Here is a 57,671-nt window from a genome sequence, read left to right on the forward strand (position 1 = left end):
TCTACTGCCATTACATCGATTTCCTTATCGATTGATTTAATGGTCTGCCCAGCATAATTGGCATTGATATATTCCTGTACAGATGAAGGTAATACCGCCATAGGTACCACTACATCCCCTTTAGTACTGATTTCTCTCCATTCCCCGTCTTTATCAAAATCAATTTCTGTGTTATCTGAAAGATCCACATCAAAAACGGTCCCATCAGTTACTGGACTTTGTTTATTTTCAACATGCTGAATGCTGGCATTAGGGAAATGGTCCTCGATAAACTGCTTGGCAGTATGAGGTAAAACATCTGCAGGGTTATTTGCTGGAATTGGACCTTGAGTGGAACCATCTGCCACAGCACTGTCCCCACTGTTTGCATTTTGTTTGTTCTGATTATTGCAGGCCAACATTAACAGGGCCGAACCTAATATCAATAGTTTTTTCATGTTTACTCCTTTTAAACATAAACAGCCACAACCATTATTTGTTTGAAAAGAAAATTCGTTAACCTCTTTTTAGATTGCGGATAGCTAATAAATGACACTCGTCATAAATGTTTATAAATAGAGAAAACTTAATGAAATTTGAGTTGTATTAGGATATATTAATAAATCCGGATTATCATGCTACGTAACTTATAAATCATGGAAAACTTTCTTAAAACCATTAGAACTGCCGTAAAACAATGGTATCTCCCATTGATCGTAGGGATCCTACTTGTTATTTTAGGATTTTATGTGCTTGCTACCCCTGTTACTTCTTATTTAGCTTTATCATTCGTGTTCAGCATTTCTTTTTTATTTTCTGGTGTGATGGAAATTATATTCTCCCTAAACAACAAGAATGAAATTGAAGGATGGGGATGGTATTTGGCGGGTGGAATTTTGAACACTTTGTTTGGTCTGCTATTATTGAGCAATCCTGCTATCTCATTAGCCACCCTACCCTTTGTAATCGGGTTCTTCGTGATGTTTAAATCAGTGCAGTACCTTTCGGTTGCTCTGGACCTGAAACAATATGGAGTCAAGAATTGGGGCTGGATCTTATTATTCTCCATATTGGGGGTGATATTTAGCTTTATCCTATTATGGAATCCTGTATTTGCGGGCTTGACCATCGTGATTTGGACAGGGATGGCCATTATTTCCGCGGGATTTGCTTCCTGTATCCTAGCCTTCCAATTGAAGAAACTGAAGAATATATCTGAACGTACTCCAGAGGATTGGAAAAGAAGATATGAAGAATTGAGAGAAGAATACCATCGATATAAATCGAATAACTAAATTACAATTAGCAAAAGTAAAGGCTGGTCGGTATTAGATATTGGCCAGCCTTTCGATTTTTTATGAATGTTGTTCTTTTGCTTCTTCTATTTCAATCTTCGGTGGAATCAATTTGTAGATCACCGGCGTTACGATTCTTGATAGCAGGGTCGAACTGATCAAACCTCCGATCATTACGGTTGCCAATGGGGAAATCAAAGGGTTGGAAGACCATGCAATTGGTAGTAAGCCTCCAATGGCTGTCAAAGTTGTCAGGATAATAGGCAAGAATCTGATCTCTCCTGCTTTTTCAATTGCTTCGTTGAGCTCCATGCCTTCCCTTCTCAATTGATTGGTAAAGTCTACTAACAGGATGGTATTCTTGACCTCAATACCTGCAAGGGCAACAATCCCTATGGTTGCCACAAAGGACAATGTATTTCCCGTGGCCAATAAAGCTAAAACAGCACCTACTACACCCAATGGAATTACAGAAAGGACGATCAAGGTACTCTTGAAGGTTTTGAATTCCAAGATCAATACCGCGATAAACATAAAAATGGTAATCAAGATAATGGTTCCGAAACCGCCGAAGGCCATCTCACGGCTTTCGACCTCGCCGCCCATCTCATAGAAATATCCGGTTGGGAAAGGGAACTTATCCATCTGCTCAATAACTGAATTGATGACTTCATCGTTTCCATATCCTTTTTTAACAAAAGAATTGACCGCAACGGTCCTGATTTTATTCTGGTGATAGATATTGGATGGAGACTCCTCAAATTCCAGTGTTGCTAATTGTGTCAATGGAATGGATGTACCGGCCATATTATCAATAAAGATCCCTTCTAGGGTCTCTATGGTTGCTTCTCCGTCTCGTGGGACACTGACTAAGATATCATAGTCGTTATCATCGGAATTTGGATCGGAATAGGTACCTACGCTATATCCTGATAAAGCAATCCGGATAGTCTGATCGATAGATGAGGTCGGTACGCCCAGCGCCATGGCTTTCTCTCTATTGATATTGACCTTGATATCCGTTTTATTGTTTTTTATCGGGTTATTGACGTATTCTGAGCCTTCTGTTTTTTTCAATAGCTCCTCTACTTGATACGACAGGGCTTGAAGGGTATCGAGGTTTTCGCCAAAGACACGGACTTCAACCGGAGAGATGATGGGTACCCCTTGTTCAAAATCACGAACTTCCACTTTTGCGCCAAGATATGGGGTCCATTTGGCTCTGAGTTTTTCGATCAGGGCAACCTTGTCCTTGGACTTGACATCATCGTGCAATTGCACGAAGATATCTGCATAAGAAACGTCTTCCCTAGCCTGTTGCATATTGTAGTAAACCCTTGGGTTTCCTTTTCCAATATTGGAGGTAAAGTATTTGACATCCGGGATCTGCTTCAATTCATTTTCTATGGCTTTGGTTATGCTATCCGTATGTTGAAAATTGGATTGCAAGGCCGATTTGACATGGATCATAAATTGCGGTTTCTCTGATGCTGGGAATAAACTGAATCCGACGATCGGGATCAAGGCCAGTGAACCTAAGAAAATAGCCAAAGCAATGATTGCGGTACGTCCGGGATGCTTCAAGGCTTTGTCCAAGAACACACCATATGATTTATGAATAACCTTTTGCATGCCTCTAAGGATGGCATTCCCACCTTCTTCCTCATGAGGTTTCAGAATTTTGCTGGAAAGGAACGGCACCACCAATAAGGCAATAAACATAGAGCCAATCACCGATGAAATAACCGCAATAGGCATACTCCGGATAAACTCACCTGCCATCTCCGGCATAAACACCAAAGGCATAAAGGCGATCACCAAAGTGACCGTACAGCCCAAGACCGCCAAGGCTATCTGTTCTGTTCCTTTGATCGCAGCTTCAATTTTGCTATATCCTTCACGCATCCAGCGCTCGATGTTCTCCACGACAACTATACTATCATCCACCACCAGGCCTAAGGCGACCACGAAACCGACAATACTCAATTGGTTCAATGAATAGCCAAAGGAATTCATCGCGATAAGGCCAATCCCTAAGGATAATGGAATTGCAATCATCACTACCAAAGATGCACGTGTGCCTAATGGCAATAAAGTGAAAAGAACCAAGAATATGGCTATCCCGAAATCAACAGCCAGACCACCTAAACGTTTGTTAACATTATTAGCCTGGTCGAAATTGAGCACAAGGTCAATATTGTCTGGTAGTCCCGCTTTAAATTCTTCGAGGACCTTCTTGTATTCCTTTTGGGTATCTGAAATATTCATCCCCTCTTTCTGCGCAGCATTGATAAGGATACATTTATAACCATTCAGACGGGTCATGTGACTGCTTACGCCAAAGGCAGGATAGACATCGGCTACATCCTTCAATAGTATATTGCGTCCTTGGGCACTTGAAATAATGGTATTTTGGATATCGGCAATGCTCTGGTAATTTCCAGAACTCTTGACACTGAAAGATTGGCTGCCGGCATTGATACTTCCAGCAGGGATGTTTTGATTTTCACTTTGAACCGCTTGTATGATTCGGTTCATTGGGATATTCAACTCAGCAAGCTTGGCCTGGTTCAGGTCAATGCGCACCTGCTGGTCAGGAAGGCCAGAGATCTCTACAGCCTTTAAGGCTTTTACCTTTTCAAGCTCTTGCTTCAGTTTATCGCTATATTTCTTCATGCTGCTCTCTGAGGCATTCTCGGAAATCAAAGCAGCTTGGATAACACTTACGTTGGTAGGGTCGATTTTCAGGACCTCCATGCTGTAAATATTATCAGGGAGTTCGGATCTCGCAGCATTCAGTTCGCGGACCAGCTCCTGATATTTATCATCGTAATCTTGGCCATATTCAAATTCAACGAAGAAGAAAGCAACGCTGTTATTGATGGTCGTTTTGATGGTCTTGATATGGTCCAGGGCATAAAACCTTGCTTCCAAGGGTTTCACGATCAACTGTTCCATATCCTTGGGACTGGTTCCGGGATGCACCACCAATACCGGGAATGAGACTCCTTTCATATCAGGGTCTTCTGCCCTAGGCATCGTCAGCATGGATGTAATAGCAACCACCAAAATCATCAATACCATGATCATGGTAAATTGGTAGTTCTTAATTGGATATTTAATTAAGCTCATGATTTCAGGTGTTTGATGTTATTTTTTAACGACGATTGCTGATCCATCCACCAAATAAGGGCTTCCGGAAATAATGATGGATTGCGCTTGTTCGAGACCAGCTTCTACCAGCACATCATCATTTTCTATTTTGGCAACCTTGATCTTTTGTTTCTTGGCTGTTTTACCATCTTGCGTAATGAAAACATAGCCTTCACGCCCATTGCCGTCCAATAGTGCTGAGAATGGGATTCGCCATTGGTTCCCTACTTTTGTTCCTGCACTCATGATGATGGATTTACCAAAAATCCCTGAAGCCAGTTTATAGCTTGGTTTTTCCTTTAATTCCAAAAAGATGGTGAAGGTACCGGTCTGCGGGTCTAGGCCTTCTGATTTCTTCGAAACCACTGCATCTAAAGTATCGGAAGGCATGGCATCGGTGCTGATCTTGGCTAGGTCCCCGACCTTGATTTGGGTCCATTGCTGATCCCCTACACCGACTTTAAGTTTCCAATTGGCATTGCTGGCGCCATTGACTTGCAGGATGGGGGTTCCAGGGCCTACAACTTGGCCTTCATTGGCCATTTTTGCAAGCACATAACCCGAAACTGGTGAATAGATATTGGAATATTGTTGGTTGAAACTAACGGACTTCAGGTCTTGCTGCGCAACATCAAGTGCTGTTTTTGCATTCTGCATTTGCTCCAAGGTCGCTACGCTATCTCGGAACAATTTACTGGCCCGTTCGAAATCGCGTCTTGCCTTTTCTACGGCTAGCTTAGCTTGGCCTGCTTTTGCATCCACCTCGGAGCTCAGAACGGAAGCCAAAAGTTGCCCTTTGCGGACCGCATCACCCTCTTTTACTGTAATCTTAGAAATGACTCCACCGTTTTTAAAGCTTAAAACTGTTTCATCATCTGTTGTAAACACACCTGTTGCTTCGATCCCAGAATCCCCTGAACCTACATTGATCGGCATCAATTTAACGGGAATGGTATCTTGAACCGATATTTCGGTTTTACGCTCTGCTTGGTTACAGCTTGAAATAGAGATTGCTATTCCGGCGAACAAAATGGTTATATATGCTAGTTTCATGGTTTTTATTTTAGTTGGTATGATGCGTTTTCTCGTTCTAATTTTGCGATTGCAGACAATAATTTGAAGGCTGCAATATTATTGGCCATCTGCGAATTGGTGTATTGGGACCTTGCGTCAATGGTTTCGATATAGGTATTTACACCTTCATTGAATCCACGTAATATCAGGCGTTGGTAGGTTGAGGCTGCTTCCATTTGGATTTTCGAAGATTCATAGTTCTTTTGCATAGCAATCAATTCATTCTTAGCTACCTCAGCAGAAAGTTCCAATTGTTGTTTGGCTTGATCTAATTTGTTCTGCGCCTCAGCCACAGCAATCTGGTTTTCCTGAATCTTTAAACGATTTCTATTCCCTTGGAAAATAGGGAAGCTCAATTGTGCACCCACCATGAAATATTGGGATTGACGGCTGACCCGCAAACCTTCCGCTTGGGAACCTAAATCCAAAAAAGCACTGACCTTTGGCACAAAGGCCTGCTTACTCATCTCCACCAAGGATTCCTGAATGGCTATATTCCCTTCTAAAGACCTTAATTCTTCCCGACCATCAATGTTTACGGATAGTTCAGGAGTCTTGAGTTCTTTACCATTATTGATAGTTTGAACATAATGGATTTCAGCATCTGCACTTCTATTCAGTAGTGAATTGAAGTAATATTTAGCATTCTTGATTTGTTGTTCCGCTTCTGCAATTTTAGATTCCTGTTGAGCAATTTCAGCATCTGATCTGATCACATAAGCCGGCAAACCTTTTCCAGCCTCCAATAGCTTCTGATTTACACGTCTACCTTCCTTAGCTAAGTTCAAGGCATTGAGATAAATTTCTTTCGCCTGTACCGCACTCAAATAATTGAAATAGGCAATCTTGATATCCTTTACTAATTCTCTTTTGTAGGTTTCTGTTTCGGTTTTGCTCAGCTCAACCATTTTTTCACGAACAACCTTATTATGCTTGATATCGGTATTGACGATTGGCACCGAAGTCCGGACCTTGGCATCGTAATAGTTCTTTGGAAGAAAGGTGATCTGTTCGTTATCAATCTGTGGAAAGTTGTTGCTTTGGGTCAATTGATTCAGGGTGGTATAAACTGGGTTCAACATATCTCCAATGGGTAGGTCGATTGAACGGCCTCCTTCTGCATGGGAATAGGTCAAGTCGAAGGTGATATTCGGGAGGTACATGCTTCGAGCTACCTCCAGTCCATTCATCGCCTTTTTCATGGATAGATCTTTTTGGATCAATACCAGATTGCTATCCAAGCCCTGTTGTACATACTGTTCTAATTGATGGTCTTGCGCGTAACTGATTCCACATATTCCAGCGAAAATGGTAACCAGCCTTGTTAGTGATTTGTATAAGCTCATTATTAACAGTGTTAACTATATATTCAAAAAAAACTATTTGGTTGCCTGGATCAATCCAACAAGGATTTGGAATGAAGAAAAAACATGTTCTTCCAAATTTCCAGTTTTACCAAACAACTCATGTAAACAATCTAAATGCTGCGTAATATGCAAGGAAACCAAACCATGCACAGAACTCCAGGCTTGAATGGTCACAAATACTGGATCCATTCCTTTGAAGTAACCGACCTCTTGGCAATCGATTATGGTTTTCTTTAACAACTCGATAACCAATTCTCCCTCTACCCAAGAACTATCTTCTATCTGTGAATTCAGGAAGGACAAAGGCTCCTTCATCATAAACATAACTTGATAATATTCAGGATGCATAAAGGCAAATTGAATATAGTTCCTACCTACAGCTTTCAATCTTTCAAAGGGATCTTCTACAGCCATCAATGGGAGAAATTGATCTTTCAACATCCCAAAGCCTACCTGATGTAAAGCATAAACGATATCGCTCTTATCCTTATAGTATAGATAGATCGTAGTAGGGCTAAAGCCTATTTCCTTTGCAATCTTTCTAATGGAGGTTGCCTCATACCCTTCCTGCACAAACAGCTTTTTAGCTGCTTCTAAAATCACTGTCCGTAGGTCTTCCTTTTGCTTGATTTTCTTTTCCACTTTGTATTCTTTACAAAAACAAAACTACTTAACGGTGTTAAGTAGTTGTTATTTATTTTTCTAAAAAGACAATTAAATGACAATACAACAAAAAAGGAGCTGCCCAACGGACAGCTCCTCATTCAACTAACCACAATTAAACTTACTTCACTTCAATTAGTCTCTTTGCTACAATTGCTTCTTCTTTTTTACCGATCTTAATATTCAACACGCCATTTTCATAGGCAGCATCGATATTTGAATAATCCACTACTTCAGGAAGTGTGAAAGATCTGGAGAACGAAGTGTAGCTAAATTCTTTTTTGCTATAAACTTTACCCTCTTCAACTTTTTCTTCTTGTTTCTCAACCGAAATATTGATAACGTTTTTATCAACATTGATCTTGAAATCTGATTTCTGTAAACCAGGAGCAGCCACTTCAATAGTAAAAGCTTCTGCTGATTCAGTGATATTTACTGCAGGTACACGTGTTACTAAACGGTCCGTTAAAAATGAATCATTGAATAAATTGTCAAATACATTGTTTACAAATGGATTCACTGCATCTGTATTGTAAGATTTTCCTGGTAATTTTATTAATGCCATGTTTAATTCCTCCTTATTTTTTAGTTTTTTATTTTCTGTTTTATAACATCCTATAATCAACTAACGTACCAAGGGCATGCAAACTTATTTACAAGACAATTTGTCTTGCATCAAGCAAAAACAACAGTCAAAATGACTGATTAAGAAAAATGAAACGTGATTTTTAGACAGTTAATCCTTTGTATAATAAAGCGATACAACGGAATTAGCTACATCTCCTCCGAAGGGTGGATTAATCTTACGAATGGATACTTCGATTTGTTGAATATGGGCATATTCTTCCACAATCCTATTCAAAATATCTTCAGCAGCCGATTCAAGTAATTTCCTTCGAGGACTCATAACCTCTACCAAGATAGCATATAGCTCCTCATAGTTCACCGTGTTTCCGATTTCTTCAGAGTCTGGGTTTTTGAAGGGAAAACTTACAGAAACACTTACCATGAACTCATTCCCTAAAACCTGCTCTTCTTCATAGAAACCAATCGGTGAATAAAAACGAACATCTTCTAGAGCAATTTTTTGAGTAATCTGGGCCATTATGAATAAAGTTTTTGATTTTGCATATTAAAAATAATGTTTTTTCTTATATTAACCATAACAAAATACTTAAACCGATGTTAAAACATTCTTTATTAATAGCATTGCTTGCCGGAGTATCCTACGCAAGCGCACAAACAAAGTTTAAACCCGAAGACACCGAATTTTATGAACCTGTTCCTCGAGTAGTGAATACAAAAGCTAATGCCGCTCCTTCCGATGCCATCGTTCTGTTTGATGGCAAAAACCTTTCAGAATGGGTTAGTGACAAGGACGAGAGCGCGCCGCAATGGACGATAAAAGATGGCGTGCTAACGGTAAAACCAGGCACGGGTGGCATCCATACCAAAAAGAATTTTGAGGATTTTCAATTGCACATTGAGTGGAAAAGCCCTGAAACCATTAAAGGTGAAGGCCAAGGACGTGGAAACTCAGGTATATTCTTGCAAGGAAAATATGAATTGCAGGTATTGGACAATGACAATAACAAAACTTACACCAATGGGCAAGCTGGAAGTATCTACAAACAAAGTCCGCCGCTTGCAGAAGTTAGAAAACCTGAAAGTGGCTGGCATACTTATGATGTCATCTATTCAGCTCCTAAATTCAACAAAGATGGCCATTTGATCAAAAGAGGAATGGTTACGGTTTTGCACAACGGCGTTGTAGTTCAGAATAACACCGAAATCCAAGGAACGACAGAATATATCGGATTACCTAAAATGCAAGCTCATGGTGCCGGTCCGATTGCATTACAAGATCATGGTGATTTAGTTTCCTTCAGGAATATCTGGATCAGGGAATTATAAGACATAAACTAATAAAAAATGAAAGGGGCAATTTATCATTGCCCCTTTTTTTATCTGCTTACTTCAGAAGTTTCACTTCGTAAAGATCTTTTCTTCTATCCTTTAAGATCTTGACCGTTCCATACTCATGTAGATCACGCAAAGCATAAAGATCAACGTCAGCGATCAATACCATCTCTGTATTAGGAGTCGCTTCAGCCTTGATAGCATTATTTGGAAAGGCAAAATCCGAAGGAGTGAATACTGCCGATTGCGAATATTGTATATCCATATTGTTTACCCTCGGTAAGTTACCTACCGATCCAGCGATTGCAACATAACATTCGTTTTCAATTGCCCTAGCTTGCGCACAAGAACGGACACGGATATAACCATTCTGGGTATCCGTCATAAAAGGAACGAATAAGATTTGCATACCTTGATCCGCCAAGATTCTGCTCAGTTCCGGGAACTCCACATCATAACAAATCAACAGTCCTACTTTTCCGCAATCCGTATCGAACACCTTGACTTCCGAACCACCCACTAAACCATAATACTTCATTTCATTCGGAGTAATGTGGATTTTCTTATAATGATCCAAACTACCGTTTCGATGACATAGGTAGCTGATATTATACAACTTTCCTCTTTCCATGATTGGCATCGATCCGGAAATAATATTCACGTTATAAGAAACTGCAAATTGTTGGATACGTTCGACGATGTCCTTGGTATGTTCTGCTAATTTCTCCATTGCCATACGCTCTGGAAGTTCATTATAAGGGCTCATCAATGGCGTATTGAAAAACTCAGGGAACATAATGAAATCGGTACCATAATCACTTACGGTATCCACGAAGAATTCGATCTGATCATAAAATTCTTCAATATCCTTAAACTGACGCATCTGCCATTGCACCAAACCCAAACGAATGGTTTGCTTAGTCGCTGAATTCGAAGGAGCATCTGGTTCATAGTAAATATTATTCCACTCCAAAAGAGTTGCGACTTCCATCGATTCAGCATCCTCAGGAAGATAATTTTTCAAGATTTTCTTTACGTGGAAATCATTGGAAAGCTGGAAGGTCAAGGTTGGATCATAGATTTCTTTCCTTTTCACTTTCTCGATATAAGTCCTTGGGGTCATACTATCCGAATAGTTGTGGTAATTCGGGATACGCCCACCGGCAATGATCCTTTGCAGGTTCATCTGTTCACATAATTCCTTACGTTGGTCATATAGCCTTCTTCCCAATCTTAATGAGCGGAAATCAGGGTGCACAAACACTTCGATCCCATATAAGGTATCCCCATCTGTATCATGCTTATCAAATTTACCATCATCAATAATGGTATAATATTTATCGTAAATATTGGTCTTACGTGAATTCAGGATAATGGATAAAGCACATGCAACAACTTTTCCATCCACCTCCACAGCGATCTGTCCTTCAGGAAAAATATCGATAAGGTCCACAATATTCTCTTTGGTCCATGGATCACCTACCAAACCATGGTAAGCTTCTTCCATAGAATTCTTTAAATCCTTATAATCTTTTTTACTAAGGTTTCTAACTTTAATATCCATTTTAATATGATTGAATTGCCAGAATCGGCAAAGTTATCCATAAAACAAAACCCATTCCAAATTTTCACCAAACTACACTATCCATTCGTACTGAACGAGTTAGCAAATCAAGATAAATCAACAATTCCGTGATACCGTGTAGGATAAGAAACAGGTTTTTATTTCAGTAAAATACATTAAAAAACAGAACATTCAGCAATATTTTGAAGAAACTGATTTTAACAAGACAGAATCATTTCATGATTTTATTCCCAACAAGGAGATATCAAACAAAAATAGCTGCCAATGGCAGCTATTTTAAAGCTTTATGAAATAAATTTAAGCTTCGCCTTTTGGAGTACCGAAGTTCAACGGGTAAGGCATATCCTTAGGTTGGATAGTTCCATTTTGCCCTTCAAAACGACTGATGTTCTCTTGCAAAGCCTTCATTAATTGTTTGGCATGTTCAGGTGTCAAAATAACCCTAGACTTAACTTTAGCCTTGGGTACACCAGGCATAATCCTAACAAAATCCACCACAAACTCTGTATTAGAGTGGGTGATAATCGCAAGGTTTGAATATACTCCTTCTGCAATCTCTTCGGTTAGTTCTATGCTTAATTCTTGTCCTTCCGGATGTGGATTAGGGTTTTCCATGTCTGTTCTCTTCTCTAATTTATTTTATTTACTAAATGTTCTGAAATCCTGATCTTTTTGGATGGTGAGGACCATTTCATAAATCAATCGGATTACATTATCCACATCTACTCGGTGAACCATCTCAACAGTAGTGTGCATATAACGCAAAGGTAAGGAAATCAACGCAGATGGAACACCTCCATTTGAATATGCAAATGCATCGGTATCGGTGCCCGTAAAACGGGAGGATGCCTGCCTCTGGATTGGAATATTGTTTTTCTGAGCCACCTCGATCAACTGCCTGTTCAAATTAATCTGAACGGCTGGAGCATAAGAAACAACTGGACCTTTACCACAAGCTAGATCACCTTGGGTAATTTTATTGATCATCGGGGTATTGGTATCATGGGTAACATCAGTGACGATGGCTACATTAGGTTTAATGTAATTGGCAATCATTTCGGCCCCTCGAAGACCAATTTCTTCCTGAACAGAGTTCACCACATAAAGACCAAATGGCAGCTTTTTCTTGTTTTCCTTCAATAACCTTGCTACCTCGGCAATCATAAATCCACCTGCTCTGTTATCCAGTGCCCTTCCTACATAGTAGCGATCGTTCAAGATCATGAACTCATCTTCATAGGTTATCACACATCCAACATGGATGCCCAGTTCCTCAACTTCCTCTTTGGAAGTACAACCACAGTCCAAGAAAATATTCTTGAGATTGGGACTTTCTTCCTTTTCACCAGAACGTGTATGGATTGCTGGCCAACCAAACACGGCTTTCACAATTCCCTTATCCGTATGGATATTTACGCGTTTAGATGGGGCAATCTGATGGTCAGAACCACCATTTCGGATTACATAGATCAAACCATCTTTGGAGATATAGTTCACAAACCATGAAATCTCATCCGCATGCGCCTCAATAACCACTTTATATTCTGCTTTAGGATTTATGATCCCAACGGCAGTACCGTAATTATCAATATAAGTCTCATCGACATAGGGTTTGATATAGTCCAACCACATACGCTGACCTCCCCATTCGAAACCGGTTGGTGAAGGATTATTGATATATTTTTCAAAAAAAGACAAGGAAGCATCGGTCACTACAGATGTTCTTTCTTCTACTTTTGCTGTTTTTTTTGCCATAGTGAAGTATTAATTCTCGCAAAATAAGTATTTCCTTAATTTTCGCAAAAATAAAATCCGAAAGCTTATCTTTACCGGACACTTTATTGCAATATGTTAGATATTTTAAGTTTTATTACCTGGGGACCTGAACCAGAAATCTTTAAAATCGGATCATTTGGCGTACGCTGGTATTCACTATGTTGGTTATTGGCTTTTGTAGTTTCTTACTTCTTGATGCTCAAAATCTTTAAGAGAGAGGGCAAATCCCAAGAACTATTAGACAAATTAACAATCTATATCTTTATTGGAACCTTAGTAGGTGCTCGCCTTGGTCACTGTTTCTTCTATGACTGGGCATATTACAAAGAACATTTCCTGGAAATATTCATCCCCTTTCAGAAAATCAATGGAAGTTGGGAATTAACTGGTTTTACCGGACTGGCTAGCCATGGTGGTGCAATCGGTATATTAATAGCACTCTGGTTGTTCTCAAGAAACACCAAGACTAATTTCATGTGGATTACGGATCGATTGATCTTGGTCGTTCCTATTGCGGGAGCATTTATCCGTTTAGGGAATTTCTTCAATTCTGAAATGATAGGAAATCCTAGCAATCTTCCTTGGGCGGTGATTTTCACGCATGAAGATCAAATCCCTCGTCACCCTGCACAAATGTATGAAGCCATTGCTTACGTCATAATCTTCATTATCCTTTGGGCAATGTACCAGAAAAACAAAGACCCTAAACCGGGAAAACTATTTGGAATATTCCTGATTCTCCTATTTGGAGCTCGATTTATTATCGAATATGTAAAGATTGACCAAGTGGCTTTCGAAGCTGGAATGTTATTGAACATGGGCCAAATCCTAAGTATTCCATTCATCCTATTAGGAATCTTTCTGCTGGTCAGAAAGCCAAAAGAAACTAAAAAAGCTTAACAACATATAGCCCTGCACTAGAGTGGGGCTTTTATTTTTATTGAATGTCAGCTGCTTTAAGAAACAACAGAAAAGTCACTCTGCTGATTTTAGGTTTATTATCTGCAATCGGCCCTTTCTCCATTGATCTTTATTTACCTGCTTTTGATGTCATAGCTGAAGATTTCAATACCTCTGTTGATAAGGTTCAGCTCACGCTTACGAGTTATTTTATCGGTATTGCATTCGGTCAGATGATCTATGGGCCATTATTGGACAAATATGGCCGTAAAAAACCTCTATTAGTGGGCTTAGCCATATATTTCATTGCCTCTCTCCTATGTATCTTGACCAAGAACATCAATCACCTGATTATCCTTCGCTTTTTACAGGCCTTAGGAAGCTGTGGAGGAATGGTTGGGGCTCGAGCTATGGTAACAGACTATTATAGCAACCGCGAGGCTGCAAAGGTCTTCAGTTTACTGATGTTGGTTATCGGTGTCTCTCCTATCCTCGCACCAAGTATCGGAGCTTTTATGCTAGCTCATTTTGACTGGCACTATATCTTTTTGTTCTTGGCTCTGCTTTCCTTATTTATTTTGATTGCTACAGCCTTCTTGCTACCTGAGAGTTTTGCCGGAAATCGAAGTCTATCCTTAGCACCAAAATCTATCCTAGGGAACTTCTGGCAAGTGCTTTCCAATAAAGTCTTTATATCCTATTGCCTAATCGGTTCCATTGCCTCGGCAGGAACTTATGCCTATCTGGCTGGATCCTCCTTTGTGATGCAACAATTCTTCGGATTATCAAAAGCGGAATATGGTATCGCCTTTGCATTTATAGCCTCGGCAATGGTAATTGCAACCCAATTGAACCGTTATTTCCTGAAAAAACATAGCAGTGAATACATTAGTCGAATGGCAAATACCTGGCAGGCATTTATTGGGATCCTGATGATCATAGCATTGGTCAGCAATACCCTCAGTTTTCCGGTTTTATTGGTCCTGATATTTTGTTTTCTGTTCGGGCATGGTTTTATTTTCCCCAACACCTCTGCTGTTGCATTGACGCCATTCAAAAGCCTAGCAGGAAGTGCGTCTGCCCTTTTGGGATGCATTCAAATGGCCATTGGTGCCTTTGCTTCCGCCTTGGTCAGCTTCTTCCATAACGGCACCGCATGGCCTATGCTAGTAGTTATGTGCACCGGAGGGATTCTATCACTGATCTTACATCTCATTGTCAAGAATAAGGTTCAAACTTCAGAATCTTAATATAAAACAAAGAGCGGGGAATTTTTGATTCCCCGCTCTTTGTTTTTATGATCAATGAACTTATCCGTTCAAAAAGCTTTCTAATCCTAATCGATAACTATCCAATCCAAAACCTAAGATTACACCTTTGCAATTTTTTGACAAATACGAATGATGTCTAAATTCCTCCCTTTGGTGGACATTAGAGATATGGACCTCCACAACTGGCGTATTGATAGCCGCAATGGCATCAGCTATAGCTACTGAAGTATGCGTATAGGCACCTGCATTCAATATTACACCGTCGAATGAAAAGCCAATTTCATGGAGTTTGTCGATAATTGCCCCTTCTGAATTACTTTGAAAATAATGTAGGTCCAAAACCGCATATTTATCTTTCAATTGTTCAAAATAGGTTTCGAAGGATTGATCTCCGTAGATTCCTTTCTCTCGAACACCTAGTAAATTCAAATTAGGCCCGTTTAGGATTAATATCTTTTTCATTATTTGCGTTTATTCGATAAAGATACTATAATCCTAAAAATCTCCATAAAGATTACGGAAACTTGAACGTAATCCGACGGTAATCACCCCAGATTTCTGGGTTGCAGCTTTTTCAATCTTGTTGTAGCGTTGTGTATAGCCCACCTCAAATCTTAAATTATACTTCGGATTCAATACATAGGCAGCTTTAAGATCGGCATAGTATAGATCGTTCTGTACACCTTGGCCAATTTTGTTTCCATAAGTATTAGGAGCCGAATTATACGATTGGAAAATATCACCACCATAATTGACAAACTTACCTAATGGTCCCATTGGATCGGTTCCATAACGACTGTACATACCTTGAAGAGAGAAATCAAAACGATTCCAAGAATAATTGGCAATACCAATCAACTCCCTGAAGTTTGCTCCTCTAGGATGTGCCAAAGGTTCTCCTCTATTGCTGTAATTAGAGATGGATACAAAGTGCTGATAAGTATATGGACGTACAGCATTATATTCTCCCAATATATTTAAGTTTCTTACACCAAAAATATTAAATGCTTTTGCACCTAATTGAACGCCCCATTTATTATGTTGGTATCCTTTATTCGAGAAGAATTCTTTCGCAGTAAATTCCCCCAAAAGGAACTGCCCATAGGCGGTTAAGTTATCCAGGATCTTATACTTTGCATTCAAACCCAAGAACATCTTATCCGGGGATGAAATATTATTGTTTTCCACCGGTCTAAGGAACAATACAGGGTTAATGTAGTTAAAATCAAAACCTCTATGTCCCGCTTGATTGCGGTTTGCCCAAATCACGGATTGAAAGAACCCTAAAGATAAACGATTAGTTACATTCCAATCCAAATATTGGAAGGCTCCCCATTTGATTCCATCTCCAAAACGGCCACCTGAATCCAGGGAGTCAATCCTCGGATTATTAGGATCGGTCATATATGCCCAAATGGAGGTATATTGTACATTCCCCACCTTACCAGTCAGTTTCAAATGCGCCATATTAGAAGAAAAGTCAGATAATAATACCGAACGATAACCATCACCGATAAAGTTCTTATCATAAGCCAAGGTTGCTTGCAGATAATCACTGAAATCATAGGTTAAATTCGCCGTTGCATACATCCAATCTTTGGTTCGTTTAAAAGGCCTTTTCGACATCGCCTGTCCCGGAACGACCTTCGACTGCATGATATACTCATCGATATGTCTCGGGAAAACACCTTGGTTCTCGAAGAAGTTACCATAGAAAGTGAATTTATCTTTGATGGTAACACCAGCTTGAACACCACGTGTATTTAACCAAGTGGTCCTTTTATCAGGATCAATCATTTCCGTACCGATAACAAAATCAGGTAAAACATCTAAATAAAAGGTATGGTCGTCTTTTTCAACTTGCACAAGATGCTCATTGAAAATCTTGCGCATAAACCAATTATCAGAATCCACAGCATTCAATGATTGAATCGAATCCATCTTCTCTAGTAATCGCCCTTTGAACAAATAGGGTTTTGAAGAAGTATGATAACGTGTATTTGGGGAGTACAACTCCTCATCGTACTTTTGATAATGCTGATAAGAGTAAGGCTGATTTTTGACTTGCGCATGCAATTGGCCAATGGCACTAATGCTGAGCAGTCCGGCTATGGCATATGATAAAGTATGTTTCATAAATTATTAGTCGAGATGTTTGGGCTATACTATCAAATTTTATTCCTAAAAACTCCCAAAGGTACTTTTATTAATTGAGCTAAACTTAATTTTGCTCATATTAAACGCTAAAACGTTTAGTCTATACAAGGTAAAATCAAGTACAATTTGTATATTGCTACCTAATTAATTGTAAAACTATTCTATTAAAAATATGAAGCGTAGAACTTTTCTTCAAAATTCTGCCTTATTGGGCGCAGGAATGCTAGCTAGCAAGTTCTCTTTTGCTGAGGGAATCAATGACTTTCCTGTGGTCCGTACTCCGGTAGACAAACGCCATTTCAGCAGTAAGTTGGTGGAAGGCATGATCAAGGAATTCCAGAAAAATGTAGCCGATAAGGAATTAGGTTGGATGTTCAACAACTGCCTTCCCAATACCTTGGACACAACCGTATATGATGAATCTAAAGGCGATAGAAAATTGACTTATGTCATCACGGGTGACATCGATGCGATGTGGCTTCGCGACAGTAGTGCACAGGTATGGCCCTACATTCAGTTTGTCAATAAGGACAAAGATCTAAAAAACATGATCCTGGGTTTGATCAACAAACAATCCGAATGTATCAATATCGACCCTTATGCCAATGCATTTTATAATGACCCGACCAAAAAAGGGGAATGGTTTACTGATCACACCGACATGAAACCAGGAATGCATGAACGAAAATGGGAGATCGACTCACTTTGCTACCCTATCCGTCTTGCTTATCGATATTGGAAGGAAACAAATGACAAAACCCCATTTGATGACACCTGGGTTAAAGCACAAGAAGCAACTTTAAGAACTTTTAAAGAACAACAACGTAAAAATGGCTTAGGACCCTATAAGTTTGAAAGAACCACATCTAGAGGTTCCGACACCCTACAGGTCGATGGATATGGGTACCCTGTAAACCCAGTTGGCTTGATCGTTTCCAGCTTCCGTCCTTCCGATGACTGTAGTATCTTCGGGTTCTTGATCCCTTCTAATCTCTTTGCCATTGTCAGCCTTCGTCAGTCTGCCGAAATCCTTCGCAAGGTTAAAAACAATACTACCTTAGCTTCGGAAATGGAAGCCCTTGCCAACGAAGTTGAAGCAGCTGTCAAGCAATATGGCATTATAGACCATCCTACCCATGGCCGTGTTTATGCATTTGAAGTGGATGGATTTGGTAGTTACTTGATGATGGATGATGCCAATGTACCAAGTTTATTGGCTCTTCCCTATTTAGGTGCAGTAGATGTAAATGATGAAGTGTACCAAAGAACAAGAAACTTTATCCTATCCGACAAAAACCCATTCTTCTTTAAGGGAAAATTTGCTGAAGGAATCGGTGGGCCACATATCGGCCGCGATATGATTTGGCCAATGTCCATCATCATGCGCGCAAATACATCAAACAATGATGAAGAAATTCGTCAGTGTGTGCAAACTTTAAAGAAAACGCATGGGGGAACAGGCTTTATGCATGAATCTTTCCATAAAGATGATCCTAAAAAATTCACCCGTCACTGGTTCGCATGGACCAATACTTTATTTGGCGAATTGATGTGGAAACTCTACAAAGAAAAACCAGAGCTTTTAAAAGCATAACAAGATAAAAGCCCTCAAAATTAAAGTTTTGAGGGCTTTTTTATTTTCAAGTATCAGGTAATCTAACTTCTTGGCTCTGCTATTACAACGTGATATATATCAGTAGAAATCTTAGGATCCTGACTTGGCGAAGCCAATAAAACGATATTATTTTTTGCCGTTTGCCAAATCTTCACTGGATAGTAATTAGCCTCCAAGGGATTTTTAAAAAGCTCTTTATATTTTCCAATGAGATTAGATTTTTTAACATCACCTGTATAATCAAATTGACTTTCTCCAAAATTCGTATTGATGCATTTTGTTAATGCATTGTAGGACAACTCGGAATATTCGTCTCCCAAGGTACCTCTGCCCAAACCAAATTCTAGTCTAGCAAATGGTTTATCACCAGTAATATTACTTTTTAGATTAAAATGTTCTTTACTAAAAGTATTATTTGAACTGTAAAACTCTGTATCCTTTCCATCCTTCCAATTTATTCCTAAGAAGTCTTTTGAGTTTTTAACAAGAAATTCTACCGAATCTCTTCTTACAACGGCGTTATCCTTAAAAGCTGATAAATATAGAGTGTAGGTCCCTGGTATGGAAAATGCAAAACCGACCTTTACAGTTACTGATGCTTTAGTTTTGGATTCGAAATACATCTTTGGAATTTCCCAATGAACAGAATCAAATATTCCCATATATGAAATTCCAACTTCAAAAGGATCAGCTTTCTCGCCTTCTAAACCCAGAAAAGCATCCACATTTTCGAATAGACTCAGATTCGACTTATTTGCATTGATGGTAATTTTCGGATATTCTACAGATGGTTTGGGCTCTGGCTCTGGTTCAGGTTTAGGATCTGGTTTAATCTCATTCTTTGAACATGATGCCAACATTGCTACAACGGCAATTACGGATAGTGTGAATTTTTTCATAACGAATAAATGGAATAGTTAATAATTACTTCTACAGTCAAATACCGATCTAAATATCAATGTATCTCACTAACAAAATGACCAATTTTATTTCGATTGGTTTAAATAAATCTGTAAATTTAATATTGAGTTAACATTGCCAGCAGAACGCGATTTGTGTTAACGGAAAAAATCAGACTTTGCAGAGTATTTTTCGTCAAGATGTCAACGAAGCGAATACAAATTATCTGCAACAATTTCTGCAATCATTTGCAATTGAAAACAGAATCTGCAACCTTTGTATCAATTTTTAAGAAAGCAAATTATTCATGTCTGCACAAAACAATCCCGGTCCTATTGGCATTTTTGATTCTGGTTATGGCGGTCTCACAGTTTTCAAGGAGATCCATAAGCATCTACCAGATTACGATTACATCTATTTAGGAGACAATGCAAGGGTTCCATACGGTACACGATCGTTTGAGACAGTTTATGAATATACTAAAGAATGTGTTTTCAAATTATTCGAATTGGGTTGCAATCTGATAATCCTGGCCTGCAATACTGCATCCGCCAAAGCCTTAAGAACCATTCAGCAGCATGACCTTCCCGAAGGCAAAAAAGTACTTGGTGTTATCCGTCCAACCTCTGAGGTCGTTAATGAATTTACAAAAAGCAATAAAGTAGGCATCTTGGCTACCCAAGGAACGGTAAACTCCAATTCTTACGTCCTTGAAATCAATAAATTTCATCCACAGATCGAAGTATTCCAACATGCTTGTCCATTCTGGGTTCCTTTAGTTGAAAACAACGAACTGGAAAGCGAAGGTGCAAATTTCTTCGTACAACAGGACATTCAACAATTGATTGCCAATTCACCGGAAATAGACACCATCTTATTAGCATGTACCCACTATCCTTTGCTACTACCATTGATCGAGAAATATACTCCAAAGGGGATCAATATTATTTCTCAAGGAAAATTGGTGGCTGAAAGCTTGGTCGATTACTTAAAGAGACATCCTGAAGTCGAAGAGAAATGCTCAAAATCAAGATCGCTTCAATTCTTTACTACAGATGACCCAGATGATTTCAACCAGAAGGCCGAAATTTTCTTTGGTAAAAAAATCAGCTCCAAGTTTATCAAGGTTTAAAACTCATCTTGCGTTAAATTAAGTTAATAATCTAAAAGCTAACCTTTTACTCTTTATTTTTAGGTATAAACTATGCCTAAATGAGAATCCTCCTGCTTTTTCTTCTGGTCCTATGGGGAACACTTGCCCAAGCCCAAACCGTCAATGGTATCCTTAGAGATTCAGAGACAGGAAGGATCGTGGTCAGGGCAAAGGTAAAAAGCAGTATTGCGGAAGCTTTTACCGATCAGCAAGGAAAATTCTCAATCAGGGTTATGCAGCGGGACAGTCTTTTTTTCTATCATCAAGGCTATCAAGTATTGAAGATTAACCTTTACATGGACCAGCCGCAAAAAGATTTATCCATTATTTCTTTAAAACCGAGTTATATAGCCATTGAAGAAGTAAAGGTTGAAGGAAAAACCAAGCAAAACGATTCCACTCAAATCAAAATCGACCTGGGCATCCCAAAAACCCCTAAATTTCGGCAAGTTATCTTAGGTAGAGCGGATATGTCGGGCAATCCAAGAGGTTTCTTGGCAAATGGAAGTACGGCAAGGTTGTTTACCATAGATTTGCTAGCGGTCAAGAGAATGCTTTTTAAGAGCAAAGTAAAAGTTCCTTTAGAAGAACAATTGGAGGCTGATGAGTACAGCATACAATATATCGACATGACATTCACAAAGGAATTAATCGAAGAAATGACCGGACTTAAAGGCGATCAGGCTATAATCTTCCAAAACACCTATAGACCAAGCTATGAAGATTTTTCTAAAATGTCAGATTACGAACTCCGTGCCTATATCAAAAACCGATTTGAAGAATATAAATCAATAACCCAAAAATAAAAAAGCTGCCCGAGGGCAGCTTTTGTTTCTTATGATACTTTGGCCTGTAAGGCTAAGCCATATAATTTCATCTGTTTGACCATGGAAAGCAATCCATTTGCCCTAGTCGGAGAAAGGTGCTCTTTTAATCCAATCTGATCGATAAAATAAAGGTCAGCATCCGCAATTTCTTTTGGACCATGCCCTGATAGTACTTTTACCATGAGACTTACCAAACCTTTAGTGATGACCGCATCAGAATCAGCGGTAAAATATAATTTTCCATCATCTTTCAATTCAGGGACCAACCAAACTTTGGACTGGCATCCTTTGATGATATATTGATCTTGTCTGTTGGATTCATCAATCAATGGCAGTTCTTTCCCTAATTGGATGATGAGCTCGTATTTCTCCATCCAATCTTGATAAAAGGAAAAATCCTCAATCAATTCATCCTGTATTTCATTAATCGTCATAATCTTTTATACTAACATGGCAACAGCTCTCTTCACTCCTGCTACCAATGCGTCGATTTCTTCTTTCGTGTTATAAACCGCTAAACTTGCCCTTACTGTTCCAGGAATATGGAACTGCTCCATGACAGGTTGAGCACAGTGATGCCCTGTACGAACCGCGATGCCTAGTTTATCCAATAGCACACCGATATCGTATGGATGGGTACCTTCTACAACAAAGGAAATCACAGATGATTTCTCTTTTGCTGTTCCGATAAACTTGATGCCCTCCACCTCTTTAAGCCTTTCCGTGGCATAAGCCAACAATTCATCCTCATACTTCTTGATTTTATCCAAGCCCAAATGGTTGATATAATCAATTGCTGCATTTAAGGCAATTCCAGCTTCTATATTTGGGGTACCAGCTTCAAACTTAAATGGAAGTTCATTGTAAGTGGTTTTCTCAAAGGTCACATCCTTGATCATATCCCCACCACCTTGGTATGGAGGCATCTTATTCAACCATTCTTCCTTACCGTACAATACACCAACACCAGTTGGGCCGTACATCTTATGTCCAGAAAAAACCAAGAAATCTACATCCAGTTCCTGAACATCGATTTTAATATGCTGAACAGCCTGTGCCGCATCAATCAAAACCGGGATATTTTGGGCATGCGCCAATTCGATGATTTCTTTGACAGGGTTAATGGTTCCTAATGCATTTGAAACATAATTCACAGAAACGATTTTGGTTTTAGGACCCAGCAAGGATTTATAGGCATCCATATCCAATTCACCAACTTCTGTCATCGGAATCACTTTCAAGGAAGCACCCTTCGCTTCACAGATCATCTGCCAAGGCACAATATTAGAATGGTGCTCCATAGCCGAAATAATGACCTCATCCCCCGCAGAAATAAATTCTTGCCCAAAACAGGTCGCCACTAGGTTAATGCTGTCTGTTGTTCCTTTGGTAATAATGATTTCATAATCATGCTTGGCATGTATGAATTCCTGAACCTTCCTACGAGTCACCTCAAAGGCATCCGTGGAAATCTGACTTAGGTAGTGAACTCCACGATGAACATTGCTGTTCATATCGGTATAATAGTTTAGGATGGCGTCAATGACAGCTTTGGGCTTCTGCGTTGTTGCACCATTATCTAAATAGACCAAAGGCTTCCCGTTTACCTCACGTTTCAAAATCGGGAAATCTTCTCTTATCGCTTTGATGTCTAATGTATTCAATTCTAACTAATTTTAATTAACACACAAAGTTAAGATATAATAAAACATATCGGGCATCAATAAAGTTATTTATAAGTAATAATCCATTTGGAGGTTTGAAATATTGAAATATTAAATTATTATTAAGAGCAGATTGACTACCTTTGTTATAATTATGCAAGAACTACCTTTAAACATACCAGAAGGCTCAAGAAAAGAGGTTATGACCTACTTGGAACCCTTCATGCTCAATGAAATGTCCGAGTATCTAAAACCTGTTGAAGATATGTGGCAACCAGCAGATTTCCTGCCTGATTCCGCAAGAGACACTTTTTTTGAGGAAGTCCGTGATTTACAGGAAAGCGCTAAGGAATTACCTTACGACTTAGTAGCCGTGCTAATTGGCGATACAGTTACCGAAGAAGCATTACCAACCTATGAGTCTTGGTTGACGATGGTAGAAGATGTCAACAAAAACGAACAAGGTGGCTGGATGAGATGGGTTCGCGCATGGACCGCAGAAGAAAACCGTCACGGTGACCTGCTAAACAAATACCTTTATCTATCAGGTAGAATTGACATGAAACAATTCGAGATCTCAGTTCAATACCTGATCAAGGATGGCTTCGACATCGGTACTGGTGCCGATCCATACAGAAACTTTATATATACCTCTTTTCAGGAATTAGCAACGAATGTTTCACACAGACGTGTAGCTGCCCTTTCTAAAAAGAGTGGTGATAAATTACTTGCAAAAATGTGTGGTGTAATTGCTTCGGATGAGGCAAGACATGCCAAAGCCTATATGTCCTTTATTTCTCATGCCATGGTCGTTGACCCAAGCGAAGTAATGATTGCTTTTGAAGACATGATGAAGAAAAAGATCGTGATGCCGGCACACTTCTTAAGAGAATCTGGAGAACCCCAAGGTGGAGCTTTCGCCCATTTCTCAGATGCCGCTCAAAGATTAGGTGTCTATACAGCAGTTGACTATGTGGATATTTTAAAAGAATTGATCAACGATTGGAAAATCGACCAAGTTTCCGGATTAAATGAACAAGGAGAAAAAGCTCGCGACTATCTAATGCGCCTTCCAGATCGCTTATTACGCCTGGCAGACCGCATGAAAGTCCCAGAAAAACAATATAATTTCAAGTGGATCTATTAAGCCCTTGATTGAATAACCCAAAAGAGACCGCAAATTGCGGTCTCTTTTGGGTTTAGAGATTTGAACCAGGATGCCCTTCGGCTCCGCTCAGGGGACGAGGATAAGAGGATGGACCAAGATCATTTTGGCAATATGACGCTGGAAATTCCCCAGTACTGTAGGGGCTTATTGCATAAGCCCGCTTCATATTTGAATAATTAATAGGTTTGCATTGGCGTAATTTCTTGCATCTTCGGTTTCCACCACAGTTCATTCTGACGAAGGAAGAATCTCGGAACCATGCAAAACATAATTCCATTGCCGTACAGGCCCTCAATCTTCGGTTTCCACCACGTTCATTCTGACGAAGGAAGAATCTCGGAGGAATTTTACAGACATAATCAATTATGGATTGCAATGGTGTACAGGTTCTCAATCTTCGATTGAGAATGACAAGGTCATGAGGGGAAAAACCGTACAGATTCTTCACTATTCGTTCAGAATTGGAAATGCGTTAAAGAGAGATTGAGAGCACAGCGAAGAATCTATTTTTGTTTTTTTAGGAGGTTGGGGTAATTCCGAAATCGCAAGATGAGGAAACTATTTAAAAGAAAGGATAGTTCCGAGACCCTTCGGCGGTGCCCTACCAATGAACATGTTTGTTAAATCTGTGTTTCTAGGTATTTAGCCCTATATTTCCTCTCCAGAAGAATATTTTTTACTCGCCATACATCCCCAGCGGGGATGAATTATTTTAGCATGGATGGTAAACTATAAAGGGGTAATGCAAAAACGATGTTCGATTAATCGAACATCGTTTTTGCGCGACTTCCAGGCTAGCGTACCATGCCAGCAAAAATAATGGAACCCCAAATGGGGTTCTATATTAAAAAAACAATAGAGCTAACAGTTTTTCATTGCTAACATGCTGTCATCACCTTCTGATAAATTTAGCCCAAATTTTTTCTTCTACCAATGACACAAAAAACTTTAACTTAATAACATTTCCCGATGGGGTTCATCTGAATAGTTGAAAAACATTGGTTTTTATTGTACACTTCCGATTCTGAACGATCAGTGAAGAATCTGTACGGTTCTTTTTAAAAATATCCTCGTCATTCTTTACCGAAGGTAAAGGACCTGTTCGCCAATAAATCCATGGATGTAATTATTTTTGAAGGTTCGTATTTCTCCGTGATGCTTCGTTCCTCAGCATGACACAAAAAACTAACCATAATGACATTGCCCGATGGGGGTTTGGCAATGCAAACATTTATCCTTCCGAAGGAAGCCCTTTAGCCTCCGGCTCATTTCCAGTGGCGGAAAAATGGATAGAATGCCGTCGACCTGTGCGATGGGATTGCTAAAATAATTCTGCCCTTCTGGGGCAGTTTAACGCAAAAAAACATTCTTCCCCTGTGACATCCGAAATCGTAAGATGAGGAAACTATTTAAATGAAAGGATAGTTCCGAGACCCTTCTGGAAACCATCAGGGTGACACGCAAGGTTAAAAAAATATCCCAACCACGCTGTGGGTTCCCAGCTCATACAAACACCATCCTTCCGAAGGAAGCCCTTTAGCACCCGGCTCATTTCCAGTGGCGGAAAAATGGATAGAATGCCGTCGACCTGTGCGATGGGATTGGCCTTGGAATGCTTTCAGAGGATCATCCCATCAAAAGGGATGATGGTCTGAAAGATATTCCCGACAACAAGGCATTCTATCCATGTGCGGTTGATCGTGCGAAAAGCCACCTTAAATGAGCCGAAGCGTTTACGGATTCGATTTGTTTTTGCTATCCCAGAGTTCCTTCATCGGCTTTTGGTTAATTTGGGCTCCAAAAGTAACACAGTCCCTATCTTATTTATTACAGAGATTATTTGAATTCCCTTTTCCAATTGCTTAATTTCATGGCACATTACCTGGAATCACATAACACTAAAAAATGAAGCCCAAATTTGACCGCATATTAAGTCAACTTGATAATGAAGTGTACAAATTTCGACACTTTAGCGATCAATTATTTTCCACAAACTTCCATTTTCACAAGGAAATCCAGGTCAATTATATCCAAGAAGGTTCAGGGCAACGGGTTATCGGAGATAATATCTCCAACTTTGAAAAGGATGAACTAACGCTTTTGGGCTCTAATCTGCCACATGTATGGTATTCCAATCCTGCCAATCATTTGGAGGGTAAAAAAGCCATTTCCATAACCCTTTTCATTGATGTCGACAAGTGTTTGTCCCTTTTGGAGCCTTTGCAAGAAACACATTCCATCCGGAATTTCTTCAACCGAATGGATCGAGGGGTCATGTTTCTCGGGAAAACGAAAAAGGAATTGACCAAATTACTCTTTGCCATCAATGAGGCCGAAGACCTGCAAAGGACGATCTATTTCTTACAGCTTTTAGACCGCCTGATCAAGGCCGAAGATTTCCAATATATTTCGAGCTCTTCCTATAGAAATCGCTATTCATCACAAGAATTCAAAGGTAATCAGGTGGATCATATTATCCGTTTTGTCATCGAGAATTATAACAAAGAAATCAAACTGGATGAGGCAGCGGAGATGGCCAATATGACCAAACAAGCCTTTTGCCGCTTTTTCAAAGCAAGAACCCAAAAAAGCTTTATCCAATTCGTGAACGAAACCCGAATCAGCATTGCTTGCCAAGAAATCATGAAAACTGACAATCTCATCAGTAACGTAGCTTATGATTGCGGTTTTTCTAGTCTTTCCAACTTCAATAAAATCTTTAAATCCATAAAAGGAACAACCCCAAGGCAGTTTAAAGAGAAAGTATCAGGTCGAAGGGAATCCTTATAATTTGAGATTAGAACTCTATAATAGCCTTGATAACCCTTTCTTTAGGATCTAAAAGATTTTGAAATCTATCCCTTAGATCTTCAAACGCGATCTTATGGGTTATAAAATGTTCCAAATTGACCTTCCTACCTTTCAAGAAGGATATTACCTCTTCAAAATCTTTTCGATTTGCATTTCTGCTACTCATCAGGGTTGCTTCACGTTTATGAAACTCGGGATGGTTAAACCCAATATCTCCTCCTTGCAAGCCAATCAAAATAAACTTCCCGGCATGAGCAAGGTACTGAAAACTAGAATTTATGGCCTCTAAATTACCACTGGCATCGAATACCACATTTGCCATCTCCCCTTTACTGAAATCCTTCAACTTTTCAAGAACCGAACCCGATTTGACATTATAGGTTTCAATGTTTTCTAACATTGCCTCAGCAACTTTCAGTCTATCATTGTTATTGTCCAACAACAAAACCTTTGCGCCTCTTTCTATTGCAAATATAGCGGTTGCAATTCCTATTGGTCCCGCTCCTACTATGACTGTGATTTCCGATGATTCCAATTGTGCTCGTTTTACAGCGTGCAATGCAATAGAAAATGGTTCTACCAAAGCTAATTCTTCAGTTCGTAAGCCCTCTCCACTCACTAATGAACTGTTAGGGACTTGGATCAATTCCTTCATCCCACCATCAATATGGACCCCAAAAACTTGCAGGGAAACGCAACAATTTTCTTTCCCCATTTGGCATGCAGCGCATTTTCCACAATTGAAATAAGGTGTTACCGTAACCGACTGACCCTTTTGGAATTCAGGATTACTAGTCTCTACGACTTCAGCAGCAATTTCATGACCTAAAACCCTGGGATAGCTAAAATAGGGCTGCGTTCCTTCAAAGGCGTGAAGGTCGGTCCCGCAGATCCCGATCGCCTTAACCTTTAACAAAGAAAAACCGGGATGAACCCTTTTACAGACCTCCTCTTTATACTCCAGTTTTCCAGGTTTATTACATACAATTATTTGCATTGATTTAGGATTTGATTCCATAAAATTAGATATGTTTGGGGAAGGATTATTGATCGATATTATCTTTATTTAAATAGATATTACCCATAAAAGAATTTATAAAAATCAAAAAATAAATAGTTCCATAAAATCTTGAACAAACTCTGACTCAAAAGATTTCAACCCAAATTTTCATTTTTTTCGATTCCACATTTGACCTTATTCGAGACATATTCGGAATTTTCCGAATATGTCTCGAACATGGTCAAACTGAGGTTCGAAGCATTTTCATCAGGAGCGCCAAAACAAAACCGAATTTTGGAATTTCATCAATCATAATAATCATGTAATATTTAAGCCTAAATTCTTTGATCTGTCAAATATTGAGTAAATTTACTTGTTGTACTAATAGTTGTTATGCTAAAAGAAAAATTCAATCAGTATTCCTTAATCCTAGACCGTACGGCTAGAAGGGTAAAACAGTTTGCGCAGGCTTCTTTTTCCACTCATGGAATAGACCTGACGGTGGATCAATGGTCGGTGATAAAGACGCTCTATGAGCATCAGGACCTCACCCATAAGGATCTTTCCGAGAAATGTGGAAAAGACCAACCAACGATGACCAGGATCGTCGATCTGTTATTGAAGAAAGGCTATGTACATCGCGTAGTGCATCCTAATGACCGCAGAAGTCTGCATATCCAATTGACTGAGGCGGGACAAAAGCAAGCTAAAAGTTTAGCACCCCTCGTAAAGGATTTTAGGATGAAGGCATGGGAGAATTTGACAGAAGAGGATTTCGAAAATTTCACGAGAATATTAAACACAATTTATAATAATCTAGAAACTAAATAAAAAGGTATGATTACGACAGATATTTGCATAATTGGAGCAGGACCAGTAGGTCTATTCGCTGTATTTGAAGCTGGTCTTTTAAAAATGCGTTGTCATTTGATTGACGTATTGCCACAAGTTGGAGGTCAGCTATCGGAAATCTATCCACACAAACCAATCTATGACATCCCGGGTTATCCAAGTATTACTGCCCAGGAACTGATCAACAACCAAATGCAACAGATTGAACCTTTCAAGCCAACCTTTACTTTGGGGGAACGCGTGGATGGTTTACAAAAACAGGATGATGGATCCTATGTGGTTGTCGGTTCCGAAGGAACACAGATCCATTGCCAAGTGGTGGTAATCGCCGGTGGCTTAGGCTGTTTCGAACCTAGAAAGCCGGAGATGGAAAACCTGAGCAATTTTGAGGGCAAAAATGTGCATTACATGGTCAGAAATCCGGAAAAATTCCGGGATCAGCGCATCGTCATTGCGGGCGGTGGTGATTCGGCTCTGGACTGGACCATCTTTTTGAGCGATGTCGCAAAAGAAGTGACATTGGTGCATCGAAGTGACAATTTCAGAGGTGCTCCTGATTCAGCAGAGAAGGTTTTCAACTTAGCGAAAAGTGGCAAGATCAATTTATTACTTTCCCATAACTTACAGAGCCTCAACGGCAATGGCCATTTAGAATCTGTACTTATGACAAACAAAAGCAAAGAGGAGATTGTTGTTCAAACAGATCATTTCATCCCACTTTATGGATTGAGTCCCAAATTAGGACCGATTGCAGATTGGGGATTAAACATTGATAAGAATGCCATTGAGGTGGATACATTTGATTATTCGACCAATGTGGAGCGGATTTATGCCATCGGTGATATCAACACCTATCCGGGAAAATTAAAACTGATCTTATGTGGTTACCATGAAGCAGCATTAATGGTCCAAAGTGCCTTTAAGTATGTTTATCCGGAGCAAAAATTAAGTTTTAAATATACGACAGTAAACGGTATCAATGCGTTCTAATTATGGAGAATATCATCACAATTAATGTTGAAGATCGAGATGGGACTAGGCAGGAAGTGCAGGTCCCTACGGATGTTAACTTGAGCTTGATGGAAATCCTGAAAGCTTCGGAATACGATATATTGGCGACCTGTGGCGGTATGGCACTTTGTGCAACCTGCCATGTAGAGGTAATATCCGGTGCAGAAAACTTAACGCAAGCGGAGGATCAAGAGCTAGATATGTTGGATACCTTACCCGATGCAGACGACAATAGCAGGTTGGCTTGTCAGCTTAGGTTGACCGATATGAATAATGGTTTGACCATAAAAATTAAAGGCAGTTTACAATAAGCCCCAATATAGTGTACTTACTACACTTAGTTCGCTATATTTAACTTATTGAAAACAAAGAGAATAGCACGAGTTTAAACATCAATTTCATGTTTTATCTAAATAAAATGCAAATTATTGATAAAATATGCAGGAAAATGTCAGATATTTGTGCCTTATTTTAAAATTCTTATAACAAGGAAGTATTATGTTACTAAATCGTTCTGAAAGAAACTTTCCCCGAGTTATCATCATTGGAGCTGGATTCGGAGGTGTGGAATTAGCTCGACAGCTGAAAAACAAAGAGGTGGAAGTTCTGTTGATAGACCGTAACAACTACCACACCTTTCAACCCCTGATGTACCAAGTAGCGACCGGTACCTTAGCGTCTGATTCTATTTCATTTCCATTGCGTAAGATGTTCAAGAACCAAAAGAACTTTCGTTTCAGATTGGCGGAGGTATTGAGCATTGACAGCAAAAATAAAATGGTACATACATCGGTTGCCGATTATGATTATGATTACCTCGTAATCGCAACTGGGGCGACTTCCAACTTCTTTGGAAACAAACAGGTTGAGAAATATGCTTTGCCGATGAAGAACATCATTGAGGCATTGAATATCCGTAGTTATCTCCTTCAAAACCTTGAGGAAGCGGTCCTTAGAAAGAATGCATCTGATAGGGAGCGTTATTTAAATTTCGTTGTTGTAGGTGGTGGTCCGACAGGAGTTGAACTTTCTGGCGCGATTGCAGAATATCAACAGCACATGTTGAAAAAGGACTATCCAGAATTATCGACCTATGAGATGAAAGTCTTCTTGGTTGAAGGAACTGGAAAGATCTTGGGAGCACTTTCTGAAAAATCATCTCGCGATGCCGAAAGATACCTACATGAACTAGGTGTAAAAACCATTTTGAACACGGTCGTTACGGATTACGATGGAAACACCGTAACCCTTTCTTCAGGAGAAAAGATCCCTACCAAAACGGTTATTTGGGGAGCAGGTGTGATGGGGCAAATGCCGGAAGGTATCAATCCCGAGATTATCCAACGTGGTAACCGCATCAAAACCAACGAACAATGTATCGTGGATGGCGAAGAAGTGGTTTATGCCATTGGCGACGTTTCTGCAATGATCTCTGAAGAAAACCCTAGAGGTTTACCGGGTGTTGCTCCAGTGGCTCAGCAGCAAGGGAAATATGTTGCAAAGCATATCCTAAACAAACTGAACAACCAAGAAACAGAGAACTTTAAATACTTTGATAAAGGTTCCATGGCTACCGTAGGTAGAAATCGTGCGGTTGTGGATATGGGAAGCTTGCACTTAAAAGGATTTATCGCATGGATGACCTGGATGTTTGTCCACTTGGTATCGATCTTTGGATTTAGGAACCGTTTGGTCACATTCGTAAACTGGTCAATCAAGTTCCTGACCAAGAACTCAGGAATCCGTCTGATTATCCATAAGTATATCCGACCACAATCTGAACCCACCGTTCAGGAAGAAGTAACACAGCATTAAAACAAACTATAATATTTTAGAAGAGGTTGACCAAAAGTCAACCTTTTTTTGTGAAAGTTACTGTTTGAACCAGTATGGGGTTCGACAGGCTCACCCCTACCGTTAAAAAATGTTAACTATCCCCTCCCTTTGTACGAAATAAAATCCAGTGGCGTTATAGTATTAAAGAAAAGCAAAAGAGTAATAAGAGTATATAATTTCATAATTTAGGTTAATAATTGGTTTGGTAAAAATCCTGAGCTTCCCCAGCTCAGGATTTTTTATTGAAATGGTTTTTAAGTCCCTTGAATATGGTCCGATGTTCAATTCAATTTCCTATTTTTGATATCCCCATAAAAGAAAGAAGGAAATCATGACAAATAAAGAGATAGCTAAGGTTTTTAAATTGTGTTCGCAATTGATGGAGTTGTACAACGAGAATCCATTTAGGACAAAAGCAATGGCCTCAGCATCTTTTCGGATCGACAAACTACCATTTGCTGCGAGCCAATCTGATTTGGAAACCCTAAGTGAACAACCTAATATCGGGAAGAGCACCGCTGAGAAAATCATGCAAGTCATTACTACGGGAACTTTTCCAGACTTGGAAAAACTCCTTGCTAAAACTCCAGAGGGTATTTTGGAGATGCTTAAAATCAAAGGATTGGGTCCCAAGAAAATACAGATTATCTGGAATGACCTAGAAATTGAATCGGTCGGTGAATTATACTATGCTTGCAATGAAAATAGATTGATTGAAGCCAAAGGTTTCGGTCTGAAAACCCAGGAGGATATTAAAAAAGCGATCGAATTTTCAATCGCAAACCAAGGATGGTTCTTATATGCCAAGGTTATGCCATCAGCGCTTGAGGTCATTCAGCACTTGGAGAAAACTCTACCCCTGGCTCCAATCAGTTTCACTGGAGACTACCGTAGGAAATCGGAAGTATTGCAGCATGTGCAAATTCTTATCGCCGCAGAACCTAGCCAAGTTTATCAAGCTATCAAAAGTCTGGAATACGAATTTGACATCAATAAGGAGAACCAAAGAATCAGCTTCAAGGATCAAAATGGAATTCCATTTGAGGTATTGACCTGCGGAGTAGATGAATACGCCAAGAACCTTTTGATCAGTACCGGCTCGGAGGAACATATCAAACAATTGGAAGAAATCGCCGAAATCCAAAACCTAGACTCTGAAAATGAAATTTATCGTTCATTAGGTTTAGCCTATATCGAACCTGAATTAAGGGAAAGTGGAAATGTGATCGAACTGGCAAAAGAAAACAAACTTCCTGAACTGATCACTTATGCTGACCTTAAAGGTTCACTGCACAACCACTCCACCTACAGCGATGGTGTCCATTCTTTGAAAGATATGGCCTTGTATTGCAAGGAAGAGTTAGGATTGGAATATTTGGGGATTTGCGACCACTCCAAAACAGCAGTTTATGCTAATGGACTGAGTCTGGAAAGGCTGGAACAGCAATGGATAGAAATTGATGAACTGAACAAAAAATTGGCTCCTTTTAAAATCTTTAAAGGTATTGAGTCAGATATTCTTTCAGATGGATCATTGGACTATCCTGATGAAATCTTAGCAAAGTTTGATTTTGTGGTGGCTTCAATCCATAGCAATCTGAAAATGGACCAGGACAAAGCAACAGACCGTATTATCAAGGCAATTGAAAATCCGTATACTACAATTTTAGGACATCCAACAGGAAGACTTTTGTTATCAAGGGCTGGCTATCCCCTGGATTTCAAAAAGGTTATCGATGCCTGTGCTGCTAATAAGGTCGTTATTGAAATAAATGCAAACCCATTACGATTAGACCTTGACTGGAGATGGCATCAATATGCATTAGAAAAAGGGGTACTTTTATCCATCAATCCAGATGCCCACAGAAAAGAAGGCTTTTTGGACATGGAATATGGAGTTTATGTTGGCAGAAAGGGTGGTTTGACCAAAGAGATGTGCTTAAATGCATTTGACCTAGAGAAGATCGAAACCTACTTTAACAACAGAAAGAAAATTTAAACAACCTTTATTAAACCGTTATGATAAGAACAAAATCAATTTTCCTCGGCATGTTATTGTGTGCTGCTAGCTATTCAGCAGAAGCACAATTAATGAAGGCCAAGGAAATGTATAGCAAAGCAGATTCATTACGTGGAGAATTGACTGCATTGCGCACCTGTTATGATATCCAATACTACCATTTGGATGTCAAAGTGGACATAGACAACAAGTTTATTTCAGGGAGCAACCTGTTTAAGTTCGAGGCTGTAGACCGCTTTAATAAATTACAGTTTGACCTATTCGACAACCTATCGGTAGATAAGGTAGAATATAAAGGCAAAAGCCTTCCCTTTACAAGGGAATACAATGCCGTATTTGTTGATTTCCCAGAGTATATAGAAAAAGGAAAGGTTGATTCCTTTACAGTTCATTATTCGGGAAATCCAATCCAGGCAACCAGGGCACCTTGGGATGGAGGTTTTGACTGGAAAAAGGACAGCAATGGAAAACCTTGGGTTGCTACGGCATGCCAAGGCTTGGGAGCTAGCGTTTGGTGGCCCAACAAAGACCATCAATCGGATGAGGTAAAGAGTATGTTGATTTCGGTGGCTGTTCCAAATGGGGTCATGAATGTTTCCAATGGAAGATTGGTCAAAACAGAGAAACTGAAAAATGGATATACCAAATATCATTGGAAGGTAGAAAACCCGATCAACAATTATAATGTGGCCCTTAACATTGGAGATTACACGCATTTCAAAGAAACCTATGCTGGAGAAAAAGGCCCATTATCGGTTGATTACTATGTTTTAAAAGAAAACGCAGGCAAGATCGATCACCTAAAAAAGAATGCGAATGAGACTCTAAAGGCATTTGAGCATTGGTTTGGACCTTACCCATTTTATGAGGACGGGTATAAGCTTGTGGAAACGGCGCATTTAGGAATGGAGCATCAGAGCGCTGTTGCCTATGGCAATAAATATCAAAATGGATATTTAGGCAGAGATGGATCGAGAACAGGTTGGGGTCTGAAATGGGATTTTATTGTGGTCCATGAATCAGGGCATGAGTGGTTTGGCAACAACATCACCTCCAATGACCTTGCGGACATGTGGATCCACGAAAGCTTCACCAATTATTCGGAAGCCTTATTTATCGATTTCTTTTATGGAAAGGAAGCAAGCCAAGCCTATGTTAATGGTAACCGTCGCGGCATCCAAAACGACAGTCCTATCCAAGGACCATACAACGTAAATAAAGAAGGTTCAGGAGACATGTACAACAAGGGCGGCGTATTGCATAACATGATCCGGACCATGATCGATGATGACGATAAGTGGCGGAATATCCTACGCGGATTAAATAAGGAGTTTTACCATCAGACCGTTGATTATGGAGATATCGTAAGTTATATGAGCAAGGAGTCTGGCATTAAGCTCGACAAGACCTTTGAACAGTTTGTACAGACAAAAAGTATCCCGACTTTAGAGGTCATCGAGAATAGTCCTGGCGTGTTTATGATTCGCTGGATATCAGAAGTTAAAGACTTTCAAATGCCGGTCCATATATTCGACAAGGACGGAAAAAGGCTTCGGATAGACCCTACAGACAAATTTAAGGTGATGAAGCTGGATGGATTAACAAAGGACAACTTCAAAGTGGATACTTATAATTATTATATTGGGACTTCAATACAATAAAACAAGCCTATTTTCGTTCACAATATCATATTTAAAAATTTGAATATTTTCGTCGACAAAAGATGTTTTTTTATAAATATTGCTTTCATAAAAAACCATTTTTTTTCATTAGGTTTGCAATTAAATTACAAATAATACTTACACATCTAAATGGGGCTTTTTAATTGGTTTACGCAAGAAGTTGCAATAGACTTGGGAACAGCTAACACCCTAATCATTCACAATGATAAAGTAGTAGTAGATGAACCCTCAATCGTAGCATTTGACCGCACAACAAATAAGGTGATCGCAATCGGTCGTCAGGCAATGCAAATGGAGGGTAAAACTCACGACAACATAAAAACGGTAAGACCATTGCGAGATGGTGTGATCGCAGACTTTACGGCTGCCGAGCACTTGATCCGCGGTATGGTTAAACTGATTAACAAAGGTAAGAGTTGGTTTTTCCCATCCTTACGCATGGTTGTATGTATTCCATCGGGCATAACTGAGGTTGAGAAACGTGCCGTTCGCGATTCAGCAGAAATTGCTGGGGCGAAGGAGGTTTATTTGATCCATGAACCTATGGCAGCGGCTGTGGGTATCGGTATCGATGTGGAAGAGCCGGTAGGAAACATGATCATTGATATCGGTGGTGGTACCACTGAGATTGCGGTTATTGCCCTATCAGGAATTGTTTGTGACCAATCTATCCGTGTTGCGGGAGATAACTTTGATTCAGATATTGTTCAATATATTCGTCGTCAGCACAACATCATGATTGGAGACCGTACCGCGGAAAAAATCAAGATTGAAGTTGGCGCTGCATTACCAGAATTAACAGATCCACCAGAGGATTTTGCCGTTCAAGGACGCGACCTAATGACTGGTATCCCTAAACAAATCACTGTATCTTATACAGAGATTGCACATTGTTTAGATAAATCAATTTCCAAAATTGAAGAGGCGATTTTGAAAGCATTGGAGATTACTCCGCCAGAATTGTCTGCTGATATCTATCAAACTGGTATCTATTTGACAGGTGGGGGTGCCTTACTTCGCGGATTGGACAAACGTATTCAAGCGAAAACTAAACTTCCTGTTCACGTTGCGGAAGACCCACTTCGTGCAGTAGTTAGAGGAACTGGGATTGCACTTAAAAACATCGGACGTTTTAAGTTCTTAATGCAATAACAAATAATTAAAAAAATTTATGATTACGCGATATAACGTTCCTATAATGTTATATCGCGTAACTATTAAAAGAGAACAATAATGAAGAACCTTTGGCTTTTCTTGGTTAGATATAATGCCTTTTTTTGGTTTATTCTCTTTTTTGTTGCCTCTCTACTATTGGTTGTCCAAAACAACAGATATCAACGTTCTGCCTTTATCAATTCTTCCAACGTAGTCGTGGGCTCGTTTTATGACAAGTTGAATTCTTGGAAAAGTTATTTGGCTCTGGAAGAAACCAACAAAAACCTGGCACTGGAAAACTCGGAGCTTAGGAAACAACTTCAACATTATCTTTTGACGGATACCTTGGACTCTGTTCAGATCAATGATTCTATCGATATGAACAGGTATCAGTTCACTATGGCAGAGGTCGTAAACAACAGTGTTCATCAGAAAAGCAATTTTATTACCATCAATAAAGGTTCATTGGCCGGCATCCAGAAAGGATTAGGTGTAATCACCTCCAACGGGGTTGTAGGAATTGTATTGAACGTCTCCCCTCATTTCAGCACCATACAATCATTATTGCATCCGGATACTCGAGTTTCTGTGACCCTGGATACGACCAATGTTTTTGGTTCATTGGTCTGGGGGAATACGACCGACCCGCAGTTTGCTATCGTAAAAGATATTCCAAACCATCTTAAAGTACAAAAAGGACAGAAAGTATATACCTCCGGGTTTTCATTATTCCCGAAAGGAATTGAAATTGGCTCTGTGGAGGAAACAGGAATAAGTTCAGGAGGATCTTTCTTGGACATCAAGATTAAATTGAGGACGAATTTCAGTAACCTCAACCATGTCTATGTGGTGAAGGACCTGCTGGAGAATGAAAAAAATGAATTGGAAGCAGTAACGGAGGATAATGATGGGTAAGGTTATAATTTTCAATATTATTCGATTTGTTGTATTGATTGCAATGCAAGTTGTACTATTCAAGAATATTGGATATTATAATTTGGCGACTCCATTTCCTTATATCTTGATTATCTTTTTATTGCCGATCGGTACACCAAACTTTGTCCTGTATGTATTGGCATTCCTAACTGGACTGACCGTTGATGCCTTTTATGATTCAATCGGTGTTCATGCTGCAGCCTGTGTAGCATTGACCTGGTACAGGATATTCTTCCATAGAATCACCTTGGACGTAGATGTCCAAGATTCTTTCGAAACACCTTCTTTAGGTAACATGGGTGCAAAATGGTTCCTTTCCTATATTTCAATCGGAACATTAATCCACCATTTCGTTCTCCTGCACGTAGAATATTTTAGTTTCTCAAACTATTTGAGCACACTACTGAGCATCTTACTAAGCAGTATTTTTACTATCTTGTTAATCATATTGATTAGTATACTTATTTACAAAAGAAAATCTCGCTTATTAAGTAATTAATAATTACGGTCTTATTCTCATGAACAATAGTTATTTCAACCGTAAGTTCGTTATTCAAGGAATCTTTATTGCTATTGCACTGGTTATTGTAGCAAGACTCTTCTATATACAAGTCATTGACGACAAATACCTTCTATCAGCCAACAACAACGTTATGCGGAAAAAGATCATCTATCCCGCCCGCGGTGTCATTTTAGATAGAAACGGTAAGGTCTTGGTGCAGAATGAACCTGTTTATGATATTATGGTTACCCCAAGGGAAGTCAAAGACCTTGACACCCTCTTGTTATGTGACCTATTAGGAATTGATACGGTAGATTTCAATGTGCGGATGAGAAAGGCGAAAGCACATTCGCCATATCGTGCCTCGCAATTTATGAAACAGGTATCATCGACAGTTTATGCCAAATTCCAAGAGCATTTATATAAATTCAGGGGCTTCTATCCCTTGAACCGTACGGTCCGTAGTTATCCCGATAGTATCGCTGCCCAGTTTTTGGGCTATATCCAGGAGGTTAACGAAAGAGACATCGAAAAATCAAACGGGTTTTATAGACCTGGGGACTATATTGGTGCATCTGGTGTTGAACGTGCCTATGAGGAACTTTTGAGGGGTAAACGCGGTGTAGAAAACCAAATGGTTGATGCCTTGAACCGGCCTCAAGGGAGTTTTATGGATGGGAAATATGACACTCTTGCTGTAACTGGTGATGGCTTGGTATCTTCGCTGGACAAGGACTTGCAAGTATTGGCTGAAAAGCTGATGAAAAACAAGTTAGGTTCTGTAGTAGCGATTGAACCTTCCACGGGCGAGATATTGAGTTTTGTAAGTAGTCCATCGTATAACCCAAATATGATGGTTGGGCGTGAATTAGGGAACAATTACATGAAATTGTTGAATGATGAAACCAAACCCATGTTTATTCGACCTATCCAAGCTTCATATCCACCAGGATCCGTTTTTAAAGTAGTTTCTGCTTTAACGGCTCAGCAAGCTGGAGTAATCAACGATCAAACCGTATTTTATTGCCCAGGTGGTTATCGTTATGGTGGTGGACGCGCCATAATGCGTTGTACCCACGTGGATGGAGCTACAGGATTGATAAAGTCCATCAAGATGTCCTGTAACACTTACTACGGTTATGTATATGCCAAAATGATCGATTCAAGAGGAATGAGTGGACCTAAAGCCTATGATTTATGGAAAGAGGCTTTGGGGAAATTTGGGCTGGGACATAAATTAGGCATCGATCTACCGGGTGAGAAACCGGGTTTAGTGCCTACTTCAGACTTTTATACCAAAAGGTACGGAAGCGGAAATTGGAGATCAAGTTTCAATATATCACTTTCCATTGGTCAAGGTGAATTAGGGATCACTCCTTTGCAGATGGCAAACATCATGGCCATTGTGGCAAATAGAGGCTTTTATTACCGTCCGCACTTAATCAAAGGGATTGGAGAAAAGCAGATTGTTAAAGAAGAGTTTACAGAGAAGATCTTTGCTGGTGTTGATGCCAGACATTATGAACCTGTGATCGAAGGGATGAGCCAAGCGGTGAACCAAGGCGGTACAGGTGCTGCTTCAAAAATTGCCGGCATCGAGATGTGTGGAAAAACAGGTACTGTTCAGAATCCGCACGGAGAGAACCACGCCGTTTTCTTTGCTTTTGCACCAAGAGATAATCCTAAAATTGCCATTGCTGTATTCGTCGAGAATGCTGGTTATGGTGGTACATGGGCTGCTCCAATTGCAAGTATGATGGTTGAAAAATATTTGAAAGACACGATTTCCTTACCTAAATACATTCAGGACAGGATCTATAATGGAAATCTATTGCCTAAGCCAAAAGTGAAGAAAGAGGAAAACATCAAAAAGGATAGTACAAAGAACACTAATAAGCCACAAACGGTACGTACGGCAGCAGTGGATCCGAAGAAAAAAACGGAGTCTGCCATATTAGTTCACCATAGCCAAGTGAGGAGAAACCATGAATAACCTACATAAGAAAAGCTTTTTCGGTAGAATTGATTGGTTGACCATTGGTTTGTGGTTGGCGCTGTGCTTGATTGGTTGGTTTAATATCCATGCCGCTGTGTATGACGCAGAGAACCCCGGTTTGTTCAATTTGGCAACCAACTACGGGAAGCAATCCATTTATATCTTTACTGCACTCATCATAGGTATCTGTATCTTGATCATTGATTCCCGGTTTTTTATATCCTCCGCACCCATAATCTATATAGTGGTCATCCTATTATTGGTGGCAGTATTGGTGGTAGGAAGGAATGTCGGTGGTAACCAAGCCTGGATTCCTCTAGGAAGTTTTAGGTTACAGCCTTCGGAGTTTGGGAAGCTAGCTACCTGTTTATTGTTGGCCTATTACCTAAGCAACCAGACGAATAAAAACCCCAATATGAAGACTTTATTCATAGGGGCTTGTATTGTTCTGTTTCCTGTCGCTTTGGTTATGTTGCAACCTGATACGGGTTCTGCCCTAGCCTTCTTTGCTTTAATTTTTGTTTTCTATAGAGAAGGATACGTGAGCACTGGATTATTGATAATTGGAGGCTTGGCGATATTCTTATTCGTCTTGGCTTTATTGGTCAACCAATGGCTCTTGATCGGAATATTGGCTTTGGTCTGTGGATTCTTTGCCTTTATGATGCGCAAGAAACGTAAGAACCTGATCAATATGGCGATTCTGTTTGTGGTCTCCAGCGTGTATGTTCTTTGCGTGGACTTTGCATACGAGCAAATCCTACAACCGCACCAAAGAAATCGGATCGATATTATCTTAGGCAAAATGGATGACCCCAAAGGTCAGGGTTATAACCTGAACCAATCAATGATTGCCATCGGTTCAGGTCAGCTTTTTGGAAAAGGATACCTGCAAGGTACCCAAACAAAATACAACTTCGTACCAGAACAAAGTACCGACTTTATCTTTTGTACGGTTGGTGAAGAATGGGGGTTTGTGGGTTCAGTGATATTAATTTCAATCTATGTTGCCCTGCTGGTGCGGCTGGTGAATATTGCCGAAAGACAAAGGACGGCATTTGCTAGAATCTATGCATATGGGGTAGCTTCTATCCTATTCTTCCACTTCTTTATCAACATTGGTATGACCATCGGAATCGTTCCGGTAATTGGTATCCCATTGCCATTTATTAGTTATGGGGGTTCTTCATTATGGTCGTTTACTATTTTGTTGTTTATCCTATTGAAATTTGACTCGACGAGGAAGGGGACTGGGTAATTATAGTCTTTCTATCACCAATCTTATAGCTTTATCAACTATCTCCTGTGGATTTTTACTAAAGGATTCACTTACACGGCTAGCTAGGATAGCATTGATGGAGATGGCGTGGTGCCCAAACATATTACTGAGGGCATAAATTCCTGCTGTTTCCATTTCTAGATTAGTGATGTTCCTTCCGGAAATTTCGAAGCTATTGGCATTCTTGATCAGGTCTGGATAGATATTATTCGACCTCACATTCCTTCCTTGTGGACCATAAAAGCCAGGAGCGGTCATGGTAATTCCCTTTGGCAGGTCGAATGCAAACTGATCCAATAGCTTTTGGGATGCCCTACCTACATAGGGTTTGAAAGTAAGGCTATCAAAATGTTTCACTACAGCATCCTGAAGTTGGACTTCGGGCTCTGTATAAGGTTTTCTATAGTATTGCATCAGGGTATCGAATCCTATGGCAAATTCAGAAGCAAGGACAGTACCCATGGAGATATTTCCTTGGATGGACCCTGAGGTTCCAATTCGGATAATATCAAGGGATTTGATTTCTGGTTTGAGGGTTTTGGTCTGGAAATCTACATTCACCAAGGCATCTAATTCATTCAGTACGATATCAATGTTATCCGTTCCGATCCCTGTAGAAATAACAGTGATTCTTTTCCCTTTAACAGAACCAGTATGGGTAATAAACTCTCGTCTTCCTTTTTTTATTTCTATATCATCGAAGTATTTGGAAACTTCAGGTACACGGTCAGGATCTCCGACGAAAATTACGGTATCAGCAATATCAGATGGCAATAAATTCAAATGGTAAATACTTCCATCGGAATTAATAATTAGTTCAGAATCGTTAATCATATGGTTCGAAAGTAATTGATCTCCACCCCCTCAATCTTCTCCATTCTCCCGATCACTTCATTTACCTGTAATTTACGTATTTCGAAGGTAATTTTACAATTCGTATCAAAATCTTGACTCAACACGATCAGATCTGTTTCCTTCACTATCCGCATCACATCATTCATCTGCAAATAATCAAACTTTAATTCATAGACATCATTTACGGTTTTCTCCACTATTTCAGCCTCAGCAAGAGCTTCTTGGGTAGCAGTTTTATAGGCATTGATCAAGCCGGGTACTCCTAAGAGGGTTCCGCCAAAATAGCGGACTACTACCACCAATATATTGGTGACATCCATAGAAAGTAGCACGTTCAATATAGGTCTTCCAGCTGTTCCTGAAGGCTCGCCGTCATCATTTACCCTAAATACAGCGCGATCTGGGCTGAGCCTATAAGCATAACAATGATGCCTTGCTTTAGGATGCATGGATTTCAGTTCAGCGATTATATCTTTTAGCTTAGATTCATCTTTGAATGGATAGGCATAAGCAATGAACTTGCTTCCTTTGTCCCTAAAAATCCCCTCGGATGGTTGTTCGATGGTTTGGTATGTATCTTCAAATAAACTCACAGCAATGCAATTAATAAAACTGAAATAATGGCCAAAAATAGCCCAATTTTATTGTAAACACTAAGTTTCTCCTTAAATAGTAGCACTCCTGCCATTGCCCCAACTGCGATGACCCCAATATTCATTCCTGTAAACACCAAGGATGGACTATCGGGCAATGCTTTATGGGCTTTCATGTAAAAGACAATATTTCCAAAATTGAAAATGCCTAAAACAGCTCCATAAAGGAGTGCTTTGGTATCAAATCTTTGTTTTTTGACAAACAAGAGGTAACCAAGAAAAAGCAAGGCAAAACCAAGTGCCAGCGTAAATACGATCCAAAGGGATGACATGTAGGTAATCTGGCTATTTAGGGCTATCTGTTTGAAAAGTATATCGATGATCCCCATTCCGAAGAATACCATTAAAGGATATATCCAAATTTGCTTGCCCTGTACCTGATCGTTCTTGTTCCATCCGATTGAAAATACGATAGCAAGCAATCCTACGGCAATCCCAATAAATTTATTGGCAGCGAATTCTTCATTCATCCAAAAGTATGCGGCAATCAAGGGAATAAATAGAGATAAGCGCTGTGCGACCTCTGTTTTTACAATCCCTCCATACCGGATAGAAAGTGCAAGACATATAAAAATAAAGGGAAGCAAGAATCCTAATGGGAGATAGATGCTCCAAGGGAGGTTGGAAGTCCAAGGAACAATTTGAGGTTTCAGGACTAGGTAGGTAAGGAAAAGTGCAATAGGGTAATTCCAGACCAGAAGTTGCAAGTAGTTCACTCCACGTTGCCTAGCCAATTTGATAATGATGGCAACAGTTACAGAACAGAGAACTGAAATGAGTATAAAATGCATTTGATATTATTCTTCGAAATCGTACAAATATATCCTTTTCTCCATTGCAAACAGAGCGTGAAAAAGACTAAGCAACAATAAATAATAGAAAAATCGACAGCTTATTGTTAAAAATCAGGAGATAAATGATATATTTTTTATTAAAAATTTGAATTAAAAAAGCATCTAATTTTTTAATGTTTTTAAGCTATTTTTTCATTGTTTTTTTCGATATTTTTTTTTGATATTTAATTGAAATAATAGCCATAAATGAATTATTAGGCATATTTACAAAATTATCACTCTATTTTATCTATCATTTTTAATCATTTTTTACACGTTTTTTTGATGATTATTTTATGTTTTTTAACGTATTTTTAAATGATTTTTCAAGCATTAAAACAATATTTTTTAAAAAATATTTTGCACTTAAATAAAGAACTTCTATATTTGACAACAAATAAACGGGAAATGAACAAACAATATACATATACCAACTTTTGGTTCTTTTATTTTAAAGATAAGAGCTGGGACTAGTATATGGTATTGAGAAAATATTAAGGGGTCCCAGCTGAAAAGTTTGGGACCTTTTTTTTGACATAAAGCAAAGCATAACAAAAGATAATGAGTGAGAAAATAAAGATTGCCATCCAAGGAGTTAAAGCTTCATTTCATGAGGAAGCTGCCTATAAATATTTCGGCAAGGACATTGAGACCCTTGAATGCACTTCATTCAAGAAAACTTGTGACCTGCTGAAGCAAGGTAAAGCAGACTATGTGGTGATGGCGATTGAGAATTCAATTGCAGGAAGTATCCTTCCTAATTACAATCTTTTAAGGGATTACCGCTTCCATATCATTGGTGAGGTTCATTTAAATATTCAACAACATCTATTGGCTTTGCCAGGGGTTAAGCTTTCGGATATTCAATTTGTAGAGTCCCACCCTATCGCTATCAGACAGTGTGACGAGTTCTTAAGTGACCATCCAGAATGGACGATCAAGGAAGGTATGGATACGGCAGCCTGTGCAAAGAAGATCTTGGATGAGAAATTAACCCATACTGCAGCTATCGCCAGTGAGGCCGCAGCGAAACTGTATGGTTTGGAAATCTTGGAAAAGAGAATTGAGACCCACAAAAAGAATTCTACCCGTTTCCTGATCCTTTCGAATGAATTACAAGAGCAGAAAAATGCAAATAAGGCTTCTCTGTCCTTCCAGACCTCACATGCTATCGGTGCTTTAGCGATGGTATTGCAATGTTTTGCTGAGCAAAATGTCAATTTGAGTAAAATACAATCCATGCCTGTTGTTGGCAGAAGAAATGAATATGATTTCTATGTTGATGTGGAATGGAAAAAACAAGCAGACTATGACGCTGCCATCCGTAAAGTACTGAAACACACCGTGAACTTCAGCATTATGGGTGAATACCTGAAAAACGAAAAGATCTAAATCAAAAAATAATTTATCAAGTAAATAATCAAACTAAAATACAATGAAACATTCATTAGACATTCTTCCTTTGAAATCCTGGTTGGATACAGGGGATAAACCTTTAATCATTGCCGGACCATGTAGTGCTGAAACTGAAGAGCAAGTGGTATCAACAGCACATTTATTAGCCAACACTGGAAAAGTGAATGTTTTACGTGCAGGTATCTGGAAACCACGTACTAGACCAGGGGAATTCGAAGGAATTGGCAGCATCGGTTTGGAATGGATGAAGAGAGCTAAAGAAGAAACCGGCTTGTTGACCGCAACAGAGGTTGCTACTGCAAAACATGTTGAGGAAGCATTGGCCGCTGGAATTGATATTTTGTGGATTGGTGCTCGTTCTACAGCGAACCCTTTTACAGTTCAAGAAATTGCAGATGCATTGCAAGGTGTGGATGTTCCTGTATTGATTAAAAACCCAGTGAATCCTGACCTTTCTCTATGGATTGGAGCATTGGAACGTGTTAATAGAGCTGGGATCAAAAAATTAGCTGCTATCCACCGTGGATTCTCTTCATTCGAGAAAACTGCTTTCCGTAATGAACCAATGTGGGATATCGCTATCCAATTGAAAGCTATTGCGCCTGAATTACCTATCATCAATGACCCTAGCCACATCTGTGGTAACCGTGAATTAATCCCTTACGTTACTCAGAAAGCTATGGACATGGATATGCAAGGTTTGATCATCGAGTCACATATCGATCCTTCGGTAGCATGGACCGATGCCAAACAACAAGTTACTCCAGCAGCTCTGTCTGACTTATTGGATAATGTAGCTGTTCGTAAGCCTGAATCTGACAACCCTGCATTCGAAGATAAATTAGCTGAATTGCGTGGCCAAATCGATAAGTTGGATGATCAGATCATCAAACAGATCGCTGATCGTATGAAGATTGCTGAGAAAATCGGTGAATTCAAAAGAGATAATAATGTAACGATCCTACAGATCAACCGTTGGGATGAAATCGTTCAGAAACGTATCCAATTGGCAAAGGCACTTAGCCTAAGCGAAGAGTTTACTTCAAAATATTTAGAGTTGTTGCATAACGAATCGATTCGTAAGCAAAACGAGGTTATGAACACTAAACCAGTTGCGGAGGCTTAAGAATGTCGGCGAAAAGCTTAATTTTAACCCATCCTTCGCAAGAAATTAAAGGCACGGTTCAACTTACTGGTTCAAAATCAGAGAGCAACCGTGCTCTTATCATCAGAGCATTGAGCAAAGGTGCAGTACGAGTTGAAAATCTATCCGAGGCAGCTGATACCGTAACTTTAAATGCTGCTCTAAACCAAGCTTCAAATCCTAATCCGGGAATCAACACAATAGACATTGGTCCTGCTGGTACAGCAATGAGGTTCTTGACTTCCTACTTGAACCTGATTAAAGGAAACTTTATCCTGACTGGTACCGAGCGTATGCAACAAAGACCTATTGGGATTCTTGTGGATGCCTTGAAGGATCTGGGTGCTGATATCCATTATGAAAATAAGTCTGGTTATCCTCCTTTAAAGATCGAGGGCGGAATGATCCAAGGAAAAGACCAGATCTCAATTCAAGGCAATATCAGTAGCCAGTATATTTCTTCTCTATTATTGATTGCTTCTTCCTTAAAGAAAGGATTGACCATTGATATCAAAGGAGAATTAACCTCTCGTCCTTATGTCACTATGACCTTGGAAATGCTCAAAGAATGTGGAATTGAATATAATTTTGAGGAAAACAAAATCCAGATTGCTAAGCAGGATTTTTCAGAGTCTGTTCTTTATGTTGAACCCGACTGGAGTGCTGCATCGTATTGGTATTCAATTGTCGCGCTTTCCAAAAACGGTGAAATTGTATTGCCAGGATTAAAGGAACATAGCCTTCAAGGTGATATGGAAATCGTAGAGATCATGACACATTTTGGAGTGGAATCAAGCTTTAAAGCAGATGGTTTGCATCTGAAAAAAGTAAGTACCAAGTCTGATAAAACCTTATTCGACTTTAAAGAATGTCCTGATTTAGCACAAACTGTTGTCGTTATTGCTTCTGCTTTGAAAATAGACGTGTCATTTACAGGATTGGAAACCTTGAAAATCAAGGAAACGGACCGTATTTTGGCATTGCAAACAGAAATTGGAAAGTTCGGAGCGAAGTTGATCGCTGATGGTGAAACTTATCACCTGAAGACAGCTGAAGTTCAGGATCCAGGGAATCTAACGATTGCAACTTATGAAGACCACAGAATGGCTATGGCATTTGCTCCATTGGCGATAGTTTTCAAACAAGTTATAATTGAAGAACCTAATGTGGTAGAAAAATCATATCCTATGTTTTGGCAGCATCTAGAAGAGCATGGCTTCCAAATCACTGAAAAATAATATTATTATAAGCTAAGCAATTTTCATATCTATTTTTATATATTTACGGGCATTATCGAATTATGGCAGGAAATACTTTTGGAGATTTATTTAAGATAAGCACTTTCGGGGAATCACATGGAAAGGCAATTGGGGTGATAGTGGATGGATGCCCAGCACTGGTTGAAATTGACGAAGAATTCATTCAATCAGAATTGGACAAACGCCGCCCTGGCCAATCTAAGATTACAACCCAAAGAAAAGAAAGCGATACTGCACAAATTCTATCCGGTACTTTTGAAGGAAAATCTACAGGCACGCCCATTGCAATCGTAATTCCAAATGAAGACCAACGCTCAAAGGACTATTCTCACATTCAAGATAAATTCAGACCTTCCCACGCAGATTTCACTTATCAAATGAAATATGGCATCCGCGATTACCGTGGTGGTGGTAGGTCTTCAGCAAGAGAAACTGCAGCTCGTGTGGCAGCAGGAGCAATTGCAAAATTATTCTTGAAACAATACGGAATTGAAATATTTGCCCATGTCTCAGCCGTTGGGAATATCCAAGCACCTAATTTAGATCTTAATGATCTAAATGGGTTATTAGAAACCAGAGAAAGCAACATCGTAAGATGTGCGGATCCTGCAAGTGCTTCCGAAATGGAAGAATTCATCAATCAAGTCCGTAAAAACGGAGATACTGTTGGCGGAGTTATTTCAACTGTCATCAGAAGTGTTCCTGTTGGACTCGGAGAGCCTGTTTTCGATAAACTTCATGCTGACCTAGCCAAGGCAATGATGAGCATCAATGCTGTTCATGGTTTTGAATATGGTTCTGGATTTGAAGGTTCGAAAATGTTAGGCTCAGAACACAACGACATCTTTGTAAAAGAAGATAATCAAATTAAAACAATAACCAATTTTTCAGGAGGTATCCAGGGAGGCATTTCCAATGGAATGGACATTACTTTCCGTACTGCATTTAAACCTGTTGCTACAATCATGCGTGATCAAAACACAATAAATGAAGAAGGAAACGAAACAACCATTTCAGGAAAGGGACGCCATGATCCTTGTGTGGTACCTCGCGCAGTTATTATCGTGGAAGCCATGGCTGCCCTCGTAATAGCGGACCATTTATTAAAATATAAGGCCTATTTAAAGAATGCAGAATAGCAATTATATTCTTTCATGTGATATTGGCGGGACACATATCACTTCAGCAATCGTTGAGAAGGATTCTTGGAGAATTCTTGACGAAACCATTACCCGTTCGCACGTAAATTCTTTGGAAAATGCTAAATCGATTTTTCTTGACTGGACTTCCAACATGAAATCTTGTCTAGAAAAGACTGATTTAAAAGTAGTTAACATTGGAATTGCAGCTCCTGGACCCTTCGATTATGAAAAGGGAGTCGCTTTAATGAAAGGTCAGTCAAAATACGATAGTATTTACAACATCAAAGTTACGGAACCTATCTTAGAAGGTCTAGGAAAAGATGATTTCAAAATCCTGTACATCAATGATGCTGCTGCCTTCTTACAAGGAGAGGTATTCGGATGCGGTTTAGACCATAAAGATAGGATATTAGGGATTACTTTGGGGACCGGTTTAGGAAGTGCGGTCTGGAGTCAAGGAGAGAAAGCTTTTGATGCAGATCTCTGGGACACGGTCTATAAGGAATCCATCTTTGAAGAATATCTCGTGACCAGATGGTTTGTTAAACGATTTGAAGAACTGTCGGGATTTAAGGAAAGTGGATTGAGAGAAATTCTTGAAAAACACGGTGATTCAAAAGAGGTAACTCAGCTCCTAACCGAATACCAAGAAAACTTATTACGCTTTATGGAGTTCTTTAGCCAGAAGTATGAATGTAAATCATTTGTAATCGGCGGGAACATCGTCAAAGCTTGGGACAGAATATTTCCAGACAAGTCAGTTCTGGAAGGATTTGACGTACAGATTGGTCAATATCAAGAACACGCTGCAATTATTGGAGCGGCATCTTTATTCTCAAACGGCATATAATATTCAGGAACATTTCCTCCTAGTAGATAGGAGGAAATGTTGTTGGATTACTATCAGACATCATTTGATAAGCCGTTTCCACGACATCATCAACAGCCGGTTTAGTAAAGTAGTCACCATCGGAGCCATAAGGCGGACGATGAGCTTTTGCGGTCAAGGTTTTTGGCTGACCATCTAAATGGTAGTAACCGCCTTGTTTTTCCAATATTTCATGTGTGATATAAGAAGAAGCCCCTCCAGGGAAATCCTCATCCACCACTAATAATCTATTTGTCTTCTTCAAGGATTCAACAGAAATCTGATCTCTATCGAATGGTTGTAAACATTGGGCATCAATTATTTCAATGGAAACTCCCAATTTATCTAATTCAAGAGCAGCCTCTTGAACAATTCTAAGCGTTGAACCATAAGAAACCACTGTGATATCTGAACCTTCCCTTATCTTTTCGGCTTTACCAATTGGCACTGTAAATTCACTGATATTGAGTGGCATTTTCTCTTTCAATCGATAGCCATTCAGACATTCAACCACGACTGCAGGCTCATCCGATCTTAAAAGGGTATTATACATTCCAGCGGCTTGAGTCATGTTCCTTGGCACACAGATATGCATTCCTCTCAAACCTCCCAAAAGTACTGACATAGGCGAACCTGAATGCCAGATCCCTTCCAAACGATGACCTCTGGTCCTAACGATCAATGGAGCTCTTTGCCTTCCCTTGGTTCTATAACTCAAACTAGCTAAGTCGTCGCTCAGGACTGGCATAGCGTAAATCAGATAATCCAAATATTGGATCTCAGCAATCGGTCTGAAACCGCGAACAGCCAGGCCTATCCCCTTCCCAATAATCGCGGATTCGCGAATACCAGTATCGAAAATCCTTTGGCTACCAAACTCTTCTTGCAGGCCAGCGAATCCTTGATTCACATCTCCGATCTTACCCACATCTTCTCCGAAAGCCAATAATCTGGCATCCTTATCAAAGTTTGCTTTGAAGCAAGCGTTCAGTACTTCGCGACCATCCACAATTGGAGAATCCTGATCATATTCAGCAGGAACAGTCTCCACCAATAATGGAGAATATTTTGTATCAACGAAAAGTTTATCGTTGAATCGATCATGATTAATTTTCTGTTTATCACGGAACCAAGATATCAGTTCATCCTTCCCTAAAACCTCAATTCCACGAAGCTCCCTGATCACCCGCCTAACATTTACATAAACCTCTTTTAGAGAAGGCTCAGTCGTTGACAACAAGGTTTTTAAAGGTATTTCAGCAGCATGATGGTTGATCCCTTCCAATTTCGCAATCGCTTCCTGCAGATCAACCTGAAGCGTTTTTCTGTAGTCAGCCCAGGCCCTTTTCTGTTCTTTCCTGACGAAATCCTTTGCTTCAGAATCAATGGCAGCCAATTCCTCTTCGGTAGCCATTCCAGAATCGATCAACCAATCCCGCATCTTCCTATTGCAGTCAAATTCAGTTTCCCATTCCAATCGCTCATGGCTTTTATAGCGTTCATGCGAACCAGAAGTAGAGTGTCCTTGAGGCTGGGTCATTTCGACCACATGCACCAGGCAAGGTTTACTGTTATTTCTTGCGAAATCAGCAGCTTTCTCATATACTTCGCAAAGGCCGGCATAATCCCATCCTTTTACCCGGAAAATTTCAAAACCTGATCCAGCTTCATCCTCCTGAAAGCCTCTTAACAAGGAAGAGATATCACCTTTGGTGGTTTGTATATCATTAGGAACCGAAATTCCATATCCATCATCCCAAATCGAAATCACCACAGGCAATTGCTTCACACCAGCAGCATTTACTGTCTCCCAGAACACACCTTCAGAGGTCGCGGCATTTCCAATGGTACAGAAAACCACCTCTTCACCATCATTGCTGAACTTCTCTTTATGGGATAGATTAGGATTATTTTTATACAGTTTCGATGCCAATCCTAAACCAAGGATCCTTGACATCTGTCCACCGGTGGTGGAAATATCTGAAAAACAGTTTACCTGCTTTGTTTGGTCGATCCAATCGCCATCCTCGTTTAATAAGGGCGTAGCAAAATGGGCCACCATTTGTCTTCCAGCAGAAGAAGGTTCCGCCTCTATATCAGGATTAGCATACAATTGCGAAAAGAAATTATAGATACTGCTGATCCCAAGGGCGAAAGCTAAAGTTTGGTCCCTATAATAGCCTGATCGCCAATCTCCGGGTTTAAAAACCTTGGACAGGGCAATCTGAGCCAATTCCTTACCATCTCCGAAAATTCCAAATTTAGCTTTGCCTGTAAGCACTTCCTTTCTTCCCAATAGACTGACAAATCGGCTTTGCGTGGCTAGTTTATAATCTTCTATGAGTACCTGGCGGAATTCCTCGTAGCTTATTTTTGACGTATTATAGTGCACTGATCGTGTCGTATTTAAATCTGACATTAAAGTGGTTCCTTTTTTAACAAAAATAAGAAAATAAACCAGTTTATCTTACCCTAATTGTCCTTTAAATCCCATCATTTTTGAATAAAACACTTTACATTAAGACAATAATCCTTACTTTTAGCCGTATTTTCAAAGGACTTATGAGTAACATACATTTTTTTGATGCTAATGCGGGATCCGGGAATTTAGGAGATCTTGAAAAAACACTAGTCATTAACAACCTGCTAACAATCCCCTTAGAAAAGAGGAACAATGATTGGGTAGCAGAGTTTATCGATAATATTGCTGAGGCAAACCTAGCGGTATCCGAACCAGAAATCATCATGAGTACGGACGGGTTCCCTTATTTCAACCTGCGTTCCGTAGAACCTGGAGAAAACTTCCAAGCCTATGTCATTAAGAATAAATTAGGAAACTTACTGCAGAATGGTTTTGGAGTCGCATTGAATACCCGAAAGGAAAATCCGGACTGGATGTTCAGCTATGGAGATCTATTGAACTACGCACTGCGCAATGAATTCTATACAGACGAGCACCATTTTTCTTTGAACAATGAAGATTTCGTGATCGGAAGCGATGAAGAGATCTTGGTTGGGCAACCATCCCAAGAGATCCTACCAGACTATGCGCGTCGTCAGATCCGTGAATTCCTACAATATTCAGGGGTTAAGAATCCGATGGTTATGTTGATCGCCAGGAATTACACCGATGAAGAAACGGTCACACAAGATTTAGTATTCAACATTACTCCAAAAAACTTTTCGAACGAAAAAGAGTACAAACAAGCAATGAATACCATTTCTTGGTTTTTACCTAAACACTACTCCCTGGTTGGCTTAGAGACCGAATCAGTAGATTCAGGTTTCCAACCTTTATAATATTGATGGTCAAGGCAGGTCTTCCTGCCTTGGCCATTCACCAGACTCAGAAATTACAAATTACTACATCATGATTTTGCCCTTTCCAAGGCAGGATCAAATATTTTTAACTATGTTTTTATTTAATGTTAGGGTTTATGGCATATTGATCAATGATCGTAATGAAGTTTTGATTAGCGATGAACGAACGGAGAATGTATCCTTCACAAAATTTCCTGGCGGCGGCTTAGAATATGGAGAAGGATTGATCGATGCATTAAAAAGAGAATATCTGGAAGAAACTGGAATGGAAGTCGAGGTCATCAAGCATATTTACACCACCGACTTCTTTGAAAAATCCAGTTTTAATGATAGTCAAATTATTTCCATTTATTATCAAGTAGAGCAAAAAAACAACGTAGAATTAAACATTAGGACAAAATCTTTCGACTTTACTGAAAAATCCCTAGAAGGAAAACTACAAGCTTTTAGGTTAATTCCTTTAAACGAACTGCAAGAAAATGACCTAACATTTAAAACAGACCAAGTTGCGTGGGTTGAATTCTTAAAAAATATAGATAAAATTCAATTATAATATAAATGTTGCAACTTTTATTTGATTTTATAATAAAAGGTTTTTACTTTTACAGTGGGTCTTGGAGATAGACTGTAGTCTAGTCTAAGATCTATGTTTTGAAAACACCTAGTTCTATAGGGTTTTATTAATAGTTAGTGTGATTTTAAGGCGATACTCCCCGTATCGCCTTATTTATTTGCCAGCTAAGCCCAACGAACCCCTTACCGCCATATCTACTCCTTTCAATCCTTTAAACCTTGTTACAACAGCTTAAACAAGACTACAAAAACAAAAAAAAGACCCTATCCTTATAACGATAAAGCCTTTTGAAATACTTTCAAATTTTTTAACCCAGAATTGTCTTTTTCACTTTCCTTTTTAGAACACTTTTTAATTCATTTTGGTTACTCAATCCTATATACGGATTAGTCAAAACCAAGCTCTCCTTAAAGTTCAATGGTAAATCATTCAAGGATTTATCATCATCAATAATCAAGACCTCTTCCGGTTTTAATTTATGCTTATTTATCCATTCAATAATCTCTGTTTTCCTTTGATTGGCAATATCCAAACTGTAGTTTATCGGATTATCAGAATATGAACTGGTCCCATCCATAACTCCATAGAAATTCCAGCTAAAGGATATTTCAAAATTATTTAGCGCAATAAATTCTTCGAATTCTTGCAAAATAAATCCATTAAGCCCCCTATCTCAACAGATAAGCCAATAAAATTACAATTGCCCCACCGATAATAATGATCCACTTATTGATATTACCACCGTGAGCTCCTTCCTGACTCTTAAACTTATAATCCCTTTTAAATTTATTATCGTCCATGATTATCCTTTACATTTAATATATGATGCTATAAATATTCAATTTACATAAAATTATTCGTGATGGTAAGGCTCACCCCTCATTATCGTATATGCACGATAGATCTGCTCTACGAAAAACAAGCGGACCATCTGATGCGAAAAAGTCATCCTCGAAAGCGATATCTTCGCATTTGCACGATGATAGACCGTATCATCAAAGCCATAAGGTCCACCGATCATAAAGACCAAATGCGTCACACTGGAAATCATCTGTTTTTCCAGGAACGCTGAAAACTCCATCGAGCTAAATTCCTTACCTCGTTCATCCAGCAAGATGATAAAATCCTGGTTACTGCAATTTTTGAGCAGTAACTGCGCCTCTTTTTCTTTCTGCTGACTCTCGCTCAGGTTCTTGGAATTCTTGATATCGGGAATCGCAACAATCTGGAAATTCACATAATGCTTCAACCTCTTGGTATAGATCTCAATCCCCTTCACGATATGTTGGTCATCTGTCTTACCGATACAGATCAGCGTAATTTTCATTGGCAATGCATTTAATTGAATTACAAAAATAAGATAATAAGTCCGTTCCCAAGGGATTGAGGCATAAAAAAAGCCTTTGATCAATGACCAAAGGCTCTTATTATAGAATTAAATAAAATTATTTATTTGCAACAAGGGTAATGTCAAAATTGATTTCTTTAGAGATCAAATCATCAGATTTTCCTTCATAAGTTACACCCCAATCAGCTCTTGTGATGTTAAAGTTTGCAGTAGCTTTAACTGCAGCTTCAGTAGCTTCAACAACTTTAGCTTCGAATGTAATGTTCTTGCTAACACCTTTGATAACCAAGTTACCAGAGATATTCAAATCTGCATCAGTCGCACCAGGTTTTACCTCAGTAACCGTGAAAGTAGCTTCAGGGAATTTTTCTACAGCGAAAAAGTCTTCTGACTTCAAGTGTCCGTCCAATTTACCTTTGAACTCGCCTTCTAAGTCAGTAGATCCGATAGTAGTCATATCCAATACAACGTTTGCACCAGTCAATTTACCGTTATCAACGTTAACTGTTCCCGATTTAATCGCAACTGTACCTGTATGTTTACCGGTTACTTTTGTGCCTGTCCATATTACTTTAGACGCAGTTGTATCAACTGTATAAGCATTTCCTACAACTTCAGATTGAGTGATCTCAACTGAATCCTTGGTTTCAGCTTTTTTACCTTCTGGGTTTCCAGCGCATGAAGCCAGTACTAATGCCGCAACTGCTGATAATAATGTGATTTTTTTCATGTGTTTGTTTGAACAATTAATTTGAGCACAAAAATATATAGACTTAGTAGATTATCCAACTCTGAATCCTTTTTTAACATTAGTAAGACAATTCAGGTTTAATGGCCAGCTGGCTGAGCCTCAACCCTTCTGATGTCTGCACCTAATGCTTTCAAGCGTTCTTCAATGTGCTGATAACCTCTCTCGATTTGTTCGATATTATAGATTACAGACTTTCCTTGCGCTGACAATGCAGCAATCAATAAGGATACTCCAGCACGGATATCCGGAGAAGTCATTTCAATTCCGCGAAGTTTATTTTGCTTGTTCAAGCCGATTACTGTCGCACGATGTGGATCACATAGAATAATCTGAGCACCCATATCGATCAATTTATCGACGAAGAACAATCTACTTTCAAACATCTTTTGGTGGATCAAGACATTACCTTTGGCTTGGATGGCCGTAACCAAGACAATACTCAAAAGATCCGGCGTAAAACCAGGCCAAGGTGCATCAGAAATGGTCAAGATAGACCCATCAATAAAGGTATCAATTTCATAATTCTCTTGAGCAGGGATAAAGATATCATCACCTCTCAATTCAAATTTGATCCCCAATCGAGAAAATACAGATGGGATAATCCCCAATTCTTGGAAACATACATCCTTGATCGTGATTTCCGACCCAGTCATAGCTGCCAAACCAATGAATGAACCAATCTCGATCATATCTGGAAGCATTTTATGGCTTGTTCCACCCAATTTCTCAACGCCTTCAATCGTCAATAAGTTCGAACCGATTCCAGAGATCTTAGCTCCCATCCTATTCAACATCTTACATAACTGTTGAAGATATGGCTCACAGGCTGCATTATAGATGGTAGTCACTCCCTTTGCAAGGACTGCTGCCATGACGATATTTGCCGTACCCGTAACCGAAGCCTCATCCAAAAGGATGTAGGTTCCCTTCAATTGCGTTGCATCTACATTGAAGAAATGGTTCTCCGCATCATAGACAAATTTTGCCCCTAACTTTTCAAAACCTAAAAAGTGGGTATCCAAACGGCGTCTTCCGATCTTGTCACCACCCGGTTTAGGGATGGCAGCCTTTCCAAATCTAGCCAACAATGGCCCAACGATCATGATCGACCCACGTAAGCTACCGCCTTTTTTCTTGAATTCTTCCGATTGAAAATAATCTATATTGATGTTTTTTGCCTCAAACTCATAAGTATCATCACTGATCCTATTTACCTCGACACCCATCGCCGCCAAAAGATCGATCAATTTATTGACGTCCTTAATGTCCGGAATATTGCTAATGGTCATTTTCTCGGCAGTCAACAAAACTGCAGAGATGATTTGTAATGCTTCGTTTTTTGCTCCTTGCGGAACGATTTCTCCTTTTAATGGTTTGCCACCGTAAATTTCAAATGCATTCATAGTTTTTTCATATCAACCCTACCTTCGGAATGGTACTAGCCCAAAGGTCTGTTCAATTCATATTAATCCCACATGAAAAAAGCAATTGTCCGTATCGATTCAATTGCTTTCTTCATCCGGTCTTATTTATAGCTTTTTTTCTGTCTGTTATTGTTGTTGTTGTTATTGTTCGAGGGCCTCTTGTTGTTATTGTTGTTGTTATTGTTGCTCCTCTTGTTGTTATAGTTGTTTTGTGGCTTGTTTTGTTGTTGTTGGCCACTTCCACTACTTGAGGATTTAACACGATTCCCCGGAGGCGGAGTTTTGAAGTCAAGCTTGGTCAGCACTGTGTCTCCCGGAAGAACCAATTCTCCACGCGACAAGGTTTTCAGGTCCTGAAGGATTTGATCATCCGACACAGAATCTTTGTTCCAGGTCAGGTAGGCCATCTTCATGAAATTGGCAATGCTCAATGTCATTTTCAATCTTGCTTCGGGATTACTGATGTTCAATGTTTTATTGATCATCTCCTCCACCGTATGTCCATAATGCTTGAACCTAATATTATGGTTCGGGTA

53 protein-coding genes (2 of these 53 cut by a window edge) are annotated in these 57,671 nt (G+C 39.4%); 27 read left to right on the forward strand and 26 right to left on the reverse strand.

Annotated features, from left to right (window positions below):
• Positions 1-437, reverse strand: partial view of a PepSY-like domain-containing protein gene (locus ACK2WI_RS10785; RefSeq protein WP_409150766.1) — the 5' portion only. It extends 64 nt beyond the left edge of the window; the window shows 437 of its 501 coding nt (coding positions 1-437); the start codon lies at positions 435-437; its stop codon lies off the left edge, out of view.
• A gap of 198 nt (positions 438-635) precedes the next feature.
• On the opposite strand from ACK2WI_RS10785, the gene ACK2WI_RS10790 reads away from it, so the two are divergent.
• On the forward strand, positions 636-1,274 hold the full coding sequence (locus tag ACK2WI_RS10790; RefSeq protein WP_409150768.1) for an HdeD family acid-resistance protein: 639 nt from the start codon (positions 636-638) through the stop codon (positions 1,272-1,274).
• 60 nt (positions 1,275-1,334) lie between these two features.
• Here ACK2WI_RS10790 and ACK2WI_RS10795 read toward each other — a convergent pair whose 3' ends face one another.
• The 6 genes from ACK2WI_RS10795 to folB all read right to left on the reverse strand — a co-directional run bounded on the left by ACK2WI_RS10795 (position 1,335) and on the right by folB (position 8,636).
• Positions 1,335-4,406, reverse strand: coding sequence for an efflux RND transporter permease subunit (locus tag ACK2WI_RS10795; protein WP_409150770.1), 3,072 nt, complete (start codon positions 4,404-4,406; stop codon positions 1,335-1,337).
• Positions 4,407-4,424: 18 nt separating this feature from the next.
• Positions 4,425-5,480: an efflux RND transporter periplasmic adaptor subunit gene (locus ACK2WI_RS10800; protein WP_409150771.1), complete on the reverse strand. Its 1,056-nt coding sequence runs from the start codon at positions 5,478-5,480 to the stop codon at positions 4,425-4,427.
• Between the two features lie 5 nt (positions 5,481-5,485).
• Positions 5,486-6,847 (reverse strand): TolC family protein, encoded by a 1,362-nt coding sequence (locus ACK2WI_RS10805; RefSeq protein ID WP_409150772.1) that lies wholly within the window; start codon positions 6,845-6,847, stop codon positions 5,486-5,488.
• A 33-nt stretch (positions 6,848-6,880) separates the two neighbouring features.
• Positions 6,881-7,510 carry a TetR/AcrR family transcriptional regulator gene (locus ACK2WI_RS10810; protein ID WP_093098172.1) on the reverse strand — a complete coding sequence of 210 codons (630 nt, stop codon included), beginning with the start codon at positions 7,508-7,510 and terminating at the stop codon, positions 6,881-6,883.
• A 142-nt stretch (positions 7,511-7,652) separates the two neighbouring features.
• A complete protein-coding gene (locus tag ACK2WI_RS10815; RefSeq protein WP_093098174.1) occupies positions 7,653-8,096 on the reverse strand; it encodes an Hsp20/alpha crystallin family protein in 444 nt (147 codons plus the stop codon).
• A 171-nt stretch (positions 8,097-8,267) separates the two neighbouring features.
• Complete coding sequence (gene folB, locus ACK2WI_RS10820) at positions 8,268-8,636, reverse strand: dihydroneopterin aldolase (protein WP_093098176.1); 369 nt, start codon at positions 8,634-8,636, stop codon at positions 8,268-8,270.
• Positions 8,637-8,713: 77 nt separating this feature from the next.
• Here folB and ACK2WI_RS10825 point away from each other — a divergent pair, with 77 nt between their 5' ends.
• Positions 8,714-9,445: a DUF1080 domain-containing protein gene (locus tag ACK2WI_RS10825; RefSeq protein WP_093098178.1), complete on the forward strand. Its 732-nt coding sequence runs from the start codon at positions 8,714-8,716 to the stop codon at positions 9,443-9,445.
• Between the two features lie 58 nt (positions 9,446-9,503).
• Here ACK2WI_RS10825 and ACK2WI_RS10830 read toward each other — a convergent pair whose 3' ends face one another.
• The 3 genes from ACK2WI_RS10830 to ACK2WI_RS10840 all read right to left on the reverse strand — a co-directional run bounded on the left by ACK2WI_RS10830 (position 9,504) and on the right by ACK2WI_RS10840 (position 12,791).
• Positions 9,504-11,015: a carbon-nitrogen hydrolase family protein gene (locus ACK2WI_RS10830; protein ID WP_093098180.1), complete on the reverse strand. Its 1,512-nt coding sequence runs from the start codon at positions 11,013-11,015 to the stop codon at positions 9,504-9,506.
• 318 nt (positions 11,016-11,333) lie between these two features.
• Complete coding sequence (locus tag ACK2WI_RS10835; RefSeq protein ID WP_409150775.1) at positions 11,334-11,651, reverse strand: DUF3467 domain-containing protein; 318 nt, start codon at positions 11,649-11,651, stop codon at positions 11,334-11,336.
• Between the two features lie 24 nt (positions 11,652-11,675).
• Complete coding sequence (locus ACK2WI_RS10840; protein WP_409150776.1) at positions 11,676-12,791, reverse strand: M42 family metallopeptidase; 1,116 nt, start codon at positions 12,789-12,791, stop codon at positions 11,676-11,678.
• 93 nt (positions 12,792-12,884) lie between these two features.
• Between ACK2WI_RS10840 and lgt the strand changes: the two genes are divergently transcribed.
• Positions 12,885-13,712, forward strand: coding sequence for a prolipoprotein diacylglyceryl transferase (lgt, locus tag ACK2WI_RS10845; protein ID WP_093098186.1), 828 nt, complete (start codon positions 12,885-12,887; stop codon positions 13,710-13,712).
• Positions 13,713-13,756: 44 nt separating this feature from the next.
• Positions 13,757-14,962: a multidrug effflux MFS transporter gene (locus tag ACK2WI_RS10850; RefSeq protein ID WP_409150778.1), complete on the forward strand. Its 1,206-nt coding sequence runs from the start codon at positions 13,757-13,759 to the stop codon at positions 14,960-14,962.
• A gap of 60 nt (positions 14,963-15,022) precedes the next feature.
• Here the strand turns inward: ACK2WI_RS10850 and aroQ are convergent, their stop codons facing one another.
• Positions 15,023-15,445: a type II 3-dehydroquinate dehydratase gene (gene aroQ / locus ACK2WI_RS10855; RefSeq protein WP_093098190.1), complete on the reverse strand. Its 423-nt coding sequence runs from the start codon at positions 15,443-15,445 to the stop codon at positions 15,023-15,025.
• Positions 15,446-15,478: 33 nt separating this feature from the next.
• Positions 15,479-17,119, reverse strand: coding sequence for a gliding motility protein RemB (locus tag ACK2WI_RS10860; protein ID WP_409150780.1), 1,641 nt, complete (start codon positions 17,117-17,119; stop codon positions 15,479-15,481).
• A 193-nt stretch (positions 17,120-17,312) separates the two neighbouring features.
• Here ACK2WI_RS10860 and ACK2WI_RS10865 point away from each other — a divergent pair, with 193 nt between their 5' ends.
• Positions 17,313-18,734 carry a glycoside hydrolase family 125 protein gene (locus ACK2WI_RS10865; protein WP_409150782.1) on the forward strand — a complete coding sequence of 474 codons (1,422 nt, stop codon included), beginning with the start codon at positions 17,313-17,315 and terminating at the stop codon, positions 18,732-18,734.
• 62 nt (positions 18,735-18,796) lie between these two features.
• On the opposite strand, the gene ACK2WI_RS10870 is transcribed toward ACK2WI_RS10865, so the two are convergent.
• Positions 18,797-19,654: a hypothetical protein gene (locus ACK2WI_RS10870; protein WP_409150784.1), complete on the reverse strand. Its 858-nt coding sequence runs from the start codon at positions 19,652-19,654 to the stop codon at positions 18,797-18,799.
• A gap of 308 nt (positions 19,655-19,962) precedes the next feature.
• Between ACK2WI_RS10870 and murI the strand changes: the two genes are divergently transcribed.
• Complete coding sequence (gene murI, locus ACK2WI_RS10875; protein WP_409150786.1) at positions 19,963-20,787, forward strand: glutamate racemase; 825 nt, start codon at positions 19,963-19,965, stop codon at positions 20,785-20,787.
• Positions 20,788-20,867: 80 nt separating this feature from the next.
• Positions 20,868-21,614 carry a hypothetical protein gene (locus ACK2WI_RS10880; RefSeq protein ID WP_409150787.1) on the forward strand — a complete coding sequence of 249 codons (747 nt, stop codon included), beginning with the start codon at positions 20,868-20,870 and terminating at the stop codon, positions 21,612-21,614.
• A 29-nt stretch (positions 21,615-21,643) separates the two neighbouring features.
• On the opposite strand, the gene ACK2WI_RS10885 is transcribed toward ACK2WI_RS10880, so the two are convergent.
• Together ACK2WI_RS10885 and ACK2WI_RS10890 are read right to left on the reverse strand one after the other, a co-directional pair.
• Entirely contained in the window at positions 21,644-22,069 is a 426-nt protein-coding gene (locus tag ACK2WI_RS10885) for a SufE family protein (RefSeq protein ID WP_409150789.1), read from the reverse strand.
• Between the two features lie 6 nt (positions 22,070-22,075).
• Positions 22,076-23,299: an aminotransferase class V-fold PLP-dependent enzyme gene (locus ACK2WI_RS10890; protein ID WP_409150791.1), complete on the reverse strand. Its 1,224-nt coding sequence runs from the start codon at positions 23,297-23,299 to the stop codon at positions 22,076-22,078.
• Between the two features lie 154 nt (positions 23,300-23,453).
• Between ACK2WI_RS10890 and ACK2WI_RS10895 the strand changes: the two genes are divergently transcribed.
• Both ACK2WI_RS10895 and ACK2WI_RS10900 read left to right on the forward strand, forming a co-directional pair.
• A complete protein-coding gene (locus ACK2WI_RS10895; protein ID WP_093098203.1) occupies positions 23,454-24,446 on the forward strand; it encodes an acyl-ACP desaturase in 993 nt (330 codons plus the stop codon).
• Between the two features lie 1,926 nt (positions 24,447-26,372).
• The gene (locus tag ACK2WI_RS10900) at positions 26,373-27,257 is read left to right on the forward strand and encodes an AraC family transcriptional regulator (RefSeq protein ID WP_409150793.1); all 885 of its coding nucleotides are present in this window, start codon (positions 26,373-26,375) and stop codon (positions 27,255-27,257) included.
• A 7-nt stretch (positions 27,258-27,264) separates the two neighbouring features.
• On the opposite strand, the gene ACK2WI_RS10905 is transcribed toward ACK2WI_RS10900, so the two are convergent.
• Entirely contained in the window at positions 27,265-28,275 is a 1,011-nt protein-coding gene (locus ACK2WI_RS10905; RefSeq protein WP_409150794.1) for a zinc-binding alcohol dehydrogenase family protein, read from the reverse strand.
• Between the two features lie 396 nt (positions 28,276-28,671).
• Here ACK2WI_RS10905 and ACK2WI_RS10910 point away from each other — a divergent pair, with 396 nt between their 5' ends.
• The 11 genes from ACK2WI_RS10910 to rodA all read left to right on the forward strand — a co-directional run bounded on the left by ACK2WI_RS10910 (position 28,672) and on the right by rodA (position 41,526).
• A complete protein-coding gene (locus ACK2WI_RS10910) occupies positions 28,672-29,109 on the forward strand; it encodes a MarR family winged helix-turn-helix transcriptional regulator (RefSeq protein ID WP_409150795.1) in 438 nt (145 codons plus the stop codon).
• Between the two features lie 6 nt (positions 29,110-29,115).
• Positions 29,116-30,120 (forward strand): NAD(P)/FAD-dependent oxidoreductase, encoded by a 1,005-nt coding sequence (locus ACK2WI_RS10915; RefSeq protein ID WP_312698357.1) that lies wholly within the window; start codon positions 29,116-29,118, stop codon positions 30,118-30,120.
• A 2-nt stretch (positions 30,121-30,122) separates the two neighbouring features.
• A complete protein-coding gene (locus tag ACK2WI_RS10920) occupies positions 30,123-30,452 on the forward strand; it encodes a 2Fe-2S iron-sulfur cluster-binding protein (RefSeq protein WP_093098213.1) in 330 nt (109 codons plus the stop codon).
• A 187-nt stretch (positions 30,453-30,639) separates the two neighbouring features.
• Positions 30,640-31,956, forward strand: a complete 1,317-nt coding sequence (locus ACK2WI_RS10925) for an NAD(P)/FAD-dependent oxidoreductase (protein ID WP_093098215.1) — start codon at positions 30,640-30,642, stop codon at positions 31,954-31,956.
• A gap of 352 nt (positions 31,957-32,308) precedes the next feature.
• Positions 32,309-33,976 (forward strand): helix-hairpin-helix domain-containing protein, encoded by a 1,668-nt coding sequence (locus ACK2WI_RS10930; protein ID WP_409150798.1) that lies wholly within the window; start codon positions 32,309-32,311, stop codon positions 33,974-33,976.
• A gap of 20 nt (positions 33,977-33,996) precedes the next feature.
• Positions 33,997-35,658 carry a M1 family metallopeptidase gene (locus ACK2WI_RS10935; protein WP_409150800.1) on the forward strand — a complete coding sequence of 554 codons (1,662 nt, stop codon included), beginning with the start codon at positions 33,997-33,999 and terminating at the stop codon, positions 35,656-35,658.
• Between the two features lie 150 nt (positions 35,659-35,808).
• Positions 35,809-36,831: a rod shape-determining protein gene (locus ACK2WI_RS10940; protein WP_093098220.1), complete on the forward strand. Its 1,023-nt coding sequence runs from the start codon at positions 35,809-35,811 to the stop codon at positions 36,829-36,831.
• A gap of 81 nt (positions 36,832-36,912) precedes the next feature.
• Positions 36,913-37,749, forward strand: a complete 837-nt coding sequence (gene mreC, locus ACK2WI_RS10945; protein WP_093098222.1) for a rod shape-determining protein MreC — start codon at positions 36,913-36,915, stop codon at positions 37,747-37,749.
• The gene (gene mreD / locus ACK2WI_RS10950; protein WP_093098223.1) at positions 37,742-38,269 is read left to right on the forward strand and encodes a rod shape-determining protein MreD; all 528 of its coding nucleotides are present in this window, start codon (positions 37,742-37,744) and stop codon (positions 38,267-38,269) included. Before mreC ends, mreD begins: the two co-directional genes overlap by 8 nt.
• A 19-nt stretch (positions 38,270-38,288) precedes the next feature.
• Positions 38,289-40,265, forward strand: coding sequence for a penicillin-binding protein 2 (gene mrdA, locus ACK2WI_RS10955; protein ID WP_409150802.1), 1,977 nt, complete (start codon positions 38,289-38,291; stop codon positions 40,263-40,265).
• Positions 40,258-41,526, forward strand: a complete 1,269-nt coding sequence (gene rodA / locus ACK2WI_RS10960) for a rod shape-determining protein RodA (RefSeq protein WP_093098227.1) — start codon at positions 40,258-40,260, stop codon at positions 41,524-41,526. Before mrdA ends, rodA begins: the two co-directional genes overlap by 8 nt.
• On the opposite strand, the gene ACK2WI_RS10965 is transcribed toward rodA, so the two are convergent.
• Genes ACK2WI_RS10965 through ACK2WI_RS10975 form a run of 3 tightly spaced genes read right to left on the reverse strand, consistent with a single transcriptional unit; the run spans position 41,527 to position 43,846 of the window.
• A complete protein-coding gene (locus tag ACK2WI_RS10965) occupies positions 41,527-42,381 on the reverse strand; it encodes a nucleoside phosphorylase (protein WP_409150803.1) in 855 nt (284 codons plus the stop codon).
• The gene (locus ACK2WI_RS10970; RefSeq protein ID WP_409150805.1) at positions 42,378-42,995 is read right to left on the reverse strand and encodes an IMPACT family protein; all 618 of its coding nucleotides are present in this window, start codon (positions 42,993-42,995) and stop codon (positions 42,378-42,380) included. Before ACK2WI_RS10970 ends, ACK2WI_RS10965 begins: the two co-directional genes overlap by 4 nt.
• Positions 42,992-43,846, reverse strand: coding sequence for an EamA family transporter (locus tag ACK2WI_RS10975; protein WP_409150806.1), 855 nt, complete (start codon positions 43,844-43,846; stop codon positions 42,992-42,994). Before ACK2WI_RS10975 ends, ACK2WI_RS10970 begins: the two co-directional genes overlap by 4 nt.
• Before the next feature lie 603 nt (positions 43,847-44,449).
• Here ACK2WI_RS10975 and ACK2WI_RS10980 point away from each other — a divergent pair.
• The 5 genes from ACK2WI_RS10980 to ACK2WI_RS11000 all read left to right on the forward strand — a co-directional run bounded on the left by ACK2WI_RS10980 (position 44,450) and on the right by ACK2WI_RS11000 (position 49,699).
• Positions 44,450-45,280, forward strand: coding sequence for a prephenate dehydratase (locus ACK2WI_RS10980; protein ID WP_093098235.1), 831 nt, complete (start codon positions 44,450-44,452; stop codon positions 45,278-45,280).
• 43 nt (positions 45,281-45,323) lie between these two features.
• Positions 45,324-46,430: a chorismate mutase gene (locus ACK2WI_RS10985; RefSeq protein WP_312696918.1), complete on the forward strand. Its 1,107-nt coding sequence runs from the start codon at positions 45,324-45,326 to the stop codon at positions 46,428-46,430.
• A gap of 2 nt (positions 46,431-46,432) precedes the next feature.
• Positions 46,433-47,686, forward strand: coding sequence for a 3-phosphoshikimate 1-carboxyvinyltransferase (aroA, locus tag ACK2WI_RS10990; RefSeq protein ID WP_409150808.1), 1,254 nt, complete (start codon positions 46,433-46,435; stop codon positions 47,684-47,686).
• A gap of 62 nt (positions 47,687-47,748) precedes the next feature.
• Positions 47,749-48,846: a chorismate synthase gene (gene aroC / locus ACK2WI_RS10995; RefSeq protein WP_409150809.1), complete on the forward strand. Its 1,098-nt coding sequence runs from the start codon at positions 47,749-47,751 to the stop codon at positions 48,844-48,846.
• A complete protein-coding gene (locus tag ACK2WI_RS11000) occupies positions 48,836-49,699 on the forward strand; it encodes an ROK family protein (RefSeq protein WP_409150810.1) in 864 nt (287 codons plus the stop codon). The genes aroC and ACK2WI_RS11000 overlap by 11 nt, the downstream gene beginning before the upstream one ends.
• A gap of 19 nt (positions 49,700-49,718) precedes the next feature.
• Here ACK2WI_RS11000 and ACK2WI_RS11005 read toward each other — a convergent pair whose 3' ends face one another.
• Entirely contained in the window at positions 49,719-52,136 is a 2,418-nt protein-coding gene (locus ACK2WI_RS11005) for a thiamine pyrophosphate-dependent enzyme (protein ID WP_409150811.1), read from the reverse strand.
• Positions 52,137-52,279: 143 nt separating this feature from the next.
• On the opposite strand from ACK2WI_RS11005, the gene ACK2WI_RS11010 reads away from it, so the two are divergent.
• Complete coding sequence (locus tag ACK2WI_RS11010) at positions 52,280-53,017, forward strand: hypothetical protein (protein WP_312696922.1); 738 nt, start codon at positions 52,280-52,282, stop codon at positions 53,015-53,017.
• Between the two features lie 112 nt (positions 53,018-53,129).
• A complete protein-coding gene (locus ACK2WI_RS11015; RefSeq protein WP_312696958.1) occupies positions 53,130-53,591 on the forward strand; it encodes an NUDIX domain-containing protein in 462 nt (153 codons plus the stop codon).
• 328 nt (positions 53,592-53,919) lie between these two features.
• On the opposite strand, the gene ACK2WI_RS11020 is transcribed toward ACK2WI_RS11015, so the two are convergent.
• The 6 genes from ACK2WI_RS11020 to ACK2WI_RS11045 form a co-directional block, all read right to left on the reverse strand.
• A complete protein-coding gene (locus ACK2WI_RS11020; RefSeq protein WP_409150812.1) occupies positions 53,920-54,261 on the reverse strand; it encodes an HAD domain-containing protein in 342 nt (113 codons plus the stop codon).
• A gap of 19 nt (positions 54,262-54,280) precedes the next feature.
• Positions 54,281-54,412 (reverse strand): hypothetical protein, encoded by a 132-nt coding sequence (locus ACK2WI_RS11025; RefSeq protein WP_261771998.1) that lies wholly within the window; start codon positions 54,410-54,412, stop codon positions 54,281-54,283.
• A gap of 53 nt (positions 54,413-54,465) precedes the next feature.
• Positions 54,466-54,939: a 23S rRNA (pseudouridine(1915)-N(3))-methyltransferase RlmH gene (gene rlmH, locus ACK2WI_RS11030; protein WP_409150814.1), complete on the reverse strand. Its 474-nt coding sequence runs from the start codon at positions 54,937-54,939 to the stop codon at positions 54,466-54,468.
• Between the two features lie 118 nt (positions 54,940-55,057).
• Positions 55,058-55,690: a YceI family protein gene (locus ACK2WI_RS11035; protein WP_409150815.1), complete on the reverse strand. Its 633-nt coding sequence runs from the start codon at positions 55,688-55,690 to the stop codon at positions 55,058-55,060.
• A 98-nt stretch (positions 55,691-55,788) separates the two neighbouring features.
• Positions 55,789-57,114: a UDP-N-acetylglucosamine 1-carboxyvinyltransferase gene (gene murA / locus ACK2WI_RS11040; protein WP_409150817.1), complete on the reverse strand. Its 1,326-nt coding sequence runs from the start codon at positions 57,112-57,114 to the stop codon at positions 55,789-55,791.
• Between the two features lie 122 nt (positions 57,115-57,236).
• A protein-coding gene (locus tag ACK2WI_RS11045; RefSeq protein WP_409150819.1) for a DUF4290 domain-containing protein crosses the window boundary here: on the reverse strand, positions 57,237-57,671 show its 3' portion. The gene runs 297 nt beyond the window's last position; 435 of the gene's 732 nt are visible here — the last part of the coding sequence; the start codon falls outside the window, past its right edge; its stop codon occupies positions 57,237-57,239.

The sequence above is a fragment of the Sphingobacterium sp. BS-2 genome (genome assembly GCF_046161205.1).
GTDB lineage: Bacteria > Bacteroidota > Bacteroidia > Sphingobacteriales > Sphingobacteriaceae > Sphingobacterium > Sphingobacterium mizutaii.

Excerpts from the sequence above, each read along its gene's own strand:
- ACK2WI_RS10920 (WP_093098213.1), top strand. The coding sequence starts at position 30,123 with ATGGAGAATATCATCACAATTAATGTTGAAGATCGAGATGGGACTAGG.
- folB (WP_093098176.1), bottom strand. The coding sequence starts at position 8,636 with ATGGCCCAGATTACTCAAAAAATTGCTCTAGAAGATGTTCGTTTTTAT.
- ACK2WI_RS10840 (WP_409150776.1), bottom strand. The coding sequence starts at position 12,791 with ATGGCAAAAAAAACAGCAAAAGTAGAAGAAAGAACATCTGTAGTGACC.
- ACK2WI_RS10795 (WP_409150770.1), bottom strand. The coding sequence starts at position 4,406 with ATGAGCTTAATTAAATATCCAATTAAGAACTACCAATTTACCATGATC.
- ACK2WI_RS10815 (WP_093098174.1), bottom strand. The coding sequence starts at position 8,096 with ATGGCATTAATAAAATTACCAGGAAAATCTTACAATACAGATGCAGTG.
- ACK2WI_RS10930 (WP_409150798.1), top strand. The coding sequence starts at position 32,309 with ATGACAAATAAAGAGATAGCTAAGGTTTTTAAATTGTGTTCGCAATTG.
- mrdA (WP_409150802.1), top strand. The coding sequence starts at position 38,289 with ATGAACAATAGTTATTTCAACCGTAAGTTCGTTATTCAAGGAATCTTT.
- ACK2WI_RS11005 (WP_409150811.1), bottom strand. The coding sequence starts at position 52,136 with ATGTCAGATTTAAATACGACACGATCAGTGCACTATAATACGTCAAAA.
- ACK2WI_RS10860 (WP_409150780.1), bottom strand. The coding sequence starts at position 17,119 with ATGAAACATACTTTATCATATGCCATAGCCGGACTGCTCAGCATTAGT.
- ACK2WI_RS10800 (WP_409150771.1), bottom strand. The coding sequence starts at position 5,480 with ATGAAACTAGCATATATAACCATTTTGTTCGCCGGAATAGCAATCTCT.
- ACK2WI_RS10865 (WP_409150782.1), top strand. The coding sequence starts at position 17,313 with ATGAAGCGTAGAACTTTTCTTCAAAATTCTGCCTTATTGGGCGCAGGA.
- murA (WP_409150817.1), bottom strand. The coding sequence starts at position 57,114 with ATGAATGCATTTGAAATTTACGGTGGCAAACCATTAAAAGGAGAAATC.
- murI (WP_409150786.1), top strand. The coding sequence starts at position 19,963 with ATGTCTGCACAAAACAATCCCGGTCCTATTGGCATTTTTGATTCTGGT.
- ACK2WI_RS10980 (WP_093098235.1), top strand. The coding sequence starts at position 44,450 with ATGAGTGAGAAAATAAAGATTGCCATCCAAGGAGTTAAAGCTTCATTT.
- ACK2WI_RS11035 (WP_409150815.1), bottom strand. The coding sequence starts at position 55,690 with ATGAAAAAAATCACATTATTATCAGCAGTTGCGGCATTAGTACTGGCT.
- ACK2WI_RS10790 (WP_409150768.1), top strand. The coding sequence starts at position 636 with ATGGAAAACTTTCTTAAAACCATTAGAACTGCCGTAAAACAATGGTAT.
- ACK2WI_RS10905 (WP_409150794.1), bottom strand. The coding sequence starts at position 28,275 with ATGCAAATAATTGTATGTAATAAACCTGGAAAACTGGAGTATAAAGAG.
- ACK2WI_RS10975 (WP_409150806.1), bottom strand. The coding sequence starts at position 43,846 with ATGCATTTTATACTCATTTCAGTTCTCTGTTCTGTAACTGTTGCCATC.
- ACK2WI_RS11000 (WP_409150810.1), top strand. The coding sequence starts at position 48,836 with ATGCAGAATAGCAATTATATTCTTTCATGTGATATTGGCGGGACACAT.
- ACK2WI_RS11025 (WP_261771998.1), bottom strand. The coding sequence starts at position 54,412 with ATGGACGATAATAAATTTAAAAGGGATTATAAGTTTAAGAGTCAGGAA.
- ACK2WI_RS10870 (WP_409150784.1), bottom strand. The coding sequence starts at position 19,654 with ATGAAAAAATTCACACTATCCGTAATTGCCGTTGTAGCAATGTTGGCA.
- aroC (WP_409150809.1), top strand. The coding sequence starts at position 47,749 with ATGGCAGGAAATACTTTTGGAGATTTATTTAAGATAAGCACTTTCGGG.
- ACK2WI_RS10935 (WP_409150800.1), top strand. The coding sequence starts at position 33,997 with ATGATAAGAACAAAATCAATTTTCCTCGGCATGTTATTGTGTGCTGCT.
- ACK2WI_RS10825 (WP_093098178.1), top strand. The coding sequence starts at position 8,714 with ATGTTAAAACATTCTTTATTAATAGCATTGCTTGCCGGAGTATCCTAC.
- ACK2WI_RS10805 (WP_409150772.1), bottom strand. The coding sequence starts at position 6,847 with ATGAGCTTATACAAATCACTAACAAGGCTGGTTACCATTTTCGCTGGA.
- ACK2WI_RS10895 (WP_093098203.1), top strand. The coding sequence starts at position 23,454 with ATGCAAGAACTACCTTTAAACATACCAGAAGGCTCAAGAAAAGAGGTT.
- ACK2WI_RS10885 (WP_409150789.1), bottom strand. The coding sequence starts at position 22,069 with ATGACGATTAATGAAATACAGGATGAATTGATTGAGGATTTTTCCTTT.
- ACK2WI_RS10900 (WP_409150793.1), top strand. The coding sequence starts at position 26,373 with ATGAAGCCCAAATTTGACCGCATATTAAGTCAACTTGATAATGAAGTG.
- ACK2WI_RS11015 (WP_312696958.1), top strand. The coding sequence starts at position 53,130 with ATGTTTTTATTTAATGTTAGGGTTTATGGCATATTGATCAATGATCGT.
- mreC (WP_093098222.1), top strand. The coding sequence starts at position 36,913 with ATGAAGAACCTTTGGCTTTTCTTGGTTAGATATAATGCCTTTTTTTGG.
- ACK2WI_RS10985 (WP_312696918.1), top strand. The coding sequence starts at position 45,324 with ATGAAACATTCATTAGACATTCTTCCTTTGAAATCCTGGTTGGATACA.
- ACK2WI_RS10850 (WP_409150778.1), top strand. The coding sequence starts at position 13,757 with ATGTCAGCTGCTTTAAGAAACAACAGAAAAGTCACTCTGCTGATTTTA.
- ACK2WI_RS10915 (WP_312698357.1), top strand. The coding sequence starts at position 29,116 with ATGATTACGACAGATATTTGCATAATTGGAGCAGGACCAGTAGGTCTA.
- ACK2WI_RS11010 (WP_312696922.1), top strand. The coding sequence starts at position 52,280 with ATGAGTAACATACATTTTTTTGATGCTAATGCGGGATCCGGGAATTTA.
- rlmH (WP_409150814.1), bottom strand. The coding sequence starts at position 54,939 with ATGAAAATTACGCTGATCTGTATCGGTAAGACAGATGACCAACATATC.
- aroQ (WP_093098190.1), bottom strand. The coding sequence starts at position 15,445 with ATGAAAAAGATATTAATCCTAAACGGGCCTAATTTGAATTTACTAGGT.
- ACK2WI_RS10830 (WP_093098180.1), bottom strand. The coding sequence starts at position 11,015 with ATGGATATTAAAGTTAGAAACCTTAGTAAAAAAGATTATAAGGATTTA.
- ACK2WI_RS10925 (WP_093098215.1), top strand. The coding sequence starts at position 30,640 with ATGTTACTAAATCGTTCTGAAAGAAACTTTCCCCGAGTTATCATCATT.
- rodA (WP_093098227.1), top strand. The coding sequence starts at position 40,258 with ATGAATAACCTACATAAGAAAAGCTTTTTCGGTAGAATTGATTGGTTG.
- ACK2WI_RS10910 (WP_409150795.1), top strand. The coding sequence starts at position 28,672 with ATGCTAAAAGAAAAATTCAATCAGTATTCCTTAATCCTAGACCGTACG.
- ACK2WI_RS10965 (WP_409150803.1), bottom strand. The coding sequence starts at position 42,381 with ATGATTAACGATTCTGAACTAATTATTAATTCCGATGGAAGTATTTAC.
- lgt (WP_093098186.1), top strand. The coding sequence starts at position 12,885 with ATGTTAGATATTTTAAGTTTTATTACCTGGGGACCTGAACCAGAAATC.
- ACK2WI_RS10940 (WP_093098220.1), top strand. The coding sequence starts at position 35,809 with ATGGGGCTTTTTAATTGGTTTACGCAAGAAGTTGCAATAGACTTGGGA.
- ACK2WI_RS10835 (WP_409150775.1), bottom strand. The coding sequence starts at position 11,651 with ATGGAAAACCCTAATCCACATCCGGAAGGACAAGAATTAAGCATAGAA.
- mreD (WP_093098223.1), top strand. The coding sequence starts at position 37,742 with ATGGGTAAGGTTATAATTTTCAATATTATTCGATTTGTTGTATTGATT.
- aroA (WP_409150808.1), top strand. The coding sequence starts at position 46,433 with ATGTCGGCGAAAAGCTTAATTTTAACCCATCCTTCGCAAGAAATTAAA.
- ACK2WI_RS10880 (WP_409150787.1), top strand. The coding sequence starts at position 20,868 with ATGAGAATCCTCCTGCTTTTTCTTCTGGTCCTATGGGGAACACTTGCC.